This window comes from Mycobacterium terramassiliense (genome assembly GCF_900157385.1).
Taxonomy (GTDB): domain Bacteria; phylum Actinomycetota; class Actinomycetes; order Mycobacteriales; family Mycobacteriaceae; genus Mycobacterium; species Mycobacterium terramassiliense.
Genome location: NZ_LT717701.1, coordinates 1440287 through 1494595 on the forward strand (window position 1 = coordinate 1440287; position 54309 = coordinate 1494595).

Below are 54309 nucleotides of genomic sequence, written 5' to 3' on the forward strand. Positions count from 1 at the left end.
CGCGGCGTCGAGGATGCGCGTCTGCGCGGGACTGCGCGTGATGAACCGAAACCGGCTCTTGGTCTGCGGGGAAACCACTCCGGAAGCGTAGCCGATCGGCTATTGACCGCGGATAGCCGATCGGCTAGTTTCGCTGACTAGCCGGGTGTGGCCGACCGCCCCGGCGCGCTGGAAGGAGTCACCCATGACCGACATCGGCGCCGAGCAAACACCGGGCGTCCCACGAAATGCGTTGCGGCGCATGGATGGTGAGCTGATCCTGCTATGGACGCTGCCGGCGACGGTGCTGATCTGGATCGGCGCTTTCGTGCTCTTTCCGGGCTTCACGCCGCCGATGTCGCCCACGATGTCGGCGGAGCAGGTAGCCGCGTTCTACCGCGATCCGGCCCACCTTCCCGAGATCCGCTACAGCATGATCGTTTTCAACTGGTTCGGCGTGTGCCTGGTGCCGATCCTGGCGCTGATCGTCTTGCAGATCCGCAGGATGGCGCACCGGACGCCGATCTTCTCCTACGCGATGTTGGGCTGCGTCGCCGGCGGCCCCACTCTTTTCCTCGTCGCGAACGTCTGCTGGCTGCTGGCCGCCTTCCGCACCGAGCGCAGCCCGGAGCTGACCCAGTTGCTCAACGACTTCGCGTGGATAACCTTCACGATTCTGGTGCCCTTCCTCATCGGGCAGAGCGTGATTCTCGCCCTCGCAATCTATTTCGATGATCAACCGCGCCCCGTCTTCAAGCGGTGGGTGGCCCACTTCAACCTTCTCGTCGCGGCCGCGCTGGTGCCCGCGGCATTCGTCGGCGTGACCCTGACGGGCCCGCTGGCGTGGGACGGGTTGCTGTCCTTCTGGACGAAAAACATTGCCATCGCCGTGTGGATCGTCGTCATGGGCGTCGCTTTGGGCCAGGCCGTTTACCGTGAGCGTGCCGAATATCGCCGGGGCGGCGAAGAACTCGCCGTCGCATGAGCGCGGCGATGATGACCCCGTCGGCGGCAACGGCGCCCCCGGGCCCGCTGCATCGCCGGATCGGTTGGCACCTGCGGCGCGGCCCCAAGCGCGAACTGTGGCTGGCCTGGGCGGTGCTCGTCGTCTTCTACAACCTCTTCTTTCCGGTGTTCTTCATAGTCGCCCAGGTCCAGCCGCCGCCGCAGCCCACCTGGGACCTCGCGACGCAGGCGCACTGGTTTCACGAACGCCACCTCGGGATACCCGTCGGCTTCGGCGTCATCTTCGCTGTCAGCGGCATGATCGCGATCAACAACGCCCTCGTCGCGTACTCGATGCGGCGAATGTCGGTCAGCCCGGCGTTCGCCTATTCGTACCTGATCATCTACTCGCTCAGCGCGGTTCCCGGCATGTTGCTGCTCAACATCGCGCTGATCGTCGGGGCGCTGCGACCCGAGCGAGACCCGGAAGTTCTCGGCTGGCTCTACGACTTTGCCTTCTTGTCCTTCGACGGAACCATGGGGGTTTTCCTGATCGGCTCGCTGATCTGGATGGTCGCGATACTGCTCGACAAGAATCGGGTCTTCCCCAAGTGGTTCGGCTACCTCAACCTGTGCAATGCGCTCACCGAGGTTGTCGTGGCGCCGTGCTGGATCTTCCGGCGCGGCGTGTTGGCATGGAACGGTCAGATCGCCTGGTGGCTGGACATGGTCGTCTTCGCCGTCTATCAAGTCACTTTCATCGTCATGTTGTTCCGCATGATCCAGCGCGAGGACTTCGGCACCGGGCCCCTGCCGGAGTTGCAGCCGGAGCTCGCCCGGAAAACGGCGGCCGCGTGATGACCGAGGTGGCCGACAAGAGCGCACGCGCCAGGTTCGTTCCGGGCCAGCCGGACATGTGGGCCTTCGTCCTGTTCGAAACGCTGGTCTTCACAGGGTATTTCGGCTTCTATCTGTTCTACCGCAGCCAGACCCCCGAGCTCTTCCTGCACTCTCAGGCGCACCTCGACCTGCGTATCGGGGTCCTCAACACGTTGGTCTTGTTGCTGAGTTCCTGGTCGGTGGCGCGGTGCGTCCAGTCGTCACGGGCCGGCGCAGCCCGAGCGGCGCTGCGCGACGTCTTCATCACGGCCGCATTCGCCGCGGTGTTCCTGTTTTTCAAGGTGTTCGAGTGGTTTCGATTGGTCCGCATGGGAAACGGTCTGGACAGCAACGACTTCTTCACCTACTACTTCTTTTTGACCGGTATCCATTTCGTACACCTGCTGATCGGCTTCGTGGTGCTCGGTGTCATCGTCTACCAACTCCGGGGCCCCGCCCGGCCGGAGCCGGAGCGCCAGGAGAACGTCGAAACGTGCGCCACCTACTGGCACACGGTCGATTTCCTCTGGGTGCTCATCTTCGCGCTGCTGTATGTGGTGAGGTGAGAGGTGATCGCGTTCAATAAGCGGTTGTTGGTCGTGTGGCTGGTGCTGGCGTCGCTGACCTTGAGATACTTGGTGATCGATCACTCGGTAGATGGATCGCGAGGGCCCAGTGCGGTGGTCACGTCCAGCGTCATCGTGATCGCAGTTATCAAGGTGCGCATCATCTTTCGCGAGTTCATGGAAGTCAGGCAGGCGCCCGCCCTGCTGTGCCGCCTCACGGACGCCTGGGTGATACTGATCGCCGCGAGCCTGCTGGCCTGCTACTTCGCCGGGATGGCGATCCGATAGTTCGCAAATGTCAACGCGCTGGACGCGGGGACCCCGTTACTTCGGCGTAAAGGTGAGGTGTAGTTCGCTGAGCCCGCGCAGGATGTACGTCGGCTCGTAGGTGTATCGCCGGTCGTCCGCGGGCCCGTGCTTGACCTCGTTGATCTTGATGTCGCCCATCCGGTCCAGGATGCGTTCGATGGAGACGCGGCCCTCCACCCGGGCGAGGGGCCCGCCCGGGCACGAGTGCACGCCGCGTGCGAACGCCATGTGCTCGCGGACGTTCTTGCGGCGCAGGTTGAACTCGTGCGGGTTGTCGAACCGGCGCGGGTCACGGTTGGCCGCCCCCGGCAGCACCATGACGACGGTGCCGGCGGGGATGTCGACGCCGCCGACCGTGGTGGCCTTGCGGGCCAGGCGGGAGTCGCTTTTCACCGGACTGTCCATCCGTAGCGATTCCTCGATGAACCCGGGGATGAGGCTGCGGTCATCGCGCAGCGCTTGCTGTATGTCCGGCCGGTCGCCGATCACCTGCAGCGCGGCACTGAGCAGCTTGGCCGTGGTTTCCTGCCCGGCGGCGAAAAGGAAAGTGGCGGAACGGACCACCTCGATGACTTCGGGCGTGGACCCGTCCGGGTATTTCGCCGTCGCGAGGGAGGTCAGCACGTCGTTGCGCGGTTCGGAGCGCCGGTCCTCGATGTAGGCGCAGAACTTGTCGTCGAGCCATTCCAGCGGGTTGATGCCGACGCTCTCATGGTCGAGGGCACCCACCCGCGCGTCGGGGCGGTCGGCGCCCAACACCACACGGAACTCCTTGTGGTCCTCCTCCGGGACGCCGAGCAGGTCGGCAATCACCAAGGTGGCGAACGGCTTTGAATATTCGCTGATGAACTCGCACTCGCCGTTGACCAGAAACTCGTCGAGCTGGCGGTCGGCGAGGCGCCACATGAACTCCTCGTTCTGCTTGAGCCGGCTAGGAGTGAGCAGCTTGGCCAGCACCGACCTGGCCTTGGTGTGATCCGGCGGGTCCATGGTCACCATGTGCTCGTTCATCGGGAAGTAGCTGCGGTGCTCGTCGATCTGCGGGCTGATGTCGTCGCCCTCGGGCTGGAATGGCAGCGGGGGAAACGGCCCGCCGAGCGCGACGATGTTCGAGAAGGTGTCGGGATCCTTGTAAACCTCGGTGGCCTCTTCGTAACCGGTGACCGCGACGACCCCATGGTGCGGCAGCCGCAGCACCGGGTTCTGGTTGCGCAGGTAGTCGAAGTAGGGGTGGGGATCGGGCACCAGCGATTGATCGGTGAAGAAGTCGATCGTGTCGAAGTTGCTCATGTCCTGCGTGCCTCCAAGAGCGGCTTTCGGCCGAATGATGAGTCAGCGGCGAGACCCTGCGCCCGCCCGAGTCAGATGTCCATTATCCATGAAGTGCTGAGCACTTGCTTAGCATGGCGGTATTGTCAGGGTCAAGATCGCGGCGCTTGGGAGGCGCGACGGTCTGGCTACGATCAGGCATGGTCGACACTGGGATGTCGCGAGTGCATCGAGAGTGTGGAGTCAAGGCATGACACCTGCTTCCGTGGCCCGCAGGATCGGGGCGCCGGACGCGAAAAACCGCGGCCTGCTGCTCGACGCGGCCGAGCAACTGATGCTCGAAGAGGGCTATGCCGCCGTCACCTCGCGTCGGCTCGCCAGCCGGGCGGGGCTGAAACCCCAACTGGTGCACTACTACTTCCGCACCATGGACGAGCTGTTCCTCGAGGTCTTCCGCCGCCGCGCCGAGGAAGGGCTGCGGGCGCAGGCGCGAGCGCTGCAATGCCCCCAGCCGCTGTGGGCGTTGTGGAGGTTCGGCACGGATCCCGGCTTCACCCGAATCTCGATGGAGTTCATGGCGCTGGCCAACCATCGCAAGGAGATGCGAGCCGAGATCGCTTACTACGCGGAACGCTTCCGCGAGGAACAACGCCAGGTGGTGGCCGCGGCGCTGAAGCGTTACGGCGCCGAAAGCGAGGACGTGCCGCCGGTGGTGTGGACGGTCCTGATGACCAGCCTGTCGCGGTTTTTGGTGCTTGAGCAGGCGGTGGGCATATCCGGTGGGCACGCCGAAACCTTGGAGCTGGTCGAGACTTACCTGCGTCGGCTGGAAGGCGAGCCGCAGCCCGTTGCGGGGATACCGCCCACCTGGTTGGTTCACCAGGTCCGCAGCGAACAGAGCGCGCCCTTGGGTCCAACCTTGGACACCACGACCTTGCCGTCGACCGACAGGTCGCATTGAATGCCGGGATCCCCCGGCTCGCGCCCGGTAGTGACCGTCACCATCGCCCACTGGTCCGGGTTCAACAGGTTCACCGGTTGGACCCACGGCTTACCGGGGCCGACATCGGCGTGGACCTGCGGGGTGAACGCGTACGGGTTGTGGCTGTAGTCGGAGAAGACCGTGGGGTCCTGATCCTGGTAGAAGATGTCGACGTAGGCCGGGGTCCTGGACGAGACGATGTACACGACCTGGTGCCAGACCGGGTCCGCGTGTGCCCGCCCTGCGTTGATCAACAGGCCCGTTAGCGCCATCAAGGTCGCCGCGCCAACGCCCAACAGTCTCTTCGCGGTGCTGGTCATGTCGCTCCTTCGGCTGCCGGGCGCGGACTGGCGGTGCGGTTCATCACCCGATCTGCGGCCTGCCAGTGGGCGTCGGCAACCCACAGCCGTGCAAAGGATGCTATCGCTTCATCAGGGGAAACACCGCTGATTACCCGTTTTATCTCGGCCGCCGGGTGGCGGGCCAGCGACATGGCGACCGACCGCCAGCCCTCGTCGAACGAGGCGCGGGGAAAAACCAGATCCACCAGGCCAATCCGCTGTGCCTCCGCGGCATCGAGCGCAGTTCCCGAGCCCGCCAGGAGCAATGCCTTGCTCTTGCCGACGATCGCGGCCAGTCGTTCGGCGCCGCCCCAGGCCGGCATGATCTCCAGCGTCACCTGATTGAAGGCGATCTTGACGTCGTCGGCGGCCACCCGGATGTCGGCGGCGACGGCGAATTCGGCGCCGCCGCCGAAAGCGTGGCCGTTGAGGGCGGCGACCACCGGCGCCGGAAACGCCGCCAACTGATCGCAGATGGACCGCATCCGCCTGGCCATGGCCGCCGCGTCCTCTTCGGTGCGCAGCGCGCTGAGTTCCTTGAGATCACCGCCCGAGACGAAAGCCCGGTCGCCCGCGCCCTTGACGACCAGGGCCCGCGCCCCCGCCGCGGCGTCGATCGCCTTCTCCAGCTGCTCCATGGTGTCCAGCGCGATGGCATTGCGCGCGTGGGGACGATCGATGGTGAGCACCGCCAGCCCGCCCTCGAGAGCAGGGCTGTACTCGAGGTCCACCATGCGTCATCGCTCCAGGGAATGAAAAAGCCGCGAATTACCGATATTGGCATTCTCTTTCGGGGAGAATAACATCATCGCAGCAGGTCCAGAAGTTCGTCACCGAGGATCGAGGTCGCCCGTGCGTAACCGAATCGTGGCGGCAGCGGCCGCGGCGCTCGCCGTGGCGGGCCTCGGCGCATGCAGCCCAAAGCCGCAGACCCCCATCTCCAGCACGGCGTCGGTGACCGTCAACGGAAACGACGCGAACATCCATGTGGTCAAGTGCAGCCAGTTGGAGTGGTACCGCACGATCGAAATCGGCGGCGATTTCGCCGGGGCCAAGGTGGTGATCGATCAACGAGCCGAGCCGTTAACCGCCGAGTCGGTCCGTATCCAAAATCTGGGCGGCTTCACCGGGATGTACTCGGCACACGACGGCGGCAACGCCGACATGAGTCTCAGCGGCGACAAATTCACGATCACCGGCACCGCCAACGGCTACCAGACCGACAAGCCGGGCGAGGCGGCTTCAGCGACGTTCAAAATCGTCGCGACCTGCTGACTGTCGCGGACCCAGCGCCGGCAGGTGGGGGCCACGTTGCGGTCGGCGGCCCGTAGAGAATAGTATTCTCGTAAATTGCGAAGGAGGATTTCATGGGCCAGTTGTCGCACCGGGAGGACGTCCCGTTTCCGATCTTTGACGCGGATAACCATCTCTACGAGCCGCCGGAGGCGCTGACCAAGTTCCTGCCCAAGGAGTACAAGGACTTCGTTCAGTACGTGCAGATCAATGGGCGCACCAAGATCGCGATCCGCGGCCACATCAGCAACTACATTCCCAACCCGACCTTCGAGGTCGTCGCCCGGCCGGGCGCCTGGGAGGAGTACTTCAAGTACGGCAACCCGGACGGCAAGAGCAAGCGCGAGCTGTTCGGTGAGCCGATGCGCGCGATCCCGGCGTTCTTCGAGCCCGGCCCGCGCCTGGAAAAGATGAACGAGCTGGGTCTGGACCGCACCCTGATGTTCCCCACGCTGGCCAGCCTGCTCGAGGAACGGCTGCGCGACGATCCGGTCGCCATCCACGTCCTGATCCATGCGCTGAACGAATGGCTCGATGAGGTCTGGGGCTTCAACTACCAGAACCGGATCTTCACCACCCCGGTCATCACCCTGCCGATCGTCGAGAAGGCGATCGAGGAGCTGGAGTGGGCGGTCAAGCGCGGCGCGCGCTGCATCCTGGTCCGCCCGGCTCCGGTCCCGGGCTTTCGTGGCCCGCGGTCGTTCGCGGTGCCCGAGTTCGACCCGTTCTGGGAGCGGGTCGTCGAGCACGACGTGCTGGTCGGCATGCACTCCAGTGACAGCGGCTACTCGAGGTACACGTCGGAGTGGGACGGCGCCGAACAGGAGATGCTGCCGTTCCAGACCAATGCGATGGGCATCCTCAACGAGTGGCGGCCGATCCAGGACGCGGTGGGCTCGTGGGTGATCCACGGTGCGCTCTACCGCCACCCGAAGCTTAAGGTGGCGATCGTCGAGGCCGGTTCGAAGTGGATGACCCCGCTGCTCGACGGCCTGGCCGAGGTCTTCCGGAAGGCCCCGGAAGTCTTCCCGAGCGACCCCGTCGAGATGGTCAAGAACCGCATCCACGTCAGCCCGTTCTTCGAGGACGGCATCGACGATCTGGTCAACCTCGTCGGGGTGGATCAGGTGTTGTACGGCTCGGATTGGCCGCACCCCGAAGGGCTGGCTGAGCCGACCTTCTACGTCAACGCGCTGTCGCACCTGTCCGTCGACGACCAGGCAAAGATCATGGGCGGCAACCTCGGTCGGCTCGTCACGGTGTGACCCAGGCGCGCCCATGGCAGACCATCCCCGAGATGGTCTTGAGCGCGGCGGACCGGTTCGGCGACGCGGAAGCGGTCGTTGACGGTCCGCTGCGTTTGACATTCAGCGAAGTCGAGAAGCGGATCCGTTGTGCTGCAGGAGCTTTCGCAGACCTCGGCGTCGACAAGGGCGATCGGATCGCGATCTGGGCGCCGAACTCCGCCGAGTGGATAATCGCCGCATTCGGGTTGCTCACCGCGGGGGGCGTGCTGGTGCCGGTGAACACCCGGTTCAAGACCGAGGAAGCGGGCGACGTCATCGCGCGCAGCGGCGCCAGGGCCGTGCTGGTGCAGAAGGGATTTCTGGGCCAGGACTACGTTGCGCCCGCGGGGATACCGGTCATCGACCTGAAGTCCGAGTTCCTCTCCAGCGGTTCACCGTTCGAGCGAGCGGTGGACGGCACCGACATCTCGGACATCATTTTCACCTCGGGCACGACGGGCCGCCCGAAGGGCGCGATGATGAATCACGGTCAGACGCTGCGCATGTACGACGAGTGGGCGACGCTCGCGGACCTGCGGGAGGGCGACCGCTACCTGCAGATCAACCCGTACTTCCACACGTTCGGCCTGAAAGCCGGGCTCATCACGTCCTTCCTGCGCGGCGCGACGATGCTTCCCGTCGCGGTGTTCGACGTCGACTCGGTGGTGAACCTCATTGACCGCGAACGCATCACGATGCTGCCCGGCCCGCCGACGCTGTACCACTCGTTGCTGACGGTCCGGGACAAGGCCAAGCTGTCGACGTTGCGGGCGGGCGTGACCGGCGCCGCGGACATCCCCGTCGAACTGGTCCGTCGCATCCACAGTGAATTGCCGTTCCAGACGTTGATGACCGGATACGGCCTCACCGAGGCGGGCAACGTGACCCTGTCCCGGCCCGGTGATTCGTTCGAGGACGTGGCCACCACCGCGGGACTGCCCTGCGAGGGGGTCGAGGTGCGCATCGCCGACGACGGCGAGGTGTTGGTCCGCGGCTACGGCGTCATGCAGGGCTACCTCGACGACCCCGTCGCCACGGCCGACGCGATCGACGCCGACGGCTGGCTGCACACCGGGGACCTGGGCAACCTGGACGACGCGGGCCGGCTGCGCATCGTCGGGCGCAAGAAGGACATGTTCATCGTCGGCGGATTCAACGCGTACCCGGCCGACATCGAAGGCTTCCTGATGCACCACCCGGCGGTGGCGCAGGCGGCGGTCATCGGCGTTCCCGACGAGCGGCTCGGGCAGGTGGGGAAGGCTTTCGTCGTGGCGAAAAACCCTGTCAGCGCTGAGGAATTGATCGGCTGGTGTCGCGAGCGGATGGCCGGCTTCAAGGTGCCGCGTTCGGTCCAGTTTCTGGACGTCCTGCCCCTCAACGCCACCGGCAAGGTGGTCAAGGACTTGCTGAGTTAGTCCGCCGGCACCGGCGTATGCCCGATAAGAGAATCTCGTTTCCACAGCTTGTTATGCGTTTGTCGAGCGAGGCCGCGGCGGAATGAGCGGAACGCTCAGGTGATGGTGATAACGTGGCTCTCCTGGTCGTCACGGCATGCGCGGCCGCGAAGAATATCGGCGCAAGTGCTCGCGCGCCGGCGCGTGGCCCGAGTAGGGTTGCCCATCGGCGACGGCCAGAAGCAGACTTGCCACGACGGCAAGGGGTAGAGGAGTTTGGCATTGAGTCAGGAACAGCCTTGTTTTCGGGCTGGTGAGCGGTGAGTGGGGGCACCCGCCAGAATGCCGCTGAAAAATCGGTTCCGGTGAACGAGGACGAAACCCCAAGCACTGCCGCCGAAATCCGGGCGCTGGCCGAACAGGCCGAGGCCGAGGCCGACGAGGCCGAGGCCCTTGCCGCCGCCGCGCGCGCCCGCGCCCGGGCCATCCAGTTGCGCCGCGAGGCCGAACTTGCCGAAGCCAAGCAACAAGCCGCCGAGAAAGCCGTCGCGGAAGTCCCTGCAGAGGCCGAGCCGGACGCGACCGCATCGGTCGAGGCCGGGGTGCCCGACGCCCCGCCCGAGCCGGAGGGCGACCTCACCGAGGCCGCGGACGATGCGGAAACCGTCGAGACAAAAGAGCCCGCCGCGGAGGCCGAAGCCGATGCGTCCGCCGACGCGGCGCAGCCGGCGCGACGGCGGCGCCGCCTCCCCGGACGCGTTCGTCGCCCCACCTGGTCCACCCTCGCGGCCAGCCTGGCGATCCTCGTCATCCTCGGCGCGCTGGCGGGCAGCGGCTACATGATCAAAGAGCATCGCGATGCCGTCCAGCGGCGCCAGCGTGCGGCCGAATTCGTCGCCGCGGCGCGCCAGGGCGTGGTGACGCTGACGTCGCTGGACTTCAACAACTCCAAGCAAGGGGTGCAGCGCATCCTGGAGAACTCCACCGGCTCGTTCAAGGACGACTTCCTGAAGATGGCCGACGATTTCACCAAGGTGGTGGAGCAGTCGAAGGTGGTTTCGCAAGGCAGCGTTCAAGCCGCGGCGGTGGAACTGGACTCGATGACCAAAGACTCGGCGGTCGTCCTGGTTGCCTCCACCTCTGAGGTCACGAATGCGGCTGGCGCCAAGCAGGATCCGCGCAACTATCGGCTGATCGTGACGGTCGCACGCGACGGTGGCCAGCTCAAGATATCGAAAGTCGAGTTCGTGCCGTGACCGCAGACAAAACATCGGCTCAGAAGACCGCCGAGGTCGAAGAGACCGCGCAGGGTGCAGAGGCCGCGGAGGGCGCAGAGGTCGAGGCAACGGTTGACGCCGAAACGCCGGCCGACGCCGACTCCGCCGAAGACGTCGACTCCGTCGAAGACATCGACTCCGTCGACTACGACGACAAGGAGCCGGGTCGCCTGAAGCGGTTCGCCGCGCGGGCAAAGAAGCGCTCGTCGGGAAGGGTTGTCCCGGCGGTCCTGGCGGTGCTCGTGGTCGCGTCGCTGGCCTTGCTCGGCTTGCTGTACTGGTTCTCCTACCGGCCCGACCGGGCGACCGACGCGGGCGCCGCGAAGGCGGCGATCTCGGCCGCCAGCGAGGGCACGGTGGCGGTGCTGTCGTACTCCCCGGACACGCTCGATCGCGACTTTTCTTCCGCCAAGTCGCATTTGACCGGCGACTTCCTGTCCTACTACGACCAATTCACCCAGCAGATCGTCGCCCCGGCCGCCAAGCAGAAGGCGGTGAAGACCACCGCGGTGGTCCTGCGGGCCGCGGTATCGGAGCTGCATCCCGACTCGGCCGTGGTGCTGCTGTTCGTCAACCAGAGCACCCAGAGCAAGGATCGGCCGGAGCCGACATTCACCAACAGCAGCGTGTCGGTTACCCTGACGAAAGCTAATGGCAGATGGCTGATTTCGTCGTTCAACCCGGTATAGGGCCGTCGCGTTGACGACCGGCGATATCCACTCGATGGTGATCGCGTCGGATTATCGCGTCCCGGACCCCAGCCGGGTATGGCCGCTGCTCGAGCGCAACAAGGCCGCTCTCGCCGACATCGGCGCCCACCACGTGCTGGTGTATACGTCCACGCACGACTACGGGCGCGTACTCGTGATGATCGGCGTGCACAGCCGCGAACCCATCGTGGAACTGCTGCGCTCGCGGGTCTTTTTCGACTGGTTCGACGCGGCCGGCGTGGAGGACATCCCCGCCGTCTTCGCCGGCGAGATCGTCGACAGGTTCATCCCGCAACCGCCGGCCGCGCCGGGGGCGCCGGGCGTGGTGGTATGCGCGATCGCCTCCGTCGACGACGTGTCGACCCTGACCGCGGGGGTCCGCTCCGCGATGGACCGGTTCACCGCCGCGGGCATCCGAAAGACCTGGGTTTTCCAGGCTTTCGACGACGAGCACGAGGTCCTGATATTGCAGGAGTTTCCCGACGAGGACGGCGCGCGGCGGTGGATCGAACACCCGGACGCCGCGGCGCAGTGGATGTTGGGGGCCGGCGTCGGGGCCTACCCCCCGCTGTTCGTCGGGCAGTTCTTCGACATGATGCGCATCGAAGGGGACTGAGCGCACCCGATGTTCGTGTGCCTGTGCAACGGCGTCACCAGCCAGGCGGTCGCCGAGGCCGTCGCGGCGGGGGCCTCGACGACCAAGGATGTCGCGCAGGCGTGCGGGGCGGGCGCCGATTGCGGGCGTTGCCGGCGCACCGTGCAGGCGCTACTGCGATCGTCGGCGCAAAACCGGACGGCGCGGCCGACCTAGCGGCGGGCGCTGCCCTCCGGTGACATCGGTCCGACGAGCTGGCCGAGCAGGCGGGGGATCTCCATGCGCGGCAAGACGACCTCGACGAACACCATCCGGTCCCGGTGCTCGGCCGCCGCGGTGAACGCGTCGTCGAGCTCGCCGTAAGTCTGCGCCCGGAACGCCAGGTGGTTGGCCACCCCCAGCGCCCGGGGGATCTCGGTCCAACTCCAGCTCACAATGTCGTTGTAGGGGGCCGTCTCTCCGTGAATCGCCCGTTCGACGGTGTAGCCGTCGTTGTTGACCACGACGATGACCGGCGACAACCCCTCGCGCGAGAAAATGCCGAGTTCCTGGACGGTCAGTTGCGCGGCCCCATCGCCGATCAGCAACACCGTCCGGCGCTCCGGATGCGCCACCGCGGCACCGACCGCCGCGGGCAGTGTGTAACCGATTGAGCCCCAGAGCGGTTGACCGATGAAGGTGACGCCCTGCGGCAGCCGGTGGTCCGCCATCCCGTAGAACGACGTGCCCTGATCGGCGAGGACCACGTTGCCCGGTGTGAGCGCCTCACAAAGCCGGTCCCACACCATCTGCTGCGTCAGTGGCTCATCGCGCGACGGGGCCGGCGGCGGGGGCTCGGCCGGCGGCGGCGTCACCGGCGGGGAGGTGATCCCGCGCCGAACCAGGATGCCGGCCAGCGCCTCCAGCGCGGCGCCCATCTCCAGCGGGGCGAATACCTCGCCCCCGACGGTGCTTTGGTACTGCCCGATGTCGATGGTGCGCGCCGGGTCGATCCGCTGGCTGAAGAATCCGCTGACCATGTCGGTGAACACCACGCCCGCCGTCACCAGCACCGGCGCCTCCTCGATCGCGGCGCGAACCCACGCGGCGCTGGCCGAACCCGCATAAATGCCAAGGAAATTCGGAGAGCTCTCGTCGAGCAGGCTCTTTCCCCACATCAGCGTGGCGTGCGGCACCACGTCGGCCGCCAGCAACGCCTCGAGCTCTTTGACGGCTTGCAGGCGGTGGACCAGCAGGTCGGCCAGCACGGTCAACTGGTGATCGCCGATGAGTTCGTTGGCGGCCTCGGTGAACAGCGACAGCGCGCGGGGGCTGGTGCCGCCGGTGTAGCGGGGCAGCGGTGCGTCGGGCGGTTCGGTGGGGAAGCGGGCCACGTCGGTGGACAGCAGGAGGTAGCCCGGTCGCTTTTGTTCGCGCACCTCGGACAGCACTCGGTCGATCTCTCTGCATGCCGTCGCCGGCATGAGATTGGCCTGGGCGCAGGTGATTTCGCGGCTGATCCGGAAGAAGTGCTCGAAGTCACCGTCGCCCAGCGAATGGTGCAGCGCCCGTCTGGTGCCCTGCGCGTCTTTCGAGGGACCACCCACGATGTGCACCACCGGTACGTGTTCGGCATAACTGCCCGCGACCGCATTGGCCGCCGAGAGCTCGCCGACACCGAATGTCGTTACTACGGCCGACATTCCGCGTAGCCGCCCGTAACCATCGGCGGCGTACCCGGCGTTGAGCTCGTTGGCGCTGCCCACCCACCGAATGGTCGGGTGCGCGACGATGTGGTCCAGGAACGCCAGGTTGTAGTCGCCGGGGACGCCGAATATCTCGGAGACACCGAGCTCGGCGAGGCGGTCCAACAGGTAGTCACCGACGGTGTAGACAGGATCAGTCACGAAGACGACGGTACGCCTGGCCCAAACGCCTTCCGGCCGGGCGCCGAGTGGCCTATCGTGCGGGCCATGGCAATCAAAGAATCCCGCGAGATCGTCATCGAAGCCAGCCCCGAGGAGATCCTGGACGTCATCGCGGACTTCGAAGCGATGCCCGAATGGTCGGGACCGCACCAGAGCGCCGAAGTGCTGGAGACCGGCGGCGACGGCCGGCCCAGCCAGGTGAAGATGAAGGTCAAAACGGCGGGCATCACCGACGAACAGGTGGTGGCCTACACGTGGAGCGGCAACGAGGTGAGCTGGACGCTGGTGAGTTCGGCCCAGCAGAAGTCGCAGGACGGCAAGTACATTCTGGTGCCCAAGGGCGACGACCAGACACTGGTCAAGTTCGAGGTGACCGTGGACCCGAACGTCCCACTGCCCGGTTTCGTGCTCAAGCGCGCGGTCAAGGGGACGATGGATTCGGCCACCCAGGAGCTGCGCAAGCGCGTGCTCCAGGTCAAGGGTAAGTAGCCGCCCGTGGCCGGCGGGCCCCTGGCCGGGGTGCGGGTGATCGAACTCGGCGGCATCGGGCCGGGGCCGCACGCCGGGATGATGCTCGCCGACCTCGGCGCCGACGTGGTGCGGGTGCGGCGGCCCGGGGGCCTGACGATGCCGCCCGAGGATCGCGACCTGCTGCACCGCGGCAAGCGGATCGTCGACCTCGACGTCAAGGCGCAGCCCCAGGCGCTGCTCGAGTTGGCCGGCAAGGCCGACGTGCTGCTCGACTGCTTCCGGCCCGGGACATGCGAGCGACTCGGCATCGGTCCCGACGACTGCGCCGCGGTCAATCCGCGGCTGATCTTCGCGCGGATCACCGGCTGGGGGCAGCAGGGCCCGGTGGCCCGGACGGCCGGCCACGACATCAACTATCTGTCGCAGACGGGTGCGCTGTCGGCGCTGGGCTACCGGGATCGGCCGCCGATGCCGCCGCTGAACCTGGTCGCGGACTTCGGTGGCGGTTCGATGTTGGTGCTCCTCGGCATTGCCGTCGCGCTCTACGAGCGGGAACGCTCGGGCAAGGGCCAGGTCGTGGACGCCGCGATGGTGGACGGCGTCAGCCTGCTCGCCCAGATGATGTGGACGATGAAGGCGACCGGTTCGCTGCGAGACGAGCGCGAATCGTTTCTACTCGACGGCGGCGCCCCGTTCTACCGCTGCTACGAGACCTCCGACGGCAAGTACATGGCGGTCGGCGCCATCGAGCCGCAATTCTTCGCGGCGTTGCTCACCGGGCTCGGCTTGTCGCCCGAGGAGGTACCGGGCCAGCTCGACATCGGTTCGTACCAAAGGATGTACGACGTCTTCGCGGAGCGGTTCGCCAGCCGCACCCGCGAGGAGTGGACGACAATTTTTGCGGGCACCGATGCGTGCGTCACCCCGGTGTTGACCTGGAGCGAAGCCGCCACCGACGACCATTTGAACGCGCGGTCGACGGTGATCACCGCCCATGGGGTCGAGCAGGCCGCACCCGCGCCGCGTTTCTCCAGAACGCCGGCCGGCCCGGTGGGACCGCCGCCGGCGGCAACGACACCGCTCACCGAAATCGGCTGGTAAGTAGAGATTTCGGCGAACACCATCCGCGCGTTGGGCGGTGGGGTTAAGTTTGATGCCAGTGGCCGTAAAAGCATCACGGGAATTTGTCGTAGACGCGCCGCCAGAAATGGTCATGGAGGCGCTGACAGATGTCGGCGTCCTGTCGTCGTGGTCGCCGCTGCACAAACACATCGAGGTGATCGACCGTTATCCCGACGGCCGGCCCCACCACGTCAAGACCAAGATCAAGATCTTCGGGATCGTCGACAAAGAGATCCTGGAGTATCACTGGGGCCCCGACTGGGTGGTCTACGACGTCAAAGGGACCGCCCAGCAGCATGGCCAGCACATCGAGTACAACCTCAAGCCCGAGGGACTCGACAAGACGCGTGTGCGTTTCGACATCACCGTCGAACCGGCCGGGCCCATTCCGGCGTTCGTCGTCAAGCGGGCCACCGAAAAGGTTCTGGACGCCTCGGTGAAGGGACTGAGCGACCTGGTCACGGGTGGCGGAGCCCCGGATCAGCCGACCCAGCCGTAGCAGTGGCCGTCCAAGCATCGTCGGAAATCGTCATTGACGCGCCCCCGGGCGCCATCATGGACGCGCTCGCCGACATGGACACCGTGCCGTCGTGGTCGGCGGTGCACAAGAAGGTCGAAGTGATCGACAGTTATCCCGACGGGCGGCCCCGCCACGTCAAGGTCACGATCAGGGTGATGGGCATTTTCGACACCCAACTCCTGGAGTACCACTGGGGGCCGGACTGGATGGTGTGGGACGCCGAAAAGACCATCCACCAACACGGTCAGCACGGGGAGTACAACCTGACCCGCGTGAGCGACGACAAGACGCGCGTGCGGTTCGGCATCACCGTCGAGCCTTCGGCGCCACTGCCGGAGTTCGTGATCAACCGGGCCCGCAAGAAGATCCTGCATGCCGCGTTGGAGGGGCTGCGCAAGCGGGTGATGGAGGGCTAGCTAACGGGCTCGCTCCGCAGCGCGGCCAGTCGCCCGATCGCCTCGTCGAGAGTGTCGTCACGTTTGCAGAAGGTGAAGCGCACCAGGTGATTCCACACGTCCGCGTGCGGTGCCGCCGGGTCGCAAAACGCCGACATCGGGATGGCCGCCACGCCCACCTTTTCCGGTAGGGCCGCGCAGAACGCGGTGCTGTCGTCGTACCCGAGCGGGCGCGGGTCGGCGCACAGGAAGTAGGTGCCGTCGCTGTCGTGCACCGCAAAGCCGATATCGGTCAGCCCGGCGGCGAGCCGATCCCGCCTGGCCTGCAACGAGCGGCGCAGCCCGGCCACCCAGGCGTCCTCGGTGTCGAGCGCCAGGGCCACCGCGGGCTGGAACGGCGCGCCGCCGACGTAGCTCAGGTACTGTTTGGCCGCGCGCACTCCGGCGATCAGTTGCGCTGGCCCGCAAGCCCATCCGATCTTCCACCCGGTGCAGTTGAACATCTTGGCGGCGCTGGAAATGGTGATCGTGCGTTCGGCCATGCCGTCGAAGCCGGCCAGTGGCAGATGCTTCCTGCCGTTCGGACCGTCAAACACCAGGTGCTCGTACACCTCGTCGGTGATCACCAATAGGTCGGCCGTCACCGCGATCTCCGCGATGGCCGCCAGATCCGCGGCGCTCAACACCGTGCCGGTCGGATTGTGCGGCGAGTTGACGATCAGCGCGCGCGTCCGCGGCGTCACCGCGCGCCGCAGGGCGTCGGCGTCCAGGGCGAAGCCGCGCCCCTCGGGGACCAGCGGCACCGCGACCCGATGCGCGCAGGCCATCGCCACCACCGGAGAGTAGGAGTCGTAGAACGGTTCGATCAGGATCACTTCCGAGCCCGGCTCGACCAGCCCGATCACCGCCGCGGCGATGGCCTCGGTGGCGCCGACCGTCACCAACACCTCGCTGTCGGGGTCGTACTCCGCACCGAAATGCCTCCGGCGGTGCGCGGCGATGGCCTGGCGCAGCGGCGCGATGCCGATCCCGGGCGGGTACTGGTTGGCGCCCGCGGCGATCGCGTCCTGCGCGGCCTTGAGTAACGAAGGGGGTCCGTCCTCGTCGGGAAAACCCTGGCCGAGGTTCACCGCGCCGATCCGCGCGGCCAGCGCCGACATCTCCGCGAACACCGTCGTCGCGTATGGCCGCAGCCGCGACACCGTCATGGGGATCGAGCTTAAGGCCGCCACCCGGCCCGGGTGTGTAGCTGGCCGCACATTCGCCGCCGAGGGTGCGGCCGGCCGCACGTTCGGGCGTCTGACCTGCGCAGTCCGCCCAACCAACAGGTTGGCCGGGGACCCTGTTAGGGTGCTCGTATACGGATCCGAACCCCCATTTGTGAAGAGGAAGCCGACATGTCCGAAGAAGCCTTCGTCTACGAGGCCATCCGCACGCCGCGCGGCAAGCAGAAGAACGGCGCACTGAACGAGGTCAAGCCCCTGAGCCTGGTCGTCGGGCTGATCGAGGAGCTGCGCAAGCGCAATCCCGACCTCGACGAGAACCTGATCAGCGACGTCATCCTGGGCTGCGTGTCGCCGGTCGGCGACCAGGGCGGCGACATCGCACGCACCGCGGTGATCGCGTCCGGCATGCCCGACACCGTCGGCGGTGTGCAGCTCAACCGGTTCTGCGCCTCCGGGCTGGAAGCCGTCAATACCGCCGCCCAGAAGGTCCGCTCCGGCTGGGACGACATGGTGCTCGCCGGCGGCGTCGAGTCGATGAGCCGCGTACCGATGGGCTCCGACGGCGGCGCGATGATGGCCGACCCCGCCACCTCTTACGACGCGTACATCGTCCCGCAGGGCATCGGCGCGGACCTGATCGCCACCATCGAGGGCTTCTCCCGCGACGACGTGGACGCCTACGCGCTGCGTTCGCAGGAGCTCGCGGCCGCGGCGTGGTCGGGCGGCTACTTCGCCAAGTCGGTGGTTCCGGTCCGTGACCAGAACGGCCTGCTGATCCTCGACCACGACGAGCACATGCGCCCCGGCACCACGATGGAGGGCCTGGCCAAGCTGAAGCCCGCCTTCGAGGGACTGGCCGCGATGGCCGGCTTCGACGACGTGGCGCTGCAGAAGTACCACTGGGTCGAGAAGATCAACCACGTCCACACCGGCGGCAACAGCTCCGGCATCGTCGATGGTGCCGCGCTGGTCATGATCGGCTCGGAGGCCGCCGGCAAGTCGCAGGGCCTGACGCCCCGCGCCCGCATCGTCGCGACGGCCACCACCGGCTCCGACCCCACGATCATGCTGACCGGCCCGACGCCGGCCACCCAGAAGGCGCTCGACCGGGCCGGCCTGACCGTCGACGACATCGACCTGTTCGAGCTGAACGAGGCGTTCGCGTCGGTCGTCCTGAAGTTCCAGAAGGACCTGCACATCCCCGACGAGAAGCTCAACGTCAACGGCGGAGCCATCGCGATGGGTCACCCGCTGGGCGCCACCGGCGCGATGATCCTGGGCACCATGGTCGACGAGCTGGAGCGCCGCAACGCCCGTCGTGCGCTGATCACGTTGTGCATCGGTGGCGGCATGGGCGTCGCGACGATCATTGAGAGGGTTTAAGCGCATGGCGGAGAACACCATTCAGTGGGACACGGACGCCGACGGCATCGTCACCTTGACCCTGGACGACCCGACCGGGTCGGCCAACGTGATGAACGAGCACTACAAGGAGTCCATGCACAAGGCCGTAGAAAAGTTGGCACGCCTTGTCGCAGAGGACCCGGCATCGATCACCGGCGTGGTGATCACCAGCGCTAAGAAGACCTTCTTCGCCGGTGGTGATCTGAAGAGCATGATCACCGCGGGTCCGGAGAACGCCGGCGAGGTCTTCGCCGAGGTCGAGGACATCAAGCGCGACCTGCGCGCGCTGGAGACCCTGGGCAAGCCGGTGGTGGCCGCCATCAACGGCGCGGCGCTGGGCGGCGGGCTGGAGATCGCGCTGGCCTGCCACCATCGCATCGTCGCCGACGTCAAGGGTGTCCAGATCGGGCTGCCCGAGGTCACGCTGGGTCTGCTGCCCGGTGGCGGCGGTGTCACCCGCACCGTGCGGATGCTGGGCATCCAGAATGCGTTCGTCAACGTGCTGAGCCAGGGCACCCGCTTCAAGCCGGCCGCGGCCAAGGACAACGGCCTGGTCGACGAAATCGTCGGCAGCGTCGAGGAACTGGTTCCCGCCGCCAAAGCGTGGATCAAGGCCAACCCCGAGGCGCACACCCAGCCGTGGGACGTCAAGGGGTACAAGATCCCCGGCGGTACCCCCAGCAGCCCGGCGCTGGCGGCGATCCTGCCGTCGTTCCCGTCGCTGCTGCGCAAGCAGCTCAAGGGCGCGCCGATGCCGGCGCCGCGGGCCATCCTGGCCGCGGCCGTCGAGGGCACGCAGGTGGACTTCGATACCGCCACCCGCATCGAGAGCCGCTACTTCACCCAACTGGTCACCGGCCAGGTCGCCAAGAACATGATTCAAGCGTTCTTCTTCGACCTGCAGACCATCAACGGCGGCGGCTCGCGCCCCGACGGCATCGGCAAGACCCCGATCACCAAGATCGGCGTGTTGGGTGCCGGCATGATGGGCGCCGGCATCGCCTACGTCTCGGCCAAGGCCGGCTTTGACGTGGTGCTCAAGGACGTCAGCATCGAGGCCGCGCAGAAGGGCAAGGGCTACTCGGAGAAGCTGGAGGCCAAGGCGCTCGAGCGGGGCAAGACGACCAAGGAGCGCTCCGACGCGCTCCTTGCCCGCATCACGCCGACGGCCGACGCGTCGGACTTCGCCGGTGTCGACTTCGTGATCGAGGCGGTGTTCGAGAGCCAGGACCTCAAGCACAAGGTGTTCCAGGAGATCGAGGACATCGTGGAGCCCAACGCCGTGCTGGGATCCAACACCTCGACGCTGCCGATCACCGGCCTGGCGACCGGCGTCAAGCGCCAGGAGGACTTCATCGGGATCCACTTCTTCTCGCCGGTGGACAAGATGCCACTGGTCGAGATCATCAAGGGCGAGAAGACATCCGACGAGGCGCTGGCCCGCGTGTTCGACTACACGCTGGCCATCGGCAAGACGCCGATCGTCGTCAACGACAGTCGCGGCTTCTTCACCTCCCGCGTGATCGGCACCTTCGTCAACGAGGCGCTGGCGATGTTGGGTGAGGGCGTCGAACCGGCCAGCATCGAGCACGCCGGTTCGCAGGCCGGGTATCCGGCGCCGCCGCTGCAGCTGTCCGACGAGCTCAACCTGGAGCTGATGCACAAGATCGCGGTCGCCACCCGCAAGGGCGTCGAGGACGCCGGCGGCACCTACGAGCCGCACCCGGCGGAAGCCGTCGTCGAGAAGATGATCGAAATCGGCCGGTCCGGGCGGCTCAAGGGCGCGGGCTTCTATGAGTACGTCGACGGCAAGCGGACCGCCCTGTGGCCGGGCCTGCGGGAGACGTTCAAGTCGGGCTCGTCGGAGCCGCCGCTGCAGGACATGATCGACCGGATGCTGTTCGCCGAGGCGCTGGAGACGCAGAAGTGCCTCGACGAGGGCGTGCTGACGTCGACCGCCGACGCCAACATCGGGTCCATCATGGGCATCGGCTTCCCGCCGTGGACCGGTGGGAGCGCGCAGTTCATCGTCGGCTACTCCGGCCCGGCCGGCACCGGCAAGGAGGCGTTCGTCGCGCGGGCCCGCGAGTTGGCCGCCAAGTACGGCGAGCGCTTCAACCCGCCGGACTCGCTGACGAGCTGAGCGCGTCGTCGCGTCGCGTCGCGTCGCTTCGCTTCGCGTCGCTTCGCTTCGCGTCGCTTCGCGTCGCTTCGAGACATAACTGGTTGCGACGCCTTACGGCGTGTCGTCGCAACCAGTTATGTGTCGCGACCCGGACCGGCTCATCTCATCGCCGCGGCGATGCGGCGCCACTGCTCGCGCGGGAATTCCGTCGGGTCGGCCGTCAGGACCTGGACGCAGACATGGTCGGCGCCGGCTGCGCGATGTTCGGCGACCCTGCGCATGACGGCCTCTTCGTCGCCCCACGCGATGATCGCGTCGAGGAGCCGATCGCTGACCCGTGCCAGGTCGTCTTCGGAGAACCCGCTGCGCAACAGGTTGTTGGCGTAGTTGGGCAGCGCCAGATACGCCCGCAGCCAGTCGGCTCCGATGCGGCGCGCCTCGTCGGCGCCGTCGCACAGGATCACGGTCTGCTCCGGCAGCAGCAGCGGGCCGTCGCCCAAAACCGAACGGGCAGTAGCGGTGTGGTCCGGGGTGACCAGGTAGGGATGGGCGCCGCGGGCGCGCGTGGCCGACAGGGCCAGCATCTTCGGGCCCAGCGCGGCGAGGACCCGCGCGTCGGCGGGCACCGGTCGCGGCGCCGCGTCCAACCCGTCCAGGAACGACGCCGTCGCCGCCAGCGGCTTGCGGTACCTCCCTGGCTGGCCGGCGTCGATCAGCGGCGCGTGGCTGACTCCGATGCCCAGCAGGAAGCGGTCGCCGTGCTCGGCGGTCAGGGCGTCATAGGAGGCGGCGACGTCGTCGGGCGAGTGCATCCACAGGTTGAGGATCCCCGTGGCGATCATGGTCCGTCGCGTCGCGCCGAGCAGGCGGCCGACCGCGTCGAACACCGGTCCGCCCACGTCGGGAATCCACAGCGCGGTGAAGCCCAGCTCGTCCAATTCCGCTGCCGCATCGGCGCTTTCGGATGGGTCGCCGTAGCGCAGCTGGCTGCTCCAGATTCCGACACCGGCAAGGTCCATCGGCGATCCTTCCTTCGTGTCAAACCTCGTCGTAGTCGGGCACCGGCATCGAGTCGTACATCCGCACGCCCTTGGTGTTGAGCTTGGCCAGCGCCCTGGAGAGCGAGCCCGGCATCAACGAGACTAGCTGCAGCCCGCGGGTCAACGCCCAAACTCCCGCCCGGGAGCCCGGGATGATGGTCCGGGCGGCACCGCGCGCGAAGGCCCGGCTGAGGTGCACGGGCTCGCGCATCTGCAGCTCGTAGGCGGCGAAGGCGCGCAGGTGATCCCCGTCCGCCCGGGCCAGCTCACCCGCCAGCACGTAGGCGCCGAGGACCGCCAGGCTGGTGCTGCCGCCGACCGCGGGACCGGGGCAGTAGCCGGCGTCACCGACGAGGGTGACCCGCCGGCGCGACCAGATGTTCATGCTGAGTTGGCTGATCGCGTCGAAGTAGAAGGCCGGCGTCCGGTCGATTTCCTCCAGCCAGCGGTCCACCCGGGGATCCATGCCCGTGTATGCGTCGCGCAGTATCTCCTTTTGCCGCAACGAGTCTCGGTGATGGTAGTCCAGCTCGGTTTTGCGGCGGAACATGAACACCACGCGGGCGTCGTCCAGGTGTTCCGCGGTGTAGATCGCCGCGAGTCGGCCGACGCCGATGTGGCCGACCATCTCTTTGGGTGTGGCCAGCGACTTAGGCGCCGATACCACCGCCAGGTAGCCGCCGAGGAATCGGGTCAGGCTGTCCTCCTCGCCGAAGGTCAGCCGCCGGACATTGGAATGCAGGCCGTCGGCGCCGACGATGACGTCGAATCTGCGGGCCGGGGAGCGCTCGAACGTCACGTCGCCGTCGTGGTCGATGGCCGTGATGGAGTCGCCGAAGAGGTACTCCACGTCGTCACGGGCGGCGTCATAGTAGATCTCGCTGAGATCGTCGCGCATGATCTCCACGTGGCGGTCGGATGCGACGCCAATGAGCTTGGTGAGGTCGACCTCGGTGGCTCGCGGCCGGCCTTCCCGATACATGGTCATGCGATCGGTTCCGGTGGCGAGCGCCTCGATGCGCGGCAGGACGCCCATCTGCGCGGAGATCTCCATCGCGGGACGGAACAAGTCGACGGCGTGGCCGCCGGTCTTGCGCAGCGTGGGTGCGCGCTCGACCACCGTGACGTCGAAACCATGCCTGGCCAGCCAGTACGCCAGCACCGGCCCGGCGATGCTGGCACCGGAGATCAGAACTCGCACGGCGACCTCCTCGCACTTACTTAACGTTCGGTAAGCCTAACACGGGGTTTACCTATCGGTAAGTCAGTTAAGCTCGTGGGGTGAGCAAGCCCCGGTCCGGCACACGAGAGCGTATCCAAGAGGTCGCCCGGGAGTTGTTCGTGCAGCGGGGTGTGCAGCGCACCAGCCTGCAGGACATCGCGGACAAACTGGGGATCACCAAACCCGCGTTGTACTACCACTTCCCGTCACGCGAAGACCTGGTGCGCAGCATCCTGGTGCCGTTGATCGACGAGGGTGAGCGCTTCGTCGATGACCAGGAACGCCGCGGCCAACCCGACGCCCGTACGTTGCTCGAGGGTTATTTCGATTTCCACTACCGACACCGCCAGGACTTGGTCCTGGTGCTGGCGGAATTGACGATGCTGGCCGACCTTGGCCTCATCGACAAGGTGCTGGCATGGCGTGACCGGCTCGGGAAGCTGGTGTTCGGTCCGCGGCCAACGCTCGAGCAGTCAACGCGCGCGGTGGTGGCGTTCGGCGGCCTGCAGGACTGCTGCCTACAGTTTCCCGACGCCCCATACGCAGTCTTGCGCGAGACCTCGGTTCAGGCGGCGCTCGACGCGCTGGGCGTGTGACGTCGGGTTACGACGTTCCTGCCCCGCTCGCGGTGCTCTGGTCCTGGGCGTTCTGGGTGAAGATGTCGCCGGACGTCTGGCCGTTGTCGTTGACGAAATTGGTGTCGTCAGTGGCGAACGGCGCAGTGACCGAGGGGCCGGACGCGACAGCCGTTGCGGTGCCGGTCGGCTGCGCGGCGCCGAACAACGCGAGTGTCGCGGCGGCCGCGGCGCCGGCGAAGATCAGTTGCGCCGCGCGGATTCGCCGACGCCGGGATGGATTGATTTGGAGCCCGAGTTTTGTCATGCATTCTGTTTAGGGCTCGGCGGTCAGCGGAGGCTGGGCGCCACCTATCGATCCGGTGTGAGTTCTTCCGGTCCCGGCGGCACCACAGCCGTGGCCGACGGATGCGCGGATCTCGCTTCGCGTGATGCCACCGGATCATCGGGCAGGATGCGCGGTAGGCCGAAACTCGCCAGCACCGCAACGTCAAACCGGATCACTTCACTGATGAGGTCACCGGCGACGGTCAGCACGATGATTCCCACCGGGCGCCACGCGCCGGCGGTCGTATCGGCGACGTACGCGGCGAATGCAGGCTGACGATTGGCGCGGGTGTGGATCACGCGCAGCTTTCGTCCCGGCGGTGGGGTGATCGCTGCGAAGAACCGTCCGGCCGCGGCTCGGCCCTGGTATTCGAACGGCATCGGCGGCATTTTGACCCATGCGTCCTCGCTGAGCATCGCCACGATCCCGGGCACGTCGTGCGCGGTGAATGCCTCGACGAATCGTTGGACTATGCGCTGTTCCTCGGCCGAGCCGGCAGCCGGTGCGGTGCCGCGCTGCCGGTCGAGTTTCGCGTTGGCCCGCAACGTCGCACGGGCTCGTTTCAGCGCGCTGGTAACGGAATCCTCGGTGGTATCGAGGATGTACGCCGCCTCACTGGCCCGATAGCCGAGGACGTCGCGCAGGATCAGCACAGCGCGCTGCAGGGGCGGTAGCAGCTGGAGCGCGGTGATGAACGCCAGCGAGATCGCTTCACGCGTCGCGGCCACGGCGTCGGGGCCCGGCGCGTCGTCGGGGAGTTCGTCAAGCAAAACGTCAGGATAGGGCTGCAGCCAGGTCACTTCGCTGATTCGTGAAGGCTCCGGGGGTTCCACGCCCGCGACGGTCCTCACCGCAACCGGCCGGCGGGCGCCCGCACGCAGCGCGTCGAGGCTACGGTTCGTCGCCACCCGGTATAACCAGGTGCGCAAAGCCGCGCGCCCCTCGAAACCCCCGAGCCCTTGCCATGCGGACAGCAAGGTTTCTTGAACCGCGTCCTCGGCGTCTTGAATAGAACCGAGGATCCGGTAGCAGTGGACGTGCAGTTCACGACGGTACGGGGCGACGAGCGATTCGAATGCCGCGGCGTCACCAGTTCGCGCACGGGCCAGCAGACCCGCCGCCACATCCTCACCATCGCAATCACTCTCGTACCGATCCATTCCCTGCCCTCCGCAGTCCAACATCACCTCGAAGGTAAGACGGCGCGGGGCGCCCGAACTGGGCGGTGCGGCACCGCCCAGTTTTGGGCAGTCGCACCGACTACACAAACGACCGCAAGAGCGACGAAGGAAGGGATCGATCGATGGCCGAGTTCATCTTCACGTATCGGATGCCGCGGGACTACGCGATTGGCGATGCCGACACCATGCGCGCGTGGCAGGCGTGGTTCGCCGGGATCGGTGACGAGCTGATCGACATGGGCAAACCCGCCCGGGCCGCCGAGACGGTCGGAAGCTGCGGCGAGGGAACCTGGCTGGGCGGCTTCTCGATTATCCGCGCCGACAGCGCCGAGCAGGCCCGAGAAATCGCCGAACGGTGCCCCGGGCTGGCGTCCGGCGGCGGGGTCGAAGTCGGCTCGCTCGTAGAGATTCCCTGACACGAGAGAGGGGCACGTCCTTCATGTACGAAATCAGGCACCGGATCGGAATTCGCGCGCCGATGCGCGAGGTGCTCTCGGCCGTCAGCACACCTGAAGGCATCAGCAGATGGTGGAGCCGTGACGTCCGCGGCATTGCCGCCGACCAGTTCGCGGTTTACTTCGGCGGGCCCAAGCCATCGGGAGTGATGCGGGTGGACTGTGACTCACACGCATGCACTTGGACGTGCCTAAAGGGGCCGGCGGAATGGGCGGACACGACCATCGTGTTCGACCTCCGCCGCGACGGCGACGAGACCGTCGTCGTTTTCACGCACGCCGGATGGCGTGAACCCGTGGAGTTCATGCACCACTGCAGCACGAGGTGGGGCCAGTTTCTCCTCAGCCTGAAATCGACCCTGGAAGGCGGGCCGTCAACGCGCTGGCCCGACGACGTGGCGGTCAGTTCGTGGCGCTGAACGGAAGCCTTGCAGTTTCGGCTCACATTGTCGCCGAGCCGCGTCTGACCGCCCGGCTCCTCCTCGCGGCGCTTCACGCCCCGGATCGTCGCCGGGCTAAAGTCCCTTGCTATGCGCTTTGGTCTCTTCATTCCGCAGGGCTGGCGAATGGATCTGGTCGGCATCGAAACCGACAAACACTGGGCGGTGATGCGCGACTTGGCCTCCTACGCCGACGACAGCGCATGGGACTCGCTGTGGGTCTACGACCACTTCCACACCGTCCCGATGCCGACGGGCGAAGCCACCCACGAGGCGTGGTCACTGATGGCGGCGTACGCGGCGACCACGTCGAGGATCAAACTCGGCCAGATGTGCACGGCGATGAGCTACCGCAATCCGGTGTATCTGGCCAAGGTCGCCGCGACCGCCGACATCATCTCCGGCGGCCGGATCCAGATGGGCATCGGCGGCGGCTGGTACGAACACGAGTGGCGCGCTTACGGTTACGGCTTCCCCTCGGCCAAGGTGCGGTTGGGGCGGCTGGACGAAGGCGTACAGATCATGCGCGACGCCTGGCGCGACGGCAAAGTCAGTTTCAACGGCGAGCACTACCAGGTCGACGGCGCGATCGTCGCGCCGAAGCCGTTGCAGGACAACGGCATCCCGATGTGGATCGCAGGCGGCGGCGAGAAGGTGACCTTGCGCATCGCCGCGAAATACGCGCAGTACACCAATTTCACGCCCGAGCCCGAGGCGTTCGCGCACAAGTCGGAGGTGCTGGCCCGGCATTGCCGCGAGGTGGGCACCGACTTCGACGCGATCGTGCGTTCGGCGAACGTCACCGCCCTGCTCGGTACGTCGGACGACGACGTCAGGGACCGGTTGAAGCGGGTGCGCGACCGCATGGTCGGCTACGTGCCCGAGGCGGTGGCCGACGCGATGATCGCCGGTGGCAGCGGGCCGGATTCGGCCACTGGCACACCGGAACAGGTGATCGAGCGGATCGCGAAGATCCGCGACCTGGGCTGCGAGTACGCGATCTGCTACTTCCCGGATGCCGCCTACGACCGTTCCGGCATCGAGTTGTTCGAGCGGGAAGTCATTCCCGCACTGAGCTAGGAGCGATCGCGAGCGCGGCGGGGCCGGGCGAAGCGGGTCGCGACCAATAGCTAGGAGCGATCGCGAGCGCGGCGGAGCCGGGCGAAGCGGGTCGCGACCAATAGCTAGGAGCGATCGCGAGCGCGGCGGAGCCGGGCGAAGCGGGTCGCGACCAATAGCTAGGAGCGGGTCGCGAGCAGCGGCTAGATGTCGGTGGTGACGTAGCGCGTCTTCACCGGCGGCGCGGCCAGCAGCGGGGGCAACTCGGTCAGTTTGCCCTCGCCGGCCCGGAAGGCGCGATACGCCTCGTCGTGTTCGACGCTCTGCCAGAGTTCGTAGATCAGCCAGTGCGCCTCGTCGTCCTCGTCGACGAGCACGTCGGTCTGAAGGTTGCCCGCGAATGCGCGGGTGTCCTTGAGCGCCCGTCCCATCACTTCGCGCGCCGCCTGCACCGCGTCGGGCTTGAGCCTGAGTTCGAGTGTCACCGTCACCGGCATGGTGGTCTCCTCACGTCGCACGGATCCTCGCCAAGATAGCCCGGTCGGCAAGCGGGCGGGGACCCGCATGGTGAGGAGAATGTGGTTTCCACTTTCCGGAAACCTGTTATACGGTTCAGTGAGCAATATTCTTTTGCCCACCGTGGACGCTCCTGGAGGATCCCCCCGATGCAGAAGGCACTCGCCCCCGAAATCTCCACTTGGCCCGACGAGAACCCGCAGCTCATCGGGAGTCGCTGCGGCAACTGCGGGGCCACGACCTTTCCGGTGCAGCAGTGGTGCCCGCGCTGTAGCGGCGGTGAGATGACGGAGTTGTTGTTGCCGCGCCGCGGAACCCTGGTCGCGTGGACCACCCAGGGATTCCCGCCGGGGGCGCCCTTCGCCGGCCCGACCGGCAACGACTTCGTGCCGTTCGGCGTGGGCCTGGTCCAGCTGGGCGACATCATTCGGGTCGAGGGACGGCTGACCGAAAACGACCCGGCGAAGCTGCAGTTCGGTCAGGAGGTCGAGCTGACCATGGTGCCGCTGACCACCGACGCCGACGGCGCCGAGGTCATGACGTTCGCCTTCCAACCGGTCTAGGAGCCTCAGATGACGAACGACGTGGCGATCATCGGCGTGGGCCTGCATCCCTTCGGCAGGTTCGACAAGACCGCAATGCAGATGGGGGCCGAGGCCATTCAGGCCGCGCTGACCGACGCCGGTGTGGAGTGGAAGGACATCCAGTTCGGCTTCGGCGGCAGCCATGAGGTCTCCAACCCCGACGCGGTGACCCGCCTGGTCGGGCTGACCGGGATCACGTTCACCAATGTGTTCAACGCGTGCGCCACCGCCGCGAGCGCCATTCAGCAGACCGCCGACACCATCCGGCTGGGCAAATACGACATCGGCATCGCCATCGGCTTGGACAAGCACCCGCGCGGGGCGTTCACCGATGACCCCGCCAAGCTGGCGCTGCCGCAGTGGTACGCGCAGAACGGGCAGTTCGTCACCACCAAGTTCTTCGGGATGAAGGCCAACAAGTACCTCCACGACCACAACATCTCCCAGGCCACGCTGGCCAAGGTGGCCGCGAAGAACTTCCGCAACGGGGCGCTGAATCCGAACGCGTTCCGCCGCAAGCCGATTCCCGAGGAAGAGATCCTCAACTCGGCCGTGCTCAACTACCCGCTGACCCAGTACATGTTCTGCGCGCCCGACGAGGGCGCCGCCGCGGTGATCATGTGCCGCGCCGACGTGGCGCACAAGTTCACCGACAAGCCGGTCTATGTGCGCGCCTGCGAGATCCGGACCCGGCGCTACGGCGCCTACGAGGTGCACGCCACCTTCGCGCCGCCGGACGAGGACGTCTCGCCGACGGTGTACGCCGCCAAGGCCGCGTACGAGGCGGCGGGCATCGGGCCCGAGGACGTCGACGTCGCCCAGTTGCAGGACACCGACGCCGGCAACGAGGTCATCCACATGGCCGAGACGGGCCTGTGCGCCGACGGCGAGCAGGAGAAGCTGGTGGCCGACGGCGTCACCGAGATCCACGGCTCGATGCCGGTCAATACCGACGGCGGCCTGATCGCCAACGGCGAACCGATCGGCGCCTCGGGCCTGCGGCAGATGCACGAGCTGGTGCGCCAGCTGCGGGGCGAGGCGGGCGAGCGTCAGGTGCCGGGCAACCCGCGCGTCGGCCTGGCGCAGGTGTACGGCGCGCCCGGCACCGCGTCGGCGACGATCCTGTCGCTCTAGTTCCTCCCGCGAGCGGGGGATACCTCCGGCTGCTCGCGCTAAATTGCCGGGCCCAGTAAGTCGTCGGCGTCGCGGATGATGTAGCCGTAGCCCTGCTCGGCCAGGAAGCGCTGCCGGTGTGCGGCGTACTCGGCGTCCAGGCTGTCGCGGGCCACCACGGAATAGAAGACGGCGCCTCCGCCGTCGGCCTTGGGCCGCAGCAGCCGGCCCAGCCGCTGCGCCTCCTCCTGGCGCGAACCGAAGGTACCCGAAACCTGCACTGCCACAGAGGCTTCCGGCAGGTCGATGGAGAAGTTGGCGACCTTGGACACCACCAGCGTCGACACCTCGCCCCGGCGAAACGCGTCGAACAGCGCTTCGCGCTCCTTCGTCCGGGTAGACCCCTGGATCACCGGGGCGTTGAGTTCGGCGCCGAGCTCGTCGAGCTGATCCAGGTAGGCGCCGATCACCAGGGTCTGCTCGCCGGGGTGCTTCTCCAGAATCGACTTGACCACCGCGATCTTGGTGTGCACGGTCGAGCACAACCGGTACCGCTCTTCGGGTTCGGCCGTCGCGTAGGTCATCCGCTCGCTGTCGGTCATGGTGACCCGCACCTCGACGCACTCGGCGGGCGCGATCCAGCCCTGCGCCTCGATGTCCTTCCAGGGCGCGTCGTAGCGCTTCGGGCCGATCAACGAAAAGACGTCACCCTCGCGGCCGTCTTCGCGGATCAACGTGGCCGTCAGGCCCAGCCGCCGCTTGGACTGCAGGTCGGCCGTCATCCGGAACACCGGCGCCGGCAGCAGGTGCACCTCGTCGTAGATGATCAGCCCCCAGTCGCGGCTATCAAAGAGCTCCAGGTGCCGGTATTCACCCTTGGTGCGCCGGGTGATCATCTGGTACGTCGAGATGGTGACCGGACGGATTTCCTTGCGCTCGCCCGAGTATTCGCCGATCTCGTCCTCGGTCAGCGAGGTGCGGGCGACCAGCTCGCGTTTCCATTGCCGCGCCGCGACGATGTTGGTGACCAGGATCAGCGTCGTCGCACCGGCTTTCGCCATCGCGGCCGCGCCCACCAATGTCTTGCCGGCACCACACGGAAGTACCACCACCCCGGAGCCCCCGGCCCAAAACGAGTCCGCTGCCAGCTGCTGGTAATCGCGCAGGTGCCAGCCGTGCTGATCCAGGCTGATGGGATGAGCCTCGCCGTCGACGTAACCCGCGAGATCCTCTGCGGGCCAGCCGATCTTGAGGAGCATCTGCTTGACCCGGCCCCGCTCGCTGTTGTGGACGACGACGGTGTCCTCGTCGATCCGCGCGCCCAGCATCGGCGCGATCTTCTTGTTGCGCAGCACCTCCTCGAGCACCGCGCGATCGAAGCTCACCAGCGTCAGGCCGTGCACCGGGCTTTTGACCAGCTGCAGCCGGCCGTAGCGAGCCATGGTGTCGACGATGTCGACCAGCAAAGGCTGGGGCACCGCGTACCTGGAGAAGCTGACGAGCGCGTCGACGACCTGTTCGGCGTCGTGGCCGGCGGCGCGGGCGTTCCACAGCGCCAGTGGGGTGATGCGGTAGGTGTGCACGTGTTCGGGTGCGCGCTCCAGCTCGGCGAACGGCGCGATGGCCGCGCGCGCCTCGCCCGCCAGCTCGTGGTCCACCTCGAGCAGCACCGTCTTGTCGGACTGCACGATCAATGGTCCGTCGGTCACTCTGCGCCACTCCTCTCCCCCGCAAGCGGGAGGTGCCCCCACATCGCTTTTTGCTCTGCATCGTCGTCGGCGCGCATACCCGCATTATCCTGAATCCCCCGACACCACCGACGTGATGCGGTGGATCGCGAAGTCACGCAACCGCCCCGACGCCGAATCGAAGGCCACCAGCTGCCCGCCTTTTATCGTGATCGGCGACACCACCCGCTGTGTGGCTACGCCGGCGGCGTCGAGGTAACCGATCACCAGCGTGTCCTGGACCTTGGCCGCGCGCTGCAGCAGCGACATGGTGACCGCCGGGTCGACGCGGATGTTCCCGAAGGGTGCGGCGGTCACCTTGCGCAGCACCGAGACGACGGCGTTCAGGGTCTCGCCGCTGGGCCGCGGCGGCGGGCGGTACGGCCTGCGCTGCTGCGGCGTGGGCACCCTGGCCCCGCGCGGCCGGACATCGACGATGGAGCCGGTGGAGTCCTCGGCGGCCGGGGCGAAGCCCTCCTTGCGCAACGCGACGAGCACCTCGGCGATCGGCGCGGGCGACACTGCCACCGTCGGCGCTAGCGCACGCAGCTGCAGCTCATCGGCGGCCGCCACGGCTTGGGCCAGCAACGCCGGGTCCTCGCACCGCACGAACGACGTGGCCATGCCAATGCGCAGCTGGCCATGCCGACGGGCCACGTCGTCGATGAGGTAGGTAAGCCCTTGCGGCACAGGCGTTTTAGAGTGCTTGCCGAAGAGGTCGTGCATCCAGTCGCGGGTCTTGCCGATGTCGAGTGCGTGCCGGATCGACTGCTCGCTGATGCGGTACACCATCGCGGTGCCGGCCGATTCGACGATGGCGACCGCGGCCAGGTCATCGGCGAGGTCGCGTTGCAGCGGCCCGGGCACCACGACGGTCAGATCGGCCTGCACCAGGAAGTGGTCGATCGGGGCCGGCATCGCCCGTGTCATCGCGCGCACCGCGATCTCCGGGTCGGCGCCGTCCTCGAGCAGTGCCCGCCCGGGCGTGCTGATCGCGCCACGGCCCACCAGGCCCAGCGCGTGGCACTCGGCCAGCAAATCGCCGACGGGTTGCGGCTGCAGCCGCCTGGACCAGCGCGGCCGGCGCCAAATCAGCGCCGCCGACGCGGTCACCGCATCGACGCCGGCGCCGCGCGGCAGACCGCAGAGCATGCCCAGCAGTAGTCGGCGATCCAGCGGAGCGGCGGTCGAATACAGCGAATCGGTCAGGGCGCCATAGGGTTTGGCGTCCGGGCCGCGAGTGCCGATCAAAGCCGGCCGGCTCGGCAGGTCGAGCCAGGTGCTGGCCAGCAGGTGCCAGCGCTCGGCGGGGGACATCGCGGTGAACCGCTCGGCGGCCGCCGTGGGCGCCCAGTACGGGCCGTCGCCGGCGGCGGGCTCCGGGTCGGGCATGCCGCTGGCGATCAATCCCGCCGCGGCGGCGATCTCGAGGATCAGTCCCAGCCGCGGTTCCTCGACGCCGGTCGCCTTCGCCAGCCGCTTGACGTCACGGATCCCCAGTCCACCGCTGCGCAGCTCGGAAACCGGTGTGGCGCCCAGGTTTTGCAGCACCACGTCGAGCTCGCGCAACACGTCGATGACGGCGCCGGCGGCGACCGCGTCGACGTCCTCGGGGCTGGTGGTCGACACGACCGGGTCGGGCGCGGTCAGCTGCAGCGGACCGGGATCCTCGCCGCGCAGCACCTGCCCGACGTGGCGAGGCAAGATCACCGTCTCGGCATCGATACGACGCAGCAGGCCCGCCGCCAGCAGCTGCGGCACCGGCCGATCCGGCGGGGCGCCCGGCGCGGCGTCGCGCGTGCGGCCCATCGGCGAACCTTCGAGCAGCTTGTACAGCACGTCGAGCTGCGCCTGGTCGAGCCCGTCGATGAGGGCGGCGATCTCCTCGCCCGTGCGGGAATTGTCCTCGAGGGTCACTTGGCCCGGATGCCACGGCAAAGCGCCGCCGGCGTCGGCGGCCAGCCGGACGGCGGCGTCGCCCCAGACCAGGGCGCGCTGCCTGAGGTCGTCCAGCGCACTGACCACGTCGGCCTCCGCAGCGCGGTCGCCGATGAGGGCCAGCAGCTTGGCGGTCGGCACCGGGGCGGAATCGGCCTGTAGTACCAGCAGCGCGTCGAGCACCGCCAGCCGGAGGAAGTCCAGGTCGTCGGTGGCGGCCTTGACCGATTGGCGCGCCTGGGCACGCGCGGCCAACGCGGCGATGCTGCCGGGCGGAGGCTGCGCGAGGTCTGGCCGGAGTTCCAGCAGTCGGATCAGCCGCTCGTCGGGTAAGTCGGCCAGCCAGGACCCCAGCGGGATATCCGGGGTGTTGTCGGTCATCGCTGACCAGCGTAAAGCAGTCGGCGGGCCCAACGGTCACGCTCACGACGCGGACCGGAGGCCTTGCGCCACGCGCGCGTGCGCGACCTGTCAGAATGGACCGCGTGGCTGACACTGCTGAGGGCAAGGCCCGCAAAACCAACTACGTCGACAACGGCTGGCCGACGACGGACCCGGACGACCACGCCGTGAGCGAACTGGTGAGCGACCGGACGGGTGCCTTGTCACCCTTCGGTGAGCTGGTGTTTCCCCTGCCCGCGACCGACTTGCCCTACGTTCACCCGGTCACGGTCGTCAACCGGTAGGTCGCCCGGATGGCTAGGGGCTCCGAGGCCTCGAAGGCCTCCGCCACCTGGGAGTCGCCCGCTTCCCGGTCGGGCGCACTCTCGCATCTCGATGAGCGCGGCGCCGCGCACATGGTCGACGTCACGGAAAAGGGCGCTTCGAAGCGCACCGCCGTCGCCGCGGGGGCGTTGCGCACCTCGCCGCAGGTCGTGGCGCTGATCTCCTCCGGCGGCCTGCCCAAGGGCGACGCGCTGGCCACCGCGCGGGTGGCCGGCATCCTGGCGGCCAAGCGCACCAGCGACCTGATCCCGCTGTGCCATCAGCTCGCGCTCACCGGCGTCGACATCGATTTCGCCATCGGCGACTCGGATATCGAGATCACCGCGACCGTGCGCAGCACCGACCGCACCGGCGTGGAGATGGAGGCGCTGACCGCCGTCAGTGTCGCCGGGCTCACGCTCTACGACATGATCAAAGCGGTCGACCCTGCGGCTCGCATCGACGACATTCGGGTACTGCGCAAGCAGGGTGGCAAAACCGGAAATTGGGAGAGGTGATGGGCGCGCGATCGGCACGGGTGATCATCGCTTCGACCCGCGCGTCGGCCGGTGTGTATGACGATCGGTGTGGGCCGATTATCACGGAATGGCTTGAGCAGCAAGGATTTTCGACAGTACCACCCGAGGTGGTGGCGGATGGGGGTCCGGTCGGGGACGCGCTGCGCGGCGCGCTGGACGACGAGGTCGACCTGATCATCACCTCGGGCGGCACCGGCATCTCGCCCAGCGACAGCACCCCGGACCAGACCGTGGCGGTGCTCGATTACATGATCCCGGGGCTGGCCGACGCCATCCGCCGCTCCGGGCTGCCGAAGGTGCCGACGTCGGTGCTGTCGCGCGGCGTCTGCGGCGTGGCCGGCCGGACGCTGATCGTCAATCTGCCGGGTTCGCCCGGCGGCGTACGCGACGGCCTCGGGGTGCTCGGCGACGTTCTCGACCACGCGCTCGATCAAATCGCCGGCGGGGATCACGACCGATGACGCGCGTGCTGCGCGCCGCCATGACCGAAGAGCCGATTTTTCTGGCGGAGCACGAAGAGTTGGTGGGCCATCAGTCGGCCGGAGCCGTCGTCGGCTTCGTCGGCATGATCCGCGACCACGACGGCGGCCGCCGGGTGGTGCGGCTGGAGTACTCCGCGCACCCCTCGGCCGAGCAGGTCCTTGCCCAGGTGGTGGCCGAGATCGCCGAGGAGGCCAGCGGCGTGCGCGCCATCGCCGCCAGCCACCGCGTCGGCGTGCTGCGCATCGGGGAGGCGGCGCTGGTGTCCGCGGTGGCCGCCGACCATCGCGGCGCGGCATTCGACACCTGCGCCCGTCTGGTCGACACCATCAAGGCTCGGCTACCGGTGTGGAAGCACCAGTTCTTCGATGACGGAACCGAGGAATGGGTCGGCTCGGCCTAGCGGACGGAAATCAGCCGGCCTGAGGCGGCTGCGCCAGGGCGTCCAGCGCGTCGTTGCCGTGGATGTCCGCGCCGCGGATCGCTTCCCACAGTTGCCTGGTATAGCCGACCTGCGATGCGTGTTGCGGTGGGGCCGGCGCGTCGACGACCGGCGCGTCGGCGGGAGGCGCGGGCGGCACGTCCGCGGGCGGCGGTACCGGGCCACGGCGCGTCCAGCGGGGCGTCCATGCCGGCCGGCGCGGGGGCGGGCAACTCGCGCGGAGTGGCGCCCGACAGCGGGCCGCCGCACACGGGCCAGGCGCCCTTACCCTGGGTCGCCAGAACCCGCTCGGCAACCGCGATCTGCTGCTCCTTGGTGGCCAGTTCGGCCGACGGGGCGTACTGGCCACCGCCGTGCGAGGCCCAGGTGCTTGAGCTGAATTGCACGCCGCCGTGGTAGCCGTTGCCGGTGTTGATGCCCCAGTTGCCGCCGGACTCGCAACGGGCTACTTGGTCCCACTCGCCGTCGGTGGCGGCGGCCGCCTGGCCGGCAAGGGCGATGCTGCCGCCACCAAGTACCGCCCCCGTGAAGGCGATCTTGGCGACGCTGATGCTGGATGTGGTGGGCTTACGATGACGTCCACTCATACGCGCCGGAATATTCCTCTCTTGTGACGCGCCTGCGAGGTCAGCTGTCGGGTTCGGGTTGGAGAGGCCACCCGGCCGACGTCGCACTCCCGTGGGAGCCGGCGCCGGCTTCACCCCAAGGAGCCGCATGCGGCTCCGGTTCGATCACGGTGGACCGGTGGGTCCCCCGCCTCCATCCACTTTCGGGGTTTCCCCGCCTACTGGATGGAGCTCGGCGCGCTAAGCGGGGAGGAACGCCACACTGGAGATTGGCGAACCGTCCGAGACGCTAGCGGGTTCTGTTCGCCCCGTCACGTTTAGCGAAACCCGGCGTTTCCCTCACGGCCATCCGCGAAAAGCCCAGGAACCCTAGGGATTTGCGCAGGTCATTGCGCCCGAGATCGGAGCGTGATTGTGTCGTTATCGTTTCGTTACGTGAGGTATCTCACAGTCTTATCCGCCCGCGAAGGGCGGCAGCACATCGACTGTGTCACCGGGATTTAGCGCCGCGGTCTCGTCGCGAACGGCGATTCCGTCGCGCAGATACGAGCATCGGTTCAGCACGGTGGCGAGGCGGGATCCGCGCGCGGCGAGCCGCTCGACCAGCCCCGCGACCGTGGTGCCTGGACGCACCACCACCGTCTCCGCCTCTGCCCCGGCGGCCGCGCGCGCGGCGGCGAAGTAGCGGACGGTCACCTGGATTCCCTCCGCCTCGGCCGCAGCTTCCACCGGGCTAGCCACCGATCGCGCTCATCGGGCGATCGGGTTGGACGAAGCCGGGATCGTTGATGCCGTGCCCGGCGGGCTTGCTCCACATGGCGCCGCGCCACGCCGCCTCGATCGCCTCGTCGTCCGCGCCGCCACGCAACAGGCCCCGAAGATCGGTCTCCTCGGCGGAGAACAGGCAGCTGCGGATCTGGCCGTCGGCCGTGAGCCGGGTGCGATCGCATGTCGAGCAGAAGGCGTGCGACACCGACGCGACGATGCCGAACTTTCCGCTCGGGGTGTTCGGGCCGGTGTCGACCAGCCAGAGCTCGGCCGGGGCCGAGCCGCGCGGCGCCGGATCCGGCCGCAACCGGAATTGGGGCCGCAGCGTCGCCAGCACGTCGTCGGCGGTCAGTGCGGCGCCACGGCGCCACTGATGCCCGGCGTCCAGCGGCATCTGCTCGATGACGCGCAGCTGATAGCCGCGCTCGAGGCAGAACCGCAACAGGCCCACCACGTCGTCGCGCCCGGTCGCGGGGTCAAGCACCGCGTTGACCTTCACCGGCGCCAGGCCCGCCTCCTTGGCGGCCGCCAGGCCGTCGAGCACGTCGGCGAGCCGGTCCCGACGGGTGATGGCGGCGAAGTGGTCCCGGTCCACGCTGTCCATCGACACGTTGACCCGATCCAGGCCCGCCTCGGCAAGCGCGGCCGCCCGCCGCGCCAACCCCACCCCGTTGGTGGTCAGCGAGATCTCGGGGCGCGGTTGCAGGCGCGCCGCCGCGGCGACGACCTCTTCGAGGTGGCGTGACAGCAAGGGCTCGCCACCGGTGAACCGCACGCTGGTGATGCCGAGCCGGGTGACGGCGATGTGCAGCAGCCTGGCCAGTTCGTCGGGCCGCAGCAGTTGCTCTCCGGGTAGCCAGTCCAGCCCCTCGGCCGGCATGCAGTAGCTGCACCGCAGGTTGCAGCGATCGGTCAGCGAGACCCGCAGGTCGGTGGCGGCGCGCCCGTAGGTGTCCACCAGTGGGCCGCCGGCCGGAATGCCCTGGGCGGCGCCGCCGGTGCGGCCGGGCACCGTCGGTAGGCCCAACGCCGTCAGCGTCATGCCGGCACCGCCCCGAAGCGGGCCGGGACGATCTCCTTGCCCAGCGGCATCAACGACACGGGGATCATCTTGAGGTTGGCCAGCGCCAGCGGAATACCGACGAGGGTGATCGCCATCGCCGCCGCGCTCGCCAGGTGACCGATTGCCAGCCACAGCCCAAAGAGCACTATCCAGACGACATTTCCGATGAGGGCGCCCGTCCCGGCGGTGGGCTTGTCGACGATCGTCCGGCCGAACGGCCACAGCGCGTACGACGCGATGCGCAGCGAGGCGAAGCCGAAGGGGATGGTGACGATGAGCAGGAAGCTGATGAGCGCCGCCAGCAGGTATCCGGCGGCCATCCACAGGCCACCGAACACGAGCCAGATGACGTTCAGGATCGGGCGCATATCTCCTCCAGCAGTACTGCCAGGGTACCGAGTGACCGGTAACGGGGGGTGCTCGGCAGGCGGCCATCCGAGTAGGATCAGACTCCAACATGCGTCCTGCGCAGGCGGGACGCTTCTTGCGTTGCCCAACCTAGTGATCCGTCAGACAAGCAGGTGAGACCAGTGCCGACCGGCAAGGTTAAGTGGTACGACGCCGAAAAGGGGTTTGGCTTTCTGTCGCAGGAGGACGGCGAGGACGTGTACGTCCGCTCGTCGGCGTTGCCCGCGGGGGTCGAGGGGCTCAAGGCCGGGCAGCGGGTGGAATTCGGCGTGGCGTCGGGCCGGCGCGGACCACAGGCGTTGAGTCTCAAGCTGATCGATCCCCCGCCCAGCCTTGCCAAGGCGCGCCGCGAGGTGCCGGTCGAGCACAAGCACAGCCCCGACGAGCTGCACGGGATGGTCGAGGACATGATCACGCTGCTGGAGGGCGCCGTGCAGCCGGAGTTGCGCAAAGGCCGCTACCCGGACCGCAAGACCGCCCGTCGGGTCTCCGAGGTGGTCAAGGCGGTGGCCCGGGAGCTCGACTCCTAACTGGGCGGTGGCCCGGAACGCGCCCCTACGCGGCGAAGCTACCGGGTGGTAACTTCGACAGGCGTAGGCCGTGGTATTCGGGCCGGTGCCGGGTACGCGAGCCTCGATGTGGGTCGTAGCGAGGAGGCGACGATGGCACAGCAAGCGCAGGTCACCGAGGAGCAAGCCAGGGCCCTCGCCGAGGAATCACGCGAAAGTGGTTGGGAAAAACCGTCGTTCGCCAAGGAACTCTTCCTCGGCCACTTTCCGCTAGACCTCATTCATCCGTTTCCCAAGCCGTCGGCGGCCGACGAAGAGCGCATCGGGGCCTTCCTGGACCGGCTGCGCGAGTTCCTCGCCGGCGTCGACGGCAGCGTCATCGAACGCGACGCGCAGATTCCGGATGAATACGTCAAGGGCCTGGCCCAATTGGGCTGCTTCGGGATGAAGATCCCCACCGAGTACGGCGGACTGGGCATGTCGCAGGTCGCCTACAACCGGGCACTCGTGATGGTTTCGTCGGTGCACCCGAGCCTCGGCGCGCTGCTGTCGGCCCATCAGTCGATCGGGGTACCCGAGCCGCTGAAACTCGCCGGCACCAACGAGCAAAAGCAGAAGTTCCTGCCGCGCTGCGCCGCCGGTGCGGTCTCGGCATTTCTGCTCACCGAGCCCGACGTCGGCTCCGACCCTGCGCGCCTGGCGTCGACGGCTACGCCGGTCGAGGATGGCAAGGCCTACGAACTCGAGGGCGTGAAGTTGTGGACGACCAACGGCGTGGTCGCCGAGTTACTGGTTGTCATGGCCCGGGTGCCCAAGAGCGACGGGCATCGCGGTGGCATCAGCGCCTTCGTCGTCGAGGCCGATTCGCCCGGGATCACCGTGGAGCGCCGCAACAAGTTCATGGGACTGCGTGGCATCGAGAACGGTGTGACCAGGCTGCACGGCGTCCGGGTGCCCGCCGAGAACCTGATCGGCCGGGAAGGCGACGGCCTGAAGATCGCACTGACCACGCTCAACGCCGGGCGGCTGTCGATCCCGGCCAGCGCGACGGGGTCGTCGAAGTGGGCGCTGAAGATTGCCCGCGAATGGTCCGGCGAGCGCGTGCAGTGGGGCAAGCCGCTCGCCAAACACGAAGCGGTGGCAAGCAAGATCTCGTTCATCGCCGCCACCACCTACGCGCTCGACGCGGTGCTCGAGCTGTCCGCCCAGATGGCCGACGAAGGCCGCAACGACATCAGAATCGAGGCGGCGCTGGCCAAGTTGTGGTCGAGCGAAATGGCCTGCCTCGTCGCCGACGAGCTGTTGCAGATCCGCGGCGGGCGGGGCTACGAGACCGCGGAGTCCCTGGCCGCGCGCGGGGAGCGCGCGGTGCCCGCCGAGCAGGTGGTGCGCGATCTGCGGATCAACCGCATCTTCGAGGGTTCCAGCGAGATCATGCGGCTGCTGATCGCGCGGGAGGCGGTCGACGCCCACCTGACCGCGGCCGGCGACCTCGCCAAGCCCGACACGGGTCTGCGGCAGAAGGCCGCCGCGGCCGTCGGCGCGAGCGGGTTCTACGCAAAGTGGTTGCCGCAGCTGGTGTTCGGTGAAGGTCAGCGGCCCACCGCGTACAGCGAGTTCGGCTCGTTGGCGTCGCACCTGCGGTTCGTCGAACGCTCGACGCGCAAGTTGGCCCGCAACACCTTCTACGGGATGGCGCGCTGGCAGGCCAGGCTCGAGCAACGGCAGGGGTTCCTGGGCCGGATCGTCGACATCGGCGCGGAGCTGTTCGCGATGTCCGCGGCGTGCGTGCGCGCCGAGGGGCAGCGGGCCGCCGACCCGGTCGTCGGCCGACAGGCGTACGAGCTGGCCGAAATGTTCTGTGAGCAAGCGACGTTGCGGGTGGAGGCGCTGTTCCAGGCCTTGTGGTCCAACACCGACAGCAGCGATGTCCGGCTGACACACGACCTGCTGGAAGGCCACTTCACCTGGCTGGAGGACGGCATCGTCGATCAGTCGGAGGGCACCGGACCGTGGATCGCGCACTGGGAACCGCGAGCGTCGACCGAATCCAATCTGGCCCGCCGATTCCTGACTTGAGTTCCCGGGCAGAATTGTCGCCATGGCCTCGTATGTAGCCCCGGCGGGCGAATTCACCCGCGACACCGACTACATCACCACCCGGATCACCGCCGACGGACGTGACGGCTACCCGGTGGAGCCCGGCCGGTATCGGCTCGTCGTGGCCCGCGCCTGCCCGTGGGCCAACCGCGCGATCATCGTGCGGCGGTTGCTGGGCCTGGAAGGCGCTCTCTCCATTGGGTTTTGCGGCCCGACGCACGACGAACGCAGCTGGACGTTCGACCTGGACCCGGGTGGTGTCGACCCGGTGCTGAAGATCCCGCGGCTGCAGGACGCATACTTCAAGCGCTTCCCCGACTACCCGAAGGGGATCACGGTCCCCGCGATCGTCGACGTGCCGACCGGCGCGGTGGTCACCAACGAGTTCGCGCAAATGACCCTGGATCTCTCGACGGAGTGGACCGCCTACCACCGCGACGGCGCACCGCAGCTTTACCCCCAACCGCTGCGGGCCGAAATCGACGAGGTGAGCAAGAGGATCTACACCGAGATCAACAACGGCGTCTACCGTTGCGGCTTCGCCGGTTCGCAGCAGGCTTACGAGGCGGCCTACGACCGGCTGTTCACCGCGCTGGATTGGGTGAGCGATCGCCTCGCCGAGCAGCGATACCTGGTGGGCGACACCATCACCGAGGCGGACGTGCGGCTGTTCACCACGCTGGCCCGGTTCGACCCGGTCTACCAGGGGCACTTCAAGTGCAATCGGAGCAAGCTGTCCGAGATGCCGGTGCTATGGGCTTACGCCCGCGACCTGTTCCAGACGCCGGGCTTCGGTGACACCGTCGACTTCGTCCAGATCAAGCAGCACTACTACATCGTGCACGCCGATATCAACCCCACGCGCATCGTGCCCAAGGGCCCGGACCTGACCGGCTGGCTGACCCCGCACGGGCGAGAGGCGTTGGGCGGCAAGCCTTTCGGGGACGGTAGTCCGCCCGGGCCCCCGGTCGACGGCGAGCGGGTGCCGGCCGGCCACGGCGCGTGAGTTAGTTTCGAGCCGAACGTCGACTTGTTGCGCGCCATCTTGCCTTAGCTTCAAGGGATGGATGCAACACATCTGATTGAGGAGTGTTGCTGTGCCGCGTCCGCCGTTGAGGTTTGTTGTCCGTCAGTTCTGGGCTCACATCGGTAATGGCTGTAGTGCCGCGGAGGCCGGTGTCGCCGTCGGCGTGTCGGAACGTTCTGGCTATGGCTGGTTTGCTGATGCTGGCGGCGTGAAACCACGGCTATGTGAACCGAAAAGCGTTGGCCCGCGGCCGAGGCTGACCTTCGAAGACCGGGTCGAGATCGAAATTGGTGTCAGGACGAACGAATCGTTGCACTCGATCGGCAACCGGCTGGGCCGGCCGGCGTCGACGATCAAACGCGAGATCGACGCCAACGGGGTGGACAACAGCTACGACGGGCGCAAATCCGGTTATCGGCGCAAGGAAGCCTTCGGGGCGCGCCAGAGCGGCAAAACCGCGCACGTTCAGTATCGGGCCCTCAGGGCCCAAGCACGCTCCGATGAACGTGCCCGGCGTCCCAAGCAGAGCACGCTGGCGGCAAATGACCGATTGCGTCAGGAGGTGCAGACTCGGTTAGACGACTTCCATAGTCCCGGCCAGATCGCGGTGGGGCTGCGGCGGGATTTTCCTGACGATGCGGAGATGTGGGTGTCACACGAAGCCATCTATCAGGCGATTTACGTGCAAGGCCGCGGCCACTTGCGCCGCGATATCCACCGCTGCCTGCGCACCGGGCGGGCGTTGCGCAAACCGCGCAGCATCCCCGGTGAGCGCCGGGGTCGTATCCCCAACATGGTCAACATCAGCGAGCGTCCACCGGAGGTGGCCGACCGCGCGGTGCCTGGCCACTGGGAAGGCGACCTCATGTTGGGCAGCACCGAATCGGGCTCGGCGATCGGCACCCTCGTCGAGCGCAGCACCCGATTCGTCATGCTGTTGCACCTGCCCGACAACCACGGCGCGCTGGCCGTCCAGGACGCGATCGTGGCCAAGATGGCCCAGCTGCCGGCGATGCTGCGCCGCACGTTGACCTGGGACCAAGGCAAGGAAATGGCCAACCACATCGCCATCGCCGCAGCCACCGACTTGGATATCTACTTTTGTGATCCGCACTCCCCGTGGCAGCGCGGCAGCAACGAAAACACCAACGGGCTACTGCGCCAGTGGTTTGCTAAAGGCACTGACCTGTCGGTGTTTCCGGCCGACTATCTGGACTACGTCGCGGCCAAACTCAACAATCGGCCACGCCAAACACTGGACTGGAAAACCCCCGCCGAAGCCCTCGACGAACTACTGTCCAACCCGACCAAACCACCCACTGTTGCATCCATCGCCTGAAAGCGCCTGCCGTTTCGGCGCAACAAGTCCACGTTGGGCCAGTCATAGGGGGCAGCCCGCCGCGAGCAGGGCATGATGGACACGCGCAACGACGACGTGGGGTCGGGTCCGCAACATCTCGACGCTGACGCGGATGATCGCCCAACCGCACGCCGCGAGTTCGGCCAGTCGATCGATGTCCCGGCTTCGCTGCGCGGGATCGGTCCAATGGTGCGCGCCGTCGAATTCGACGCCGACCTTCCACTCCTCCCATCCCATATCGATCCGGGCCATGACCCAACCCCACTCGTTGAGCACCTCGATCTGGGTCTGGGGACGCGGCAGCCCGGCGCCGACGAGGGCCAGGCGGGTCTTCGTCTCGTACGGCGACTCCGCTCCGTCATCGGCCAGGTGCAACACCCGTCGCAACTGAGTCAGCCCGCGTGCGCCGCGATGGCGGTCCGCGACGAGCTCGATGTCAGCCGCCTTGACCCCGGTCGCGCGCATGAGCGCGTCCAACCGAATCACAGCCGCAGCCAAACCCTTTCGTCTTCCGAGGTCGAATGCGGTGCGGGCCGGCGTGGTGATGCGAATGCCGTCGCGTACGGACGTTTCGTCGTCGTCCAACGTGTCGCTGTGCACAATGATGCCACGAGCCTTGTCGCGGCTGGGCCGGTTCAGCTCGGCCGGCAGCCAGTCGTCGATCCACGCCGTGCGGTGCAACGCCGCAGCGGATAAGCCCGCCATCGTCGCGGTCCGGCCCGACCACAGCCATGCGGCCACCGCGCGGGTTACGGGCGTCAGCTTCTGCCCGCGGCGGATGTAGAGGTTGCGATGAACCATCTCGAAATCGGTCCGCAACCGATGCCGGGTCACCACCCCGGCGGCGAGCGCGTCGGTGCCTCTGAATGGCCAGTGCAGGATTTCCATGCGCACACGGTGCCGGACGGCCCCGACATCTTCGGTTCAGCGTCGACTTGTGGCGAGAAACCACCCCGTTTCGGCGCAACAAGTCGACGCTCGACGGGAAGTTAGGGCGTCAGGCGCACTGACCATTCCGCGTGCGGGACGGCGCGGACCGTGCTGGCGTCGTTCGATTGGCCTTCCTCGACCACCAACGTCAGCAACTGCACCACGATCCCGGTCAGCCGCCCGCGCTGCGGGTCGACCGTCGGGATGGTCACCGCGAAGCGGCTGTCCGGCCGGAAAATGGTCATGGCGGTGTTGGCGGGATCCTCATACACCTGCAACAGCCGCCAGGGCGCGCGCGCGATGGCCTCGGGGACCGAAAGTTGCACCGGGTAGCGCTCATTGAACGGCAGCTCGCCCTGGGTCTGCGGCGTCTGGCAGTCGTTGAGGTTGAGCACGTTGCAGTACAGGTACGGCCCGACCCGGGTCAGGTGGCCGTGCGAGTACGCGCTGATCTCGGGTCGCTGCGCACCGTGCTGCCGCACCAGCAGCCATGCTCCGACCCCGCCCCCGATGCACGCCAGCGCCACCAGGGCCGCAACGAGCATGACCGCACCGCGTTTCACTCAGGCACCGCCGCCGGTCTTCCGGCGCCCTGCCGGGTGCCCTCTTGCTCGACCATGACGGGCCGATTGCCGCCGAGGCCGGGGATCAGCGAGTTGCCGCGGAAGCTGACCAGGGTCTGTGCCAGGCCGAGGATGAGCAGCGCGCTGACGGCGGTGAAGCCGACCCACAGTTCGGTGTACACGAGCACACCCAGCGCCCCGCCCAGCACCCACGCCAGCTGCAGGGTGGATTCCGATCGCCCGAACCCCGATGCGCGCGATTCCTCGGGCAGGTCGTGTTGCAGCGAGGCATCGAGCGAGGCCTTGGCGATCGCACTGGAACCCGACGTGACCAGGGTGGCGATCACGGCCGCCATCAGGGTGCCCGCCACCGAAGCCGCCAACGCGACCGCGCACACCGCGACCGTGCAACGCACCACCAGCACGGCGGGCCGGCCCAGCTTCAAGCGGGCGCTGGTGAAGTTGCCCGCGAAGTTGCCGATGCCCGCCGCGGCGCCGATCATGCCCAGCATGGCCAGTTGGGCCCACCCGTTGGATTGATGCGCCTTGGCCACGAAGGCCGGATACAAGAACAAAAAGCCGACCATCACCTTGATGGTGCAATTGCCCCACAGCGAGGTGATGATGTTGCGGCCCAACGGTTGCCGGAGCGTCCCGCCCACCTTCCTGACCTCTTCGGGCCAGCCTCGCCGCGGCGGGCCGCTGCCGTTGCGATAGCTCAGGGTGGCCGGCACCTCACCCGCGGTCACCTCGACCCAGCGTGGGATCCGCATCGACAGCAGGGCGCCGGCGATCGTCACGCCGACTACGACGAACAACGCGCCCGGCAGCTTGAACAAATGGGTGCAGGCAAACTCGACGCCGCCCGCGATCGCGCCGCCGGCGATCGTGCCGCCCAGAAGGCCGAACACGGTCAGCCGGGAATTGACCCGCACCAGGTCGATCGTCGGCGGCATCACCCTCGGCGTCACCGCGCTGCGCAGCACGCTGAACGACTTGGAGAGCACCATCATGGCCAGCGCGCAGGGGTAGAGCACCATCGACGGGTAGCTGCCCGTGGCGCCGTCGTAGTTCATGATCAGCAGCACCGCCAGCGCGGTGCGCAACGCGAAGGACAGCGCCAGGGCGACGCGCCGGCCGTGCTGGAGGCGGTCCAGCGCCGGACCGATGAGCGGCGCGATCACCGCGAATGGCGCGATGGTGATCAACAGGTACAGCGCCACCTTGGACTTGCTCTCCCCGCTGGCCGCGGCGAAGAACAGCGTGTTGGCCAGCGCGACGGCCATCGCGGCATCCACCGCGAAGTTGGCGACCACAGGCCACGTCAGGGCGGTCAGGCCGGACTTGTCAGCGCCGTCGGCGGTGGCGGCCCGCTGCACCATCCAGTACATGCGCGAGCCCATTTCGCGGCTCCGCATCGCCGCGGCGCGGGTGACCGTGATGCGTTCACTGGCGGAACCGCGTGGGGGCGCGCCGCCACCACGGTCGGGTTCGGACTGCTCGCCCAGCGGCGGCAGGTAGCGGTTCGCGCTCGGCATCGGCGGTGGCCGGCGCGACCGGCCCCGGCCGGCGTCGTCGGCCGGGTAGTTGGCCATTCCCGGATGCTGGTTGGCCGATCCGTTGCGGTCCGGGCGGGTGCGGCGGCGCGGGTTAGAGGCCACCCGACCCCGATCATCACGCCGACGTCCGGACACGAATCAATTCTGTCTTATGCCGGCGGGCAACCGGGCGTGGCTCGCCAACCTAGTATGGAGAGGCACTGCAGTCCGATGGTGGCGCCCGGTTGGGCCTGCGATCGCGACACGAGAGGGGATAGCGTGACCGGACCCGCTGACGGGTCGGCGGAACCCGCCGCGACGACCGTCGCCGAGTCGCCCGACGAGTTGGCGGCGGTGCTCACGGGTGCCGCCGACCAGGCCCGGGCGGCCGTCGAGGAGTTCGCCGGCGCCGAGGCCGTCGGGGACTACCTGGGCGTCAGCTCCGAGGATCCGAACGCCGCGACCCACCGGTTCCTCGCGCACCTGCCCGGTTACCAGGGGTGGCAATGGGCGGCTGTCGTCGCCGGGCACCCGGGGGCCGACCACGCGACGATCAGCGAAGTGGTGCTGATCCCCGGACCGACAGCGCTGCTTGCGCCCGAGTGGGTGCCGTGGGACCAACGGGTGCGCCCGGGCGATCTGAGCCCGGGGGACCTGCTGGCGCCCGCGGCGGACGACCCGCGCCTGGTTCCGGGCTACACCGCCAGCGGTGACCCTGAGGTGGACGAGACGGCCGCCGAGATCGGGTTGGGCCGGCGCTGGGTGATGAGCTCGTGGGGCCGCGCCGAGGCGGCCGAGCGGTGGCACACCGGGGACCACGGTCCCGACTCGACGATGGCCCGGTCCACCAAACGGATGTGCCGCGATTGTGGTTTCTTCCTGCCGCTGGCCGGATCGCTGGGCGCGATGTTCGGAGTGTGCGGCAACGAGCTGTCCGCCGACGGGCACATCGTCGACAGGCAATACGGCTGCGGTGCCCACTCGGACACACCGGCCCCGGCGGGCACCGGCTCGCCGGCGTACGAGCCCTACGACGACGGCGTGCTGGACGTCGCGGAGAACCCGCCGCCGCCCGAACCGCCGGACCCGGAGTCGCCGCCCGAGTCTGCGCAGCCGGAGTCGCCGGAACCGGGCGACTAGCCCCGCTCGGCGGCGGCTTTGATGTTCGCCAGCGAGGCGTTCATCCCCTTCAGCAACTCGCGTTCGAAGTTCTCGGTCCCGCCCAAGAGCGCGTTCACCGATAGGTTCGAAATCGCGCTGACGCCGTTCTCGGCGTGACGGCTCTCGGTCACCCGGGTCCCCCGGCCGCTGGGCTCGAGCTCGTAGCTCCAGATCGTGCCGTTGGTGTTGACCCGGAACGCCAGCCTCTTCTCGGGGATGACCTCGACAACCGTGCAGGTGGTGGGCCAGAACATGCGGTTGCGCCGGTTGAGGTTGAAGGTGCGGGTGCCTGCGCGAAGAGGTCCCAGCGCCCTCATCCAGCGACACTGCGGGCTCCAGTCCGGCATCCGCCGGAAGTCGGAGATCAACGCCCACACCTTGGAGGCCGGTGCGTCGATGTCGACGTGCGTCTGCAGCAGCGGGGCGACCATGGTTCCTCCCAGGGCAGCGAATTCTATTGGCGGTCCAGGTAGGTTTCCAGCCCGGTCTGCGCGCCGCGGGCGCCGCGGCGGGCGGCCGCAAGCTGCAGGACGAAGATGCTGGTGCCGATCAGCCCGACCCCCAGCCCGCCTAGCGTCACCGGGCGCCAACTGTGCAGGGCGGGGACGAGGAACGCGAGCGCCGCGCCGATCAGCCAGCCCAGGAACCCGACCACGACGACGGGCCACACCTCGAGCAGCGCCCGCGGCAGCGGTGGCGCCTCGGGGCTCTGGCCGGGTTGGGCAGACATCGCGATCAACATAACGCGGCGGCGCTGAGCCCTGAAAGCGGCCCGAGCGCAGGCAAGGACCAAAGTCCATGGATGTCAAGTTGGTATCCCGCATTTGCTGTGTTCCGTGTAACCTCGCGCCATGCCTGACAGCGACGCCCGGCTGGCCAGCGACCTGTCGTTGGCGGTGATGCGGCTGGCCCGCCAACTGCGGTTCCGCAACCCGTCATCGCCGGTGTCGCTGTCCCAGCTGTCGGCGCTCGCGACCCTGGCCAACGAGGGCGCGATGACCCCCGGCGCGCTCGCGATTCGCGAGCGCGTGCGGCCGCCATCGATGACCCGGGTGATCGCGTCGCTGGCCGAGATGGGTTTGGTAGATCGCGCCCCACACCCGGTCGACGGCCGGCAGGTCCTCGTCTCGGTCTCCGAGTCCGGCGCCGAGCTGGTCAAGGCAAACCGTCGCGCGCGCCAGGAGTGGCTGGCCAAGCGCCTGGCGACACTGGACGGCGAGCAACGCGAAACCCTGCGCGAGGCCGCCGATCTGATGCTGGCGCTGGTCGACGAAAGCCCGTGACCGGCGGCTTGGATGTTCAGGACATCACCGATCCCGACGACCCGCGCCTCGACGATTTCCGCGACCTGAACAGTGTCGATCGCCGTCCCGATCTGCCGACCGGTAAGGGGTTGGTGATCGCCGAAGGCGTATTGGTCGTGCAGCGCATGCTGGCCTCCCGATTCACCCCGCACGCCCTGCTGGGCACCGACCGCCGACTGTCCGAGCTCGAGGACGATCTGGCCGGCGCCGCGGCGCCGTTCTACCGAACGTCGGCCGAGGTGATGGCACAAGTGGTCGGTTTTCACCTCAACCGCGGCGTGCTCGCGGCCGCCAGGAGGGTGCCGGAACCCAGCGTCGGCCAGGTCGTCGAGGCCGCGCGCACCGTCGCGGTCCTCGAGGGCGTCAACGATCACGAGAACCTGGGCTCGATTTTTCGCAACGCGGCCGGGCTGGGCGTGGACGCAGTGGTTTTCGGCAGCGGGTGCGCCGACCCGCTCTACCGTCGCGCCGTGCGGGTGTCGATGGGCCACGCGTTGCTGGTGCCGTATGCGCGGGCGGCGAGCTGGCCCCACGACCTTCTGTTGTTGAAGGAGAGCGGCTTTCGGCTGATGGCAATGACGCCGCAGCGCGAGGCGTGCGCGCTGGCCGAGGCGATGGCCGGGGCGGTCGACGAGCGTGTCGCGGTGCTGGTCGGCGCCGAGGGCCCCGGGCTGACGACGGCCGCCCTGCGGCTCAGCGACGTGCCGGTGCGAGTCCCGATGTCGCGCGGCACCGACTCGCTCAACGTCGCCACCGCGGCGGCCCTGGCGTTTTACGAGCGGGCTAGGCTCACCTGGTGAACGACGAGTCCGTCCCCTGGGCAACGGGTTTGACCGTCTCGGTGTTCGTCGCGGCCGTGACCGGCGCCGCCGTCGTGGTGCTCAGCCTCGGCCTGATCCGGGTGCATCCGCTGCTGGCGGTTGGCCTCAACGCCGTCGCCGCGGGCGGTCTGGCGCCGACGTTGTGGGGCTGGCGGCGCACCCTGGTGCTGCGGTGGTTCGTGCTGGGCGCGGCCGCGGGCGTGGCCGGCGCGTGGCTGACGCTGCTGGCAATGACGGTGGGGTAGCGGGTCCCCGCCATCGGGCTAGCGGGGATCGCAAGCGCGGTGTAGCCGGGCGCTGCGGGTCCCCGCCATCGGGCTAGCGGGGATCGCAAGCGCGGTGCAGCCGGGCGCTGCGGGTCCCCGCCATCGGGCTAGCGGTGCCCGCCGGAGCGCACCCCGAGCAGCACATCCTCCCAGGCCGGAATCACCGGCTTGCCGCGCCGGGTGTGCACCGGCTGTTCGGGCGGTGCGGCGGGCGGCGCCGGTTCGGCGGATTCGCCTGCGGTAGCGGTCGGTTCCGTCGACTCGAAGGCGAGGCGGGCCACCCGGGCGAGCGGCCGCAACGGGCGCTCGAAGTCCGGGTCGATCAGCTCGCTGGCCGCGTCGTCGACCGCCGTGACCGTTCCGCCGTGGGCGCCGGGGGCGAAGCTGAAATGCGCGATGTTGTCCGAGCGCCCGGCCTTCCAGGCGAGCTGCACCGTCCAGCGGCCGTCCTCGTTGCGCCACGCGTCCCAGCTGAGCCGGTCGGGTTCCAGGCCGCGCGCCACCAGCGCGGAGCTGACGGTCTCGAGCAGGGTGAGCACGGCGGGCCCGTCGGCCAGCATCGGGTGTGCGGCGGTTGCCAGTTCGGCGGCGCGGGCCCGCTCCAGCAGCACCGGGTGAGCAAAGCGGCGGATCCGCGAAATGTCGGAGCCCGACGCCATGGCCACCTGATCGACGGACGCACCGGCGCGAATCCGGGCCTGAATCTCTTTGGGGCTCAACATATTGGTGACTTGCATGTCGAGCGGCGGCTGGTCCGGCTGCGGCGCCTCGCCGCGGAGGGCGGCCCGAAGTCTGTCGTCGGCCACCAGCTTGAACCGTTCTGCGGGGTCATCACCCTCGCAGATGATGTATTTGCTCTCGTCATCGAGACCAACCACTTTGAGTTCCCGCATGGCTTCTCCTCGCAGGCTCCGCGCCGGTCAGCGACGGACCCCTCGGGTCCGCACTCTAGTGCAGCTAACGCCGGCAACCCGCTGTGACACGCTGGCGGGTTGCGGGCTGATGACGCAGAAGTTAAAGCCGCTCGACGACCCAGTCGACGCACTGGGTCAGGGCGCTGATGTCGTCCGGGTCGACCGCGGGGAACATCGCCACCCGCAACTGGTTGCGGCCCAGTTTGCGGTAGGGCTCGGTGTCGACGATGCCGTTGGCGCGGAGCGTCTTGGCGACGACCGCGGCGTCGACTTCATCGACGAAGTCGATCGTGCCCACCACCTGAGACCGCAGCGCGGGATCGGCGACGAACGGCGTGGTGTAAGGCCGCTCCTCGGCCCACGAGTACAACCGCTGCGAGGAGTCCGCCGTGCGCTTGACCGCCCAGTCGAGGCCACCGTTGCCGAGCATCCAGTCGAGCTGCTCGGCCATCAGCGCCAGCGTGCCGATCGCCGGGGTGTTGTACGTCTGATTCTTCAGGCTGTTTTCCACGGCTATCGGCAGTGACAGGAAGTCGGGAACCCAGCGACCCGAGGACGCGATGGCTTCGACGCGGGCCAGCGCGGCCGGGCTCATGACGGCCAGCCACAGCCCGCCGTCGCTGGCGAAGTTCTTCTGCGGCGAGAAGTAGTAGGCGTCGGCTTGCGTGATGTCGACGGGCAGGCCACCGGCGCCCGAGGTCGCGTCGATGAGGACCAGCGCGTCATCCGAGCCGGCGGGGCGGCGGATCGGCACCGCGACCCCGGTCGACGTCTCGTTGTGCGCCCACGCGATCGCATCGACCGCCGGGTCGGACTGCGGCTCGGGGGCAGTGCCGGGATCCGACTTGATGACGATGGGGTCGCCGACGAAGGGGTTCTTGGCGACCGAGGAGGCGAACTTGGCGCTGAACTCGCCGAAGGAGAGGTGCAGCGAACGCTTGTCGATCAGCCCGAACGCGGCGGCATCCCAGAACGCCGTCGCGCCCCCGTTGCCGAGGATGACCTCATACCCGTCGGGCACGGAGAACAGCTCGGTCACCCCCGAGCGAACCCGGCCCACCAGATCCTTGACCGGAGCCTGCCGGTGCGACGTGCCGAACAACGGCGCGGCCGTGGTGGTCAGCGCCTTCAGCTGTTCGGGCCGGACCTTCGAAGGGCCGCAGCCGAAGCGGCCGTCGCGGGGTTTGATGTCGGCGGGGATGTCGAGCTGGTCAGCCATATCAGCCAGCCTAGTGAGCGATCCGGAGGCGGCGACGCCGCGGGCTGGGGTGACCGGCGGGATGTGAGCCAGGCCACACGGATCGCGTGACCACTGGTCAGGCCACAGTGCCGGCTGCGAGTCTAGAAAATATCCGGTACCTGCGGTACTGTCTGGACATTGCACGTCCAAATGTAAACCTCGTTGGGGAGGCTTGGAATGGACAGGACGCGAATGGTCCGGCGTTGGCGACGCAACATGGAAGTACGCGACGACGCCGAGTACGTGAACATGCTTGCCACACTGTCCGAGGGGTCGGTGCGGCGAAACTTCAATCCCTACACCGACATCGACTGGGAATCAACGGAATTCGCCGTCACGGAGAACGACCCACGGTGGATCCTCCCGTTGACCGACCCGCTGGGACGGCATCCCTGGTATCAGGCCCAGTCGCAAGAGCGCAAGATCAAGATCGGCATGTGGCGGCAGGCCAACGTGGCCAAGGTGGGGCTGCACTTCGAGTCGATCCTGATCCGCGGCCTGATGAACTACACGTTCTGGGTGCCCAACGGGTCGCCTGAGTACCGCTACTGCCTGCACGAATCGGTCGAAGAGTGCAACCACACCATGATGTTCCAGGAGATGGTGAACCGCATCGGCGCGGACGTCCCGGGCATGCCGCGGGTGCTCAAGTGGCTCTCGCCGCTGGTTCCACTGGTCGCGGGCCCGTCGCCGGTTGCGTTTTTCATCGGTGTGCTCGCCGGCGAGGAGCCCATCGACCACACGCAGAAAAACGTGCTGCGCGAAGGCAAGTCGCTGCACCCGATCATGGAGCGGGTGATGGCCATCCACGTTGCTGAGGAGGCACGGCACATCTCGTTCGCGCATGAGTTCCTGCGCCGGCGGTTGCCGGAGCTGACCAAGCGGCAGCGGTTCTGGACGGCGCTGTACCTGCCGCTGACCATGAAGATGTTGTGCCGGGCAATTGTGGTGCCGCCCAAGGCCTTCTGGCGCGAGTTCGACATTCCGCGCGAGGTCAAAAAGGAACTGTTCTTCCGGTCCCCGGAGTCGCGCAAGTGGCTCAGCGACATGTTTGGCGATGTGCGGATGCTGGCCCACGACACCGGCCTGATGGAAACGCGGTCCGCCCGGCTGATGTGGCGCCTGTGCAAGATCAACGGCAAGCCGTCGCGGTATCGCAGCGAGCCGCAGCGCCAGCACCTGGCCGCCGCTCCGGCCGCATAGGGCTGCGCCGGGTTCTCTTATGCCGCACGTTATTACCCAGTCGTGCTGCAACGACGGGTCCTGTGTCTTCGCGTGCCCGGTGAACTGCATCCACCCGTCACCGGACGAGCCGGGGTTTGCGACGTCGGAGATGCTCTACATCGATCCGGTGGCGTGCGTGGACTGCGGCGCGTGCGTGAGTGCTTGCCCGGTGGGCGCCATCGCCCCTGACACCCGGCTGGATGCCAAGCAGCTGCCGTTCGTCGAGATCAACGCGTCCTTCTACCCGAAGCGGCCCGAGGGCGAGAAACTGCCGCCCACCTCGAAGCTGGCCCCGGTGATCCCCGCCGCCGAGGTGCGCGCCCGCCGTCGGCCCTTGACCGTGGCCGTCGTCGGCTCGGGCCCCGCGGCGATGTATGCCGCCGACGAGCTGCTCACCCAACATGGCGTGCGGGTCAACGTCTTTGAGAAGCTGCCGACGCCCTACGGGCTGGTGCGCGCCGGGGTGGCGCCCGACCACCAGAACACCAAAAGGGTCACCCGGCTTTTCGACCGGATATCCGGCCATCGGCACTTCCGCTTCTACCTGAACGTCGAGATCGGCAGGCACCTGAGCCACGCCGACCTGTTGGCCCACCATCACGCCGTTATCTATGCGGTGGGTGCACCCGACGATCGTCGCCTGGGCATCGACGGCATGGGTCTGCCGGGCACCGGGACCGCCACCGAGTTGGTCGCGTGGCTCAACGGACATCCCGAGTTCACCAGTCTGCCAGTCGATCTCGATCACGAGCGAGTGGTGATCATCGGCAACGGCAACGTCGCCCTCGACGTGGCCCGCGTCCTCACGGCGGACCCCGACGACCTGGCCCGCACCGACATCTCCGACCATGCGCTCGAGGTGTTGCGGCGCTCCGCGGTGCGCGAAGTGGTGATCGCCGCCCGGCGCGGGCCGGCCCATTCGGCCTTCACCCTTCCCGAACTCATCGGGCTCACCGGCGCCTCCGACGTCGTGCTGGACGCCGGCGACCATCGGCGGGTGGCGGGCGATCTCGCCGCCGTGTCGGACCGGCTGACCCAGACCAAGCTGCAGATCCTGAGCACACTGGGTGACGATTCATCCTCGCCGTCACGCCGCCGGATCCGGCTGGCCTACGAGCTCACCCCGCAGCGCGTGCTCGGCGAGCGCCGCGCCACCGGAGTCGAGTTCACCGTCACCGGCACCGACGAGGCGCACCGGCTGGAGGCCG

61 protein-coding genes, 1 pseudogene and 1 riboswitch (2 of these 63 only partly in view) are annotated in these 54309 nt (G+C 67.8%); of the genes and pseudogenes, 38 read left to right on the plus strand and 24 right to left on the minus strand.

The annotated features are described in order from the left end of the window. Positions 1-78, minus strand: the 5' end (the start) of a protein-coding gene (locus MTAB308_RS21560; RefSeq protein ID WP_077101992.1) for a TetR/AcrR family transcriptional regulator. The gene continues 504 nt to the left of window position 1, outside the view; only the first 78 of its 582 coding nucleotides appear in the window; its start codon is at positions 76-78; its stop codon lies beyond the left edge, outside the window. Between the two features lie 106 nt (positions 79-184). Here MTAB308_RS21560 and MTAB308_RS21565 point away from each other — a divergent pair, with 106 nt between their 5' ends. The 4 genes from MTAB308_RS21565 to MTAB308_RS21580 are packed head-to-tail and all read left to right on the plus strand — an operon-like array spanning position 185 to position 2657. Next, positions 185-964: a hypothetical protein gene (locus MTAB308_RS21565; protein ID WP_077104630.1), complete on the plus strand. Its 780-nt coding sequence runs from the start codon at positions 185-187 to the stop codon at positions 962-964. Next, entirely contained in the window at positions 961-1782 is an 822-nt protein-coding gene (locus MTAB308_RS21570; protein WP_077101994.1) for a hypothetical protein, read from the plus strand. The genes MTAB308_RS21565 and MTAB308_RS21570 overlap by 4 nt, the downstream gene beginning before the upstream one ends. Further along, positions 1782-2369: a cytochrome c oxidase subunit 3 family protein gene (locus MTAB308_RS21575; RefSeq protein ID WP_077101996.1), complete on the plus strand. Its 588-nt coding sequence runs from the start codon at positions 1782-1784 to the stop codon at positions 2367-2369. The genes MTAB308_RS21570 and MTAB308_RS21575 overlap by 1 nt, the downstream gene beginning before the upstream one ends. A 6-nt stretch (positions 2370-2375) precedes the next feature. Further along, positions 2376-2657 (plus strand): cytochrome C oxidase subunit IV family protein, encoded by a 282-nt coding sequence (locus MTAB308_RS21580; RefSeq protein WP_425436351.1) that lies wholly within the window; start codon positions 2376-2378, stop codon positions 2655-2657. A gap of 36 nt (positions 2658-2693) precedes the next feature. Here the strand turns inward: MTAB308_RS21580 and MTAB308_RS21585 are convergent, their stop codons facing one another. Then, positions 2694-3968, minus strand: a complete 1275-nt coding sequence (locus tag MTAB308_RS21585) for a cytochrome P450 (RefSeq protein WP_077102000.1) — start codon at positions 3966-3968, stop codon at positions 2694-2696. A gap of 229 nt (positions 3969-4197) precedes the next feature. On the opposite strand from MTAB308_RS21585, the gene MTAB308_RS21590 reads away from it, so the two are divergent. Beyond that, positions 4198-4908: a TetR/AcrR family transcriptional regulator gene (locus MTAB308_RS21590; RefSeq protein WP_077102002.1), complete on the plus strand. Its 711-nt coding sequence runs from the start codon at positions 4198-4200 to the stop codon at positions 4906-4908. Here MTAB308_RS21590 and MTAB308_RS21595 read toward each other — a convergent pair. Then, entirely contained in the window at positions 4824-5249 is a 426-nt protein-coding gene (locus tag MTAB308_RS21595; protein WP_077102004.1) for a LamG domain-containing protein, read from the minus strand. The genes MTAB308_RS21590 and MTAB308_RS21595 overlap by 85 nt on opposite strands. Further along, complete coding sequence (locus MTAB308_RS21600) at positions 5246-6004, minus strand: enoyl-CoA hydratase/isomerase family protein (protein ID WP_077102006.1); 759 nt, start codon at positions 6002-6004, stop codon at positions 5246-5248. The genes MTAB308_RS21595 and MTAB308_RS21600 overlap by 4 nt, the downstream gene beginning before the upstream one ends. Positions 6005-6122: 118 nt before the next feature. Here MTAB308_RS21600 and MTAB308_RS21605 point away from each other — a divergent pair, with 118 nt between their 5' ends. From MTAB308_RS21605 to MTAB308_RS21635, 7 genes are all read left to right on the plus strand, one after another. After that, a complete protein-coding gene (locus MTAB308_RS21605; RefSeq protein WP_077102008.1) occupies positions 6123-6545 on the plus strand; it encodes a lipoprotein LpqH in 423 nt (140 codons plus the stop codon). 92 nt (positions 6546-6637) lie between these two features. Continuing rightward, the gene (locus MTAB308_RS21610; protein ID WP_077102010.1) at positions 6638-7828 is read left to right on the plus strand and encodes an amidohydrolase family protein; all 1191 of its coding nucleotides are present in this window, start codon (positions 6638-6640) and stop codon (positions 7826-7828) included. Further along, positions 7825-9264, plus strand: a complete 1440-nt coding sequence (locus tag MTAB308_RS21615; RefSeq protein WP_077102012.1) for a FadD3 family acyl-CoA ligase — start codon at positions 7825-7827, stop codon at positions 9262-9264. Before MTAB308_RS21610 ends, MTAB308_RS21615 begins: the two co-directional genes overlap by 4 nt. A 344-nt stretch (positions 9265-9608) precedes the next feature. Beyond that, a complete protein-coding gene (locus MTAB308_RS21620) occupies positions 9609-10499 on the plus strand; it encodes a hypothetical protein (RefSeq protein ID WP_245831467.1) in 891 nt (296 codons plus the stop codon). 191 nt (positions 10500-10690) lie between these two features. After that, entirely contained in the window at positions 10691-11209 is a 519-nt protein-coding gene (locus tag MTAB308_RS21625; RefSeq protein ID WP_245831539.1) for a twin-arginine translocation pathway signal, read from the plus strand. A 10-nt stretch (positions 11210-11219) separates the two neighbouring features. Next, entirely contained in the window at positions 11220-11846 is a 627-nt protein-coding gene (locus MTAB308_RS21630; protein ID WP_108637375.1) for a fatty-acid--CoA ligase, read from the plus strand. A 9-nt stretch (positions 11847-11855) separates the two neighbouring features. After that, the gene (locus MTAB308_RS21635) at positions 11856-12041 is read left to right on the plus strand and encodes a (2Fe-2S)-binding protein (RefSeq protein WP_077102016.1); all 186 of its coding nucleotides are present in this window, start codon (positions 11856-11858) and stop codon (positions 12039-12041) included. Here the strand turns inward: MTAB308_RS21635 and MTAB308_RS21640 are convergent. After that, a complete protein-coding gene (locus MTAB308_RS21640; RefSeq protein ID WP_077102018.1) occupies positions 12038-13711 on the minus strand; it encodes an alpha-keto acid decarboxylase family protein in 1674 nt (557 codons plus the stop codon). The two genes, MTAB308_RS21635 and MTAB308_RS21640, sit on opposite strands and share 4 nt — an antisense overlap. Positions 13712-13777: 66 nt before the next feature. Between MTAB308_RS21640 and MTAB308_RS21645 the strand changes: the two genes are divergently transcribed. Genes MTAB308_RS21645 through MTAB308_RS21660 form a run of 4 tightly spaced genes read left to right on the plus strand, consistent with a single transcriptional unit; the run spans position 13778 to position 16261 of the window. Continuing rightward, positions 13778-14221: an SRPBCC family protein gene (locus MTAB308_RS21645; protein WP_077102020.1), complete on the plus strand. Its 444-nt coding sequence runs from the start codon at positions 13778-13780 to the stop codon at positions 14219-14221. Between the two features lie 6 nt (positions 14222-14227). Further along, positions 14228-15304 carry a CaiB/BaiF CoA transferase family protein gene (locus tag MTAB308_RS21650; RefSeq protein WP_077102022.1) on the plus strand — a complete coding sequence of 359 codons (1077 nt, stop codon included), beginning with the start codon at positions 14228-14230 and terminating at the stop codon, positions 15302-15304. Positions 15305-15362: 58 nt separating this feature from the next. Next, entirely contained in the window at positions 15363-15824 is a 462-nt protein-coding gene (locus MTAB308_RS21655; RefSeq protein ID WP_077102024.1) for an SRPBCC family protein, read from the plus strand. 2 nt (positions 15825-15826) lie between these two features. Further along, positions 15827-16261 carry an SRPBCC family protein gene (locus tag MTAB308_RS21660; protein ID WP_077102026.1) on the plus strand — a complete coding sequence of 145 codons (435 nt, stop codon included), beginning with the start codon at positions 15827-15829 and terminating at the stop codon, positions 16259-16261. Here the strand turns inward: MTAB308_RS21660 and MTAB308_RS21665 are convergent. After that, positions 16258-17448 (minus strand): pyridoxal phosphate-dependent aminotransferase, encoded by a 1191-nt coding sequence (locus tag MTAB308_RS21665; RefSeq protein ID WP_077102028.1) that lies wholly within the window; start codon positions 17446-17448, stop codon positions 16258-16260. The genes MTAB308_RS21660 and MTAB308_RS21665 overlap by 4 nt on opposite strands. Positions 17449-17637: 189 nt before the next feature. Between MTAB308_RS21665 and MTAB308_RS21670 the strand changes: the two genes are divergently transcribed. Both MTAB308_RS21670 and MTAB308_RS21675 read left to right on the plus strand, forming a co-directional pair. After that, positions 17638-18849 carry an acetyl-CoA C-acetyltransferase gene (locus tag MTAB308_RS21670; RefSeq protein WP_077102030.1) on the plus strand — a complete coding sequence of 404 codons (1212 nt, stop codon included), beginning with the start codon at positions 17638-17640 and terminating at the stop codon, positions 18847-18849. Between the two features lie 4 nt (positions 18850-18853). Then, the gene (locus MTAB308_RS21675) at positions 18854-21013 is read left to right on the plus strand and encodes a 3-hydroxyacyl-CoA dehydrogenase NAD-binding domain-containing protein (protein ID WP_077102032.1); all 2160 of its coding nucleotides are present in this window, start codon (positions 18854-18856) and stop codon (positions 21011-21013) included. 140 nt (positions 21014-21153) lie between these two features. On the opposite strand, the gene MTAB308_RS21680 is transcribed toward MTAB308_RS21675, so the two are convergent. Both MTAB308_RS21680 and MTAB308_RS21685 read right to left on the minus strand, forming a co-directional pair. Next, complete coding sequence (locus MTAB308_RS21680) at positions 21154-22014, minus strand: LLM class F420-dependent oxidoreductase (RefSeq protein ID WP_077102034.1); 861 nt, start codon at positions 22012-22014, stop codon at positions 21154-21156. 19 nt (positions 22015-22033) lie between these two features. Beyond that, complete coding sequence (locus MTAB308_RS21685; RefSeq protein WP_077102036.1) at positions 22034-23236, minus strand: FAD-dependent monooxygenase; 1203 nt, start codon at positions 23234-23236, stop codon at positions 22034-22036. A gap of 80 nt (positions 23237-23316) precedes the next feature. Between MTAB308_RS21685 and MTAB308_RS21690 the strand changes: the two genes are divergently transcribed. Further along, positions 23317-23853, plus strand: coding sequence for a TetR/AcrR family transcriptional regulator (locus MTAB308_RS21690; protein WP_077102038.1), 537 nt, complete (start codon positions 23317-23319; stop codon positions 23851-23853). Positions 23854-23860: 7 nt separating this feature from the next. Here MTAB308_RS21690 and MTAB308_RS21695 read toward each other — a convergent pair whose 3' ends face one another. Together MTAB308_RS21695 and MTAB308_RS21700 are read right to left on the minus strand one after the other, a co-directional pair. Next, positions 23861-24139: a hypothetical protein gene (locus MTAB308_RS21695; protein WP_077102040.1), complete on the minus strand. Its 279-nt coding sequence runs from the start codon at positions 24137-24139 to the stop codon at positions 23861-23863. A 44-nt stretch (positions 24140-24183) separates the two neighbouring features. Further along, positions 24184-25320, minus strand: coding sequence for an RNA polymerase subunit sigma-70 (locus tag MTAB308_RS21700; protein WP_083746622.1), 1137 nt, complete (start codon positions 25318-25320; stop codon positions 24184-24186). A 143-nt stretch (positions 25321-25463) separates the two neighbouring features. On the opposite strand from MTAB308_RS21700, the gene MTAB308_RS21705 reads away from it, so the two are divergent. The 3 genes from MTAB308_RS21705 (at position 25464) to MTAB308_RS21715 (ending at position 27316) form a co-directional block, all read left to right on the plus strand. Then, positions 25464-25757 carry a YciI family protein gene (locus MTAB308_RS21705; RefSeq protein ID WP_077102044.1) on the plus strand — a complete coding sequence of 98 codons (294 nt, stop codon included), beginning with the start codon at positions 25464-25466 and terminating at the stop codon, positions 25755-25757. Positions 25758-25780: 23 nt separating this feature from the next. Next, positions 25781-26215 carry an SRPBCC family protein gene (locus MTAB308_RS21710; protein ID WP_077102046.1) on the plus strand — a complete coding sequence of 145 codons (435 nt, stop codon included), beginning with the start codon at positions 25781-25783 and terminating at the stop codon, positions 26213-26215. A gap of 111 nt (positions 26216-26326) precedes the next feature. Next, positions 26327-27316 (plus strand): LLM class F420-dependent oxidoreductase, encoded by a 990-nt coding sequence (locus MTAB308_RS21715; protein WP_077102048.1) that lies wholly within the window; start codon positions 26327-26329, stop codon positions 27314-27316. A gap of 182 nt (positions 27317-27498) precedes the next feature. Here MTAB308_RS21715 and MTAB308_RS21725 read toward each other — a convergent pair whose 3' ends face one another. Continuing rightward, the gene (locus MTAB308_RS21725; protein WP_066971216.1) at positions 27499-27792 is read right to left on the minus strand and encodes a putative quinol monooxygenase; all 294 of its coding nucleotides are present in this window, start codon (positions 27790-27792) and stop codon (positions 27499-27501) included. 168 nt (positions 27793-27960) lie between these two features. Between MTAB308_RS21725 and MTAB308_RS21730 the strand changes: the two genes are divergently transcribed. Continuing rightward, on the plus strand, positions 27961-28374 hold the full coding sequence (locus MTAB308_RS21730) for a Zn-ribbon domain-containing OB-fold protein (RefSeq protein ID WP_077102050.1): 414 nt from the start codon (positions 27961-27963) through the stop codon (positions 28372-28374). 9 nt (positions 28375-28383) lie between these two features. Next, a complete protein-coding gene (locus MTAB308_RS21735) occupies positions 28384-29529 on the plus strand; it encodes a thiolase family protein (RefSeq protein ID WP_077102052.1) in 1146 nt (381 codons plus the stop codon). A 38-nt stretch (positions 29530-29567) separates the two neighbouring features. On the opposite strand, the gene MTAB308_RS21740 is transcribed toward MTAB308_RS21735, so the two are convergent. Together MTAB308_RS21740 and MTAB308_RS21745 are read right to left on the minus strand one after the other, a co-directional pair. After that, complete coding sequence (locus MTAB308_RS21740; RefSeq protein WP_077102054.1) at positions 29568-31217, minus strand: DNA repair helicase XPB; 1650 nt, start codon at positions 31215-31217, stop codon at positions 29568-29570. 84 nt (positions 31218-31301) lie between these two features. Then, positions 31302-33554 (minus strand): helicase-associated domain-containing protein, encoded by a 2253-nt coding sequence (locus tag MTAB308_RS21745; RefSeq protein ID WP_077102056.1) that lies wholly within the window; start codon positions 33552-33554, stop codon positions 31302-31304. A gap of 104 nt (positions 33555-33658) precedes the next feature. On the opposite strand from MTAB308_RS21745, the gene MTAB308_RS21750 reads away from it, so the two are divergent. The 4 genes from MTAB308_RS21750 to MTAB308_RS21765 are packed head-to-tail and all read left to right on the plus strand — an operon-like array spanning position 33659 to position 35300. Then, positions 33659-33859, plus strand: coding sequence for a hypothetical protein (locus MTAB308_RS21750; RefSeq protein WP_173842213.1), 201 nt, complete (start codon positions 33659-33661; stop codon positions 33857-33859). A 9-nt stretch (positions 33860-33868) separates the two neighbouring features. Continuing rightward, a complete protein-coding gene (gene moaC, locus MTAB308_RS21755; protein ID WP_077102058.1) occupies positions 33869-34396 on the plus strand; it encodes a cyclic pyranopterin monophosphate synthase MoaC in 528 nt (175 codons plus the stop codon). After that, positions 34396-34878 (plus strand): MogA/MoaB family molybdenum cofactor biosynthesis protein, encoded by a 483-nt coding sequence (locus tag MTAB308_RS21760; protein WP_077102060.1) that lies wholly within the window; start codon positions 34396-34398, stop codon positions 34876-34878. The genes moaC and MTAB308_RS21760 overlap by 1 nt, the downstream gene beginning before the upstream one ends. After that, positions 34875-35300, plus strand: a complete 426-nt coding sequence (locus MTAB308_RS21765; protein ID WP_077102062.1) for a molybdenum cofactor biosynthesis protein MoaE — start codon at positions 34875-34877, stop codon at positions 35298-35300. Before MTAB308_RS21760 ends, MTAB308_RS21765 begins: the two co-directional genes overlap by 4 nt. A gap of 127 nt (positions 35301-35427) precedes the next feature. Here MTAB308_RS21765 and MTAB308_RS21770 read toward each other — a convergent pair. From MTAB308_RS21770 to MTAB308_RS21785, 4 genes and pseudogenes are all read right to left on the minus strand, one after another. Then, positions 35428-35926: pseudogene (locus tag MTAB308_RS21770) on the minus strand (transglycosylase family protein); the annotation flags it as partial. Between the two features lie 11 nt (positions 35927-35937). Beyond that, a riboswitch (cyclic di-AMP (ydaO/yuaA leader) is annotated at positions 35938-36124 on the minus strand. Positions 36125-36358: 234 nt separating this feature from the next. Continuing rightward, positions 36359-36646 (minus strand): MoaD/ThiS family protein, encoded by a 288-nt coding sequence (locus MTAB308_RS21775; protein ID WP_083746624.1) that lies wholly within the window; start codon positions 36644-36646, stop codon positions 36359-36361. Next, positions 36639-37715, minus strand: coding sequence for a GTP 3',8-cyclase MoaA (moaA, locus tag MTAB308_RS21780; protein ID WP_077102066.1), 1077 nt, complete (start codon positions 37713-37715; stop codon positions 36639-36641). The genes MTAB308_RS21775 and moaA overlap by 8 nt, the downstream gene beginning before the upstream one ends. Further along, the gene (locus MTAB308_RS21785) at positions 37712-38104 is read right to left on the minus strand and encodes a YccF domain-containing protein (RefSeq protein ID WP_077102068.1); all 393 of its coding nucleotides are present in this window, start codon (positions 38102-38104) and stop codon (positions 37712-37714) included. The genes moaA and MTAB308_RS21785 overlap by 4 nt, the downstream gene beginning before the upstream one ends. 162 nt (positions 38105-38266) lie before the next feature. Between MTAB308_RS21785 and MTAB308_RS21790 the strand changes: the two genes are divergently transcribed. The 4 genes from MTAB308_RS21790 (at position 38267) to MTAB308_RS21805 (ending at position 43119) form a co-directional block, all read left to right on the plus strand. After that, entirely contained in the window at positions 38267-38674 is a 408-nt protein-coding gene (locus MTAB308_RS21790; protein WP_077102070.1) for a cold-shock protein, read from the plus strand. A gap of 132 nt (positions 38675-38806) precedes the next feature. Beyond that, a complete protein-coding gene (locus tag MTAB308_RS21795; RefSeq protein ID WP_077102072.1) occupies positions 38807-40732 on the plus strand; it encodes an acyl-CoA dehydrogenase family protein in 1926 nt (641 codons plus the stop codon). A 22-nt stretch (positions 40733-40754) separates the two neighbouring features. Next, the gene (locus MTAB308_RS21800) at positions 40755-41759 is read left to right on the plus strand and encodes a glutathione S-transferase family protein (protein WP_077102074.1); all 1005 of its coding nucleotides are present in this window, start codon (positions 40755-40757) and stop codon (positions 41757-41759) included. 91 nt (positions 41760-41850) lie between these two features. Then, positions 41851-43119 (plus strand): IS30 family transposase, encoded by a 1269-nt coding sequence (locus MTAB308_RS21805; RefSeq protein ID WP_077099686.1) that lies wholly within the window; start codon positions 41851-41853, stop codon positions 43117-43119. A 42-nt stretch (positions 43120-43161) separates the two neighbouring features. On the opposite strand, the gene MTAB308_RS21810 is transcribed toward MTAB308_RS21805, so the two are convergent. The 3 genes from MTAB308_RS21810 to MTAB308_RS21820 form a co-directional block, all read right to left on the minus strand. Further along, on the minus strand, positions 43162-44028 hold the full coding sequence (locus MTAB308_RS21810; RefSeq protein WP_077102076.1) for a DUF559 domain-containing protein: 867 nt from the start codon (positions 44026-44028) through the stop codon (positions 43162-43164). A gap of 101 nt (positions 44029-44129) precedes the next feature. Then, positions 44130-44633 carry a DUF2771 domain-containing protein gene (locus tag MTAB308_RS21815; RefSeq protein WP_425436296.1) on the minus strand — a complete coding sequence of 168 codons (504 nt, stop codon included), beginning with the start codon at positions 44631-44633 and terminating at the stop codon, positions 44130-44132. Continuing rightward, on the minus strand, positions 44630-46294 hold the full coding sequence (locus tag MTAB308_RS21820) for an MFS transporter (RefSeq protein WP_108637376.1): 1665 nt from the start codon (positions 46292-46294) through the stop codon (positions 44630-44632). Before MTAB308_RS21820 ends, MTAB308_RS21815 begins: the two co-directional genes overlap by 4 nt. Before the next feature lie 108 nt (positions 46295-46402). On the opposite strand from MTAB308_RS21820, the gene MTAB308_RS21825 reads away from it, so the two are divergent. After that, positions 46403-47311 carry a DUF3027 domain-containing protein gene (locus MTAB308_RS21825; RefSeq protein WP_077102080.1) on the plus strand — a complete coding sequence of 303 codons (909 nt, stop codon included), beginning with the start codon at positions 46403-46405 and terminating at the stop codon, positions 47309-47311. On the opposite strand, the gene MTAB308_RS21830 is transcribed toward MTAB308_RS21825, so the two are convergent. Both MTAB308_RS21830 and MTAB308_RS21835 read right to left on the minus strand, forming a co-directional pair. Next, complete coding sequence (locus tag MTAB308_RS21830; RefSeq protein WP_077102082.1) at positions 47308-47763, minus strand: SRPBCC family protein; 456 nt, start codon at positions 47761-47763, stop codon at positions 47308-47310. The two genes, MTAB308_RS21825 and MTAB308_RS21830, sit on opposite strands and share 4 nt — an antisense overlap. A 23-nt stretch (positions 47764-47786) precedes the next feature. After that, positions 47787-48062, minus strand: coding sequence for a DUF2530 domain-containing protein (locus tag MTAB308_RS21835; RefSeq protein WP_077104637.1), 276 nt, complete (start codon positions 48060-48062; stop codon positions 47787-47789). A 121-nt stretch (positions 48063-48183) separates the two neighbouring features. Between MTAB308_RS21835 and MTAB308_RS21840 the strand changes: the two genes are divergently transcribed. The 3 genes from MTAB308_RS21840 to MTAB308_RS21850 are packed head-to-tail and all read left to right on the plus strand — an operon-like array spanning position 48184 to position 49702. Further along, positions 48184-48615 carry an Rv0880 family HTH-type transcriptional regulator gene (locus tag MTAB308_RS21840; RefSeq protein WP_077102084.1) on the plus strand — a complete coding sequence of 144 codons (432 nt, stop codon included), beginning with the start codon at positions 48184-48186 and terminating at the stop codon, positions 48613-48615. Then, positions 48612-49436, plus strand: a complete 825-nt coding sequence (locus tag MTAB308_RS21845; RefSeq protein ID WP_077102086.1) for a TrmH family RNA methyltransferase — start codon at positions 48612-48614, stop codon at positions 49434-49436. Before MTAB308_RS21840 ends, MTAB308_RS21845 begins: the two co-directional genes overlap by 4 nt. Further along, positions 49433-49702, plus strand: a complete 270-nt coding sequence (locus MTAB308_RS21850; protein WP_077102088.1) for a DUF2537 domain-containing protein — start codon at positions 49433-49435, stop codon at positions 49700-49702. The genes MTAB308_RS21845 and MTAB308_RS21850 overlap by 4 nt, the downstream gene beginning before the upstream one ends. Before the next feature lie 128 nt (positions 49703-49830). Here MTAB308_RS21850 and sepH read toward each other — a convergent pair whose 3' ends face one another. Together sepH and serC are read right to left on the minus strand one after the other, a co-directional pair. Next, complete coding sequence (gene sepH, locus MTAB308_RS21855; protein ID WP_077102090.1) at positions 49831-50616, minus strand: septation protein SepH; 786 nt, start codon at positions 50614-50616, stop codon at positions 49831-49833. A 121-nt stretch (positions 50617-50737) separates the two neighbouring features. Then, the gene (serC, locus tag MTAB308_RS21860; RefSeq protein WP_077102092.1) at positions 50738-51856 is read right to left on the minus strand and encodes a phosphoserine transaminase; all 1119 of its coding nucleotides are present in this window, start codon (positions 51854-51856) and stop codon (positions 50738-50740) included. Positions 51857-52054: 198 nt separating this feature from the next. Between serC and MTAB308_RS21865 the strand changes: the two genes are divergently transcribed. Then, entirely contained in the window at positions 52055-53080 is a 1026-nt protein-coding gene (locus tag MTAB308_RS21865; RefSeq protein WP_077102094.1) for an AurF N-oxygenase family protein, read from the plus strand. A 19-nt stretch (positions 53081-53099) separates the two neighbouring features. Then, on the plus strand, positions 53100-54309 hold the 5' portion of the coding sequence (locus tag MTAB308_RS21870; protein WP_077102096.1) for an FAD-dependent oxidoreductase. Its footprint extends 488 nt past the window's final position; only the first 1210 of its 1698 coding nucleotides appear in the window; it begins with the start codon at positions 53100-53102; its stop codon lies beyond the right edge, outside the window.

Excerpts from the sequence above, each read along its gene's own strand:
- MTAB308_RS21565 (WP_077104630.1), top strand. The coding sequence starts at position 185 with ATGACCGACATCGGCGCCGAGCAAACACCGGGCGTCCCACGAAATGCG.
- MTAB308_RS21570 (WP_077101994.1), top strand. The coding sequence starts at position 961 with ATGAGCGCGGCGATGATGACCCCGTCGGCGGCAACGGCGCCCCCGGGC.
- MTAB308_RS21575 (WP_077101996.1), top strand. The coding sequence starts at position 1,782 with ATGACCGAGGTGGCCGACAAGAGCGCACGCGCCAGGTTCGTTCCGGGC.
- MTAB308_RS21585 (WP_077102000.1), bottom strand. The coding sequence starts at position 3,968 with ATGAGCAACTTCGACACGATCGACTTCTTCACCGATCAATCGCTGGTG.
- MTAB308_RS21590 (WP_077102002.1), top strand. The coding sequence starts at position 4,198 with ATGACACCTGCTTCCGTGGCCCGCAGGATCGGGGCGCCGGACGCGAAA.
- MTAB308_RS21595 (WP_077102004.1), bottom strand. The coding sequence starts at position 5,249 with ATGACCAGCACCGCGAAGAGACTGTTGGGCGTTGGCGCGGCGACCTTG.
- MTAB308_RS21600 (WP_077102006.1), bottom strand. The coding sequence starts at position 6,004 with ATGGTGGACCTCGAGTACAGCCCTGCTCTCGAGGGCGGGCTGGCGGTG.
- MTAB308_RS21610 (WP_077102010.1), top strand. The coding sequence starts at position 6,638 with ATGGGCCAGTTGTCGCACCGGGAGGACGTCCCGTTTCCGATCTTTGAC.
- MTAB308_RS21635 (WP_077102016.1), top strand. The coding sequence starts at position 11,856 with ATGTTCGTGTGCCTGTGCAACGGCGTCACCAGCCAGGCGGTCGCCGAG.
- MTAB308_RS21645 (WP_077102020.1), top strand. The coding sequence starts at position 13,778 with ATGGCAATCAAAGAATCCCGCGAGATCGTCATCGAAGCCAGCCCCGAG.
- MTAB308_RS21665 (WP_077102028.1), bottom strand. The coding sequence starts at position 17,448 with ATGACGGTGTCGCGGCTGCGGCCATACGCGACGACGGTGTTCGCGGAG.
- MTAB308_RS21670 (WP_077102030.1), top strand. The coding sequence starts at position 17,638 with ATGTCCGAAGAAGCCTTCGTCTACGAGGCCATCCGCACGCCGCGCGGC.
- MTAB308_RS21675 (WP_077102032.1), top strand. The coding sequence starts at position 18,854 with ATGGCGGAGAACACCATTCAGTGGGACACGGACGCCGACGGCATCGTC.
- MTAB308_RS21680 (WP_077102034.1), bottom strand. The coding sequence starts at position 22,014 with ATGGACCTTGCCGGTGTCGGAATCTGGAGCAGCCAGCTGCGCTACGGC.
- MTAB308_RS21695 (WP_077102040.1), bottom strand. The coding sequence starts at position 24,139 with ATGACAAAACTCGGGCTCCAAATCAATCCATCCCGGCGTCGGCGAATC.
- MTAB308_RS21700 (WP_083746622.1), bottom strand. The coding sequence starts at position 25,320 with ATGGATCGGTACGAGAGTGATTGCGATGGTGAGGATGTGGCGGCGGGT.
- MTAB308_RS21705 (WP_077102044.1), top strand. The coding sequence starts at position 25,464 with ATGGCCGAGTTCATCTTCACGTATCGGATGCCGCGGGACTACGCGATT.
- MTAB308_RS21710 (WP_077102046.1), top strand. The coding sequence starts at position 25,781 with ATGTACGAAATCAGGCACCGGATCGGAATTCGCGCGCCGATGCGCGAG.
- MTAB308_RS21715 (WP_077102048.1), top strand. The coding sequence starts at position 26,327 with ATGCGCTTTGGTCTCTTCATTCCGCAGGGCTGGCGAATGGATCTGGTC.
- MTAB308_RS21725 (WP_066971216.1), bottom strand. The coding sequence starts at position 27,792 with ATGCCGGTGACGGTGACACTCGAACTCAGGCTCAAGCCCGACGCGGTG.
- MTAB308_RS21730 (WP_077102050.1), top strand. The coding sequence starts at position 27,961 with ATGCAGAAGGCACTCGCCCCCGAAATCTCCACTTGGCCCGACGAGAAC.
- MTAB308_RS21735 (WP_077102052.1), top strand. The coding sequence starts at position 28,384 with ATGACGAACGACGTGGCGATCATCGGCGTGGGCCTGCATCCCTTCGGC.
- MTAB308_RS21745 (WP_077102056.1), bottom strand. The coding sequence starts at position 33,554 with ATGACCGACAACACCCCGGATATCCCGCTGGGGTCCTGGCTGGCCGAC.
- moaC (WP_077102058.1), top strand. The coding sequence starts at position 33,869 with ATGGCTAGGGGCTCCGAGGCCTCGAAGGCCTCCGCCACCTGGGAGTCG.
- MTAB308_RS21760 (WP_077102060.1), top strand. The coding sequence starts at position 34,396 with ATGGGCGCGCGATCGGCACGGGTGATCATCGCTTCGACCCGCGCGTCG.
- MTAB308_RS21765 (WP_077102062.1), top strand. The coding sequence starts at position 34,875 with ATGACGCGCGTGCTGCGCGCCGCCATGACCGAAGAGCCGATTTTTCTG.
- moaA (WP_077102066.1), bottom strand. The coding sequence starts at position 37,715 with ATGACGCTGACGGCGTTGGGCCTACCGACGGTGCCCGGCCGCACCGGC.
- MTAB308_RS21785 (WP_077102068.1), bottom strand. The coding sequence starts at position 38,104 with ATGCGCCCGATCCTGAACGTCATCTGGCTCGTGTTCGGTGGCCTGTGG.
- MTAB308_RS21795 (WP_077102072.1), top strand. The coding sequence starts at position 38,807 with ATGGCACAGCAAGCGCAGGTCACCGAGGAGCAAGCCAGGGCCCTCGCC.
- MTAB308_RS21800 (WP_077102074.1), top strand. The coding sequence starts at position 40,755 with ATGGCCTCGTATGTAGCCCCGGCGGGCGAATTCACCCGCGACACCGAC.
- MTAB308_RS21810 (WP_077102076.1), bottom strand. The coding sequence starts at position 44,028 with ATGGAAATCCTGCACTGGCCATTCAGAGGCACCGACGCGCTCGCCGCC.
- MTAB308_RS21825 (WP_077102080.1), top strand. The coding sequence starts at position 46,403 with ATGGTGGCGCCCGGTTGGGCCTGCGATCGCGACACGAGAGGGGATAGC.
- MTAB308_RS21830 (WP_077102082.1), bottom strand. The coding sequence starts at position 47,763 with ATGGTCGCCCCGCTGCTGCAGACGCACGTCGACATCGACGCACCGGCC.
- MTAB308_RS21835 (WP_077104637.1), bottom strand. The coding sequence starts at position 48,062 with ATGTCTGCCCAACCCGGCCAGAGCCCCGAGGCGCCACCGCTGCCGCGG.
- MTAB308_RS21840 (WP_077102084.1), top strand. The coding sequence starts at position 48,184 with ATGCCTGACAGCGACGCCCGGCTGGCCAGCGACCTGTCGTTGGCGGTG.
- sepH (WP_077102090.1), bottom strand. The coding sequence starts at position 50,616 with ATGCGGGAACTCAAAGTGGTTGGTCTCGATGACGAGAGCAAATACATC.
- serC (WP_077102092.1), bottom strand. The coding sequence starts at position 51,856 with ATGGCTGACCAGCTCGACATCCCCGCCGACATCAAACCCCGCGACGGC.
- MTAB308_RS21865 (WP_077102094.1), top strand. The coding sequence starts at position 52,055 with ATGGACAGGACGCGAATGGTCCGGCGTTGGCGACGCAACATGGAAGTA.